Genomic DNA, 56,768 nt, shown 5'->3' with positions numbered 1-56,768 from the left:
AGGTCACCGAGGTCCCGGCGGGCGCGCTGGCGGAGGTCCTGCTCCTGCCCGGCCGCTGAGCGCGGGGAGGGCGCCCGGCCGCTGAGCCGCTGTCGTAGCGGAACGGTAACGTCATCGTGGGACGCGTCACCCCGCGTCCCCGCGGTCGGCCGCTCCGGCGGGCCGCGAGCCCGCACCCGACGACGATGAGTGGTCCCACGCCATGACCGACAGCCCTCAGCCGGAGGCGCACCCCTCCGGCCTCACCCACCTCGACGAGTCCGGCGCAGCGCGCATGGTGGACGTCTCCCGCAAGGACGTCAGCGCCCGCACCGCCACGGCCACGGGCCGGGTGCTGCTGAACCCGGAGACGGTCGCGGCCCTGCGCGGGGGCGGGGTCCCCAAGGGCGACGCCCTCGCGGTCGCCAGGATCGCGGGGATCCAGGGCGCCAAGCGCACCCCCGACCTGGTTCCCCTGTGCCATCCGATCGCCGTGCACGGGGTCGACGTGGACCTGACGGTCGCGGACGGCGGGGTGGACGTCAGCGCCACGGTGCGCACCGCCGACCGGACCGGGGTCGAGATGGAGGCGCTCACCTGCGTCATGACGGCGGCTCTCGGTCTGGTGGACATGGTCAAGGCGCTCGACCCCGAGGCCGAGGTCACCGGGGTGCGGGTGGAGGAGAAGACCGGTGGGAAGAAGGGGCACTGGAGGCGCGGTGAGTGACACCGTTCACCGGGTCGCGGTGGTGACCGCCTCCAACCGGGCCGCGGCCGGGGTCTACCCGGACCGCTCCGGCCCGGTGGTGGCCGAGCGGCTCCGGGCCATGGGCTGTGAGGTGCTCGGCCCCTGGGTGGTGCCGGACGGTGTGCCGGTCGCCGACGCGATCGAGCGGGCCCTCGCGGAGCGGGTCGACGCGGTGCTGACCACCGGAGGCACCGGGCTCACCCCGCAGGACCTCACCCCCGAGGCGACACGCCCGCTGCTCACCCGTGAGATCCCCGGTATCGCGGAGGCGCTGCGTGCGGCGGGCCGGGAGAAGGGCGTGCCCACGGCGATCCTCTCGCGCGGTCTGGCCGGGGTGGCCGAACGCGCCGGACACCGGGCGCTGGTGGTGAACCTGCCCGGTTCCAGAGGCGGTGTGCGTGACGGGATGGACGTGCTGGAACCGGTTCTGGGCCATGCGATGGACCAACTCCGGGGCGGGGACCACCCCCGGGCCGAATGACACCGGACAATGACCGGAATCACATCCGGGGCATTCCGGGGGAAGGGAATTCCTTGACCTTCGGCCGGATTTCGGTGCAGGAGTGAATGGAGTTTGGAATCGTCCGATTCTTGTGCGGTGGGGGTGACGGCCGCCACCCCACACGGTCGGAGTGGAATACTGGAAGGCGTCACCGACGAAGGGTGCTCCTGCAGGCGCCAAGGGCCGGTGTCGCATCCGCGCAGGACGGTGCAGAGGGCCTCGGAGGGACGGACGTGAATCGCAGACAGGGGTGGCCCGCCACTCTTCAGGAGGGGCCGATCGCGCTTCGCCCGCTGCGCCTTCGCGACGCCCCCGTCATGCGGGAGACCAGGGCCCGCAACGCCGAGTGGCTGCGGCCCTGGGAGCCCACCTACCCGGAGATGCCGCTGCGCACCACCGGACTCACCCCCTACCTGGCGATGCTCCAGGCGATCCGCCGCGAAGCCCGCCAGGGCCTGTCCATGCCGTGGGCGATCACCTACCAGGGGCGTTTCGTGGGACAGCTCACCGTCGGCGCCATCGTCTGGGGGTCGGCCAGGTCAGCGCAGGTCGGATACTGGGTCGACAGCGCCTACGCAGGGCGCGGGATCACCCCGACGGCGGTCGCCCTGGCCGTCGACCACTCCTTCTTCAACGTCGGACTCCACCGGATCGAGGCCAACATCCGTCCCGAGAACCGCGCCAGTCGGCGCGTGGTCACCAAGTTGGGATTCCGGGACGAGGGCGTGCGCATACGCCAGCTCCACATCGACGGGGACTGGCGTGACCACATCTGTTACGCGCTCACCGCCGAGGAGGTCCCCCGGGGTGCCCTGCGGCGCTGGCACGACGGGGCGCCTTCCGGTCCGCCTGGTGAGGGGGGTTCCGGCCCGGGTTCCGCTTTGGGGCCACAGGGCCCAAACGGTGGTGGGGATGCGCGGGATCCGGCGCGGCCGTACCCGGGGCCGAACTGGTCATGACAGCATCACGGATGCCTTCGGAGCTTAAACCCCTCTTTAAGCACAATGATTCATTACTTTGCGTTGAATTGGCGCTGCGCTCCGCAGTCGGTGCCTGACCTGGTATTTCAAGTGGCAGGGTGCGACGACCGAAACTGATGGTCCACAATCTTGCGACACTCCGGTCGGAATGTGACGCATTTATGGACACGGGGTCGTACCGTGCGGAACATAGACGCATTGACGATGCGGGCAACGCGTGGATAAGGCACACGGAATCGTCCCGGTCCGAGGGGGCCGGGAACGATGTCCTTCCGGGAGACGTCTCTGCTCCCGGGAGGGCGACCAGTCACACGCGGCGCGGTGTCGACGAGGTGTCGATCAACGTTCAGTGGCCGTCATCGTGAGGAGGGGTGATGAGCAGCGCTCCTCTGTACCTGGCCATCGTGGTGGTCTGGCTCATCGTCCTCGTCCCGATGCTGCTGCGGAAGGACTCCGCGGAGACCGCCTACGACGACCTCCGCCGCGAGGACGAGGACGCCGGCGCCCCCGAGGCCGCCGAGGAGGTCGAGGAGGCCGAGCACGGCTCGGAGGGCCTCCCGGTCGACGAGGAGAGCCCGGACCTCACCGAGACCCGGGTCATGGCCCGGCCAGACCTCAGCGGCGAACACATGGCCGCCGAGGAGGCGCCGGAGCGAGAGCGGCGCCCCGCGGAGCCGAGGCCCCGGCCCCGCCCCGCGGGCGAGCCCAGGGCCCGTGTCATCGCCCGCCGACGACGCCGCACCAGTGTCCTCACCCTGCTGAACATCGCCACCGTCGTGGCTGTCGCCTTCGGTCTGGGGCCCTGGTGGGTGGTCGCACCGCCGGTTCTGCTGCTCACCGGGCACCTGGCCCTGCTCCGGGAGGCGGCCAAGGCCGACGCCGAACGCCGCGAGGCCCGGGTCAGGGCGCGCCGCCAGGCCGTCCTGCGGGCCCGGGCCCAGGCGGAGGAAGCCCGCGAGGCCGAGCAGGAGGCGGAGCGCGAGGCGGAACGGAAGGCCGAAGTCATCGCCCTCATCGAACGCCGGAGCCAGGTCTACGACCAGTACGCCGACGCCCGGCTGCGGGCCGCCGGAGACTGAACTGCCGGCCCGGGCGCACGGTGTGTGTTCGGACCACCCGAACTTTCCTGCTAGGCTTTGTCTCGTCTTCAGGGGCTATGGCGCAGTCCGGTAGCGCACCTCGTTCGCATCGAGGGGGTCTGGGGTTCAAATCCCCATAGCTCCACCGAAGATGGCGGCCCGTGTCGGTCGGTGAACACTGTTCACCCTCCGCGCGGGCCGCTTCTTTTCGTGTCGGGGCGGGGTGCCGGAGTCGCCGGGGCCCGGTTCCCGTCGGTCCCCGACCCTTCGGAGGGGCGTGGGGCGCGAAGAAGAGGAGGGCCCGATCCGCGCGGACCGGGCCCTTTCCCGTGCTCTGGCCGTGTCGGGCGGGTGCTGCTGTTCCCTGGTGCGGGCGGGGGTCGTCCGGACCGGAGCCTCGAGTCTCACCGGCGAAGCGTCTATCCCCTGTGGCGGGGCGGGCCGGTTCAGGGGAAGCCTACCCCCCGGCGCCGGGGCCGCCAAGGGCTCCGGGGCGGGGCAACCGTATCTCCACGGTGGAAACTTTCCAGGATATAGTTTCGGGTATGGCAGACGGATACCACCACGGGAACCTGCGGTCCGCCGTTCTGGAACGGGTCGCGGAGGTCATCGAACGGGAGGGACCCTACGCCTTCAGCCTGCGGTCGCTGGCGGCCGACCTCGGGGTGAGCCATACGGCCCCGAGGTACCACTTCGGCAGCCGGGAGGGTGTCCTCAACGCCCTGGCGACCGAGGGGTTCACCGAGTTGGCGCGCCGGCTGCGGGCCAACCGGGAGGCGGGCGGCGGATTCCTGGAATCCGGGGTCGAGTACGTCCGCTTCGCCACCGACCACCCGGCGCACTTCCAGGTGATGTTCGCGCCGACCCTGCTCGACGAGGACGACCCCGAACTGTCCGCAGCCCGGGCCGCGGCCTTCGGCGAACTGCGCGCCGGGGTGGAGTCCACGGCCTCGGAGGGCCGGCCGGTGGACGACGCGGCTGCCGGAGTGGTGGCCGGCTGGTCGATCGTGCACGGCATCGCCACCCTGGCGCTCACCGGGAACCTGGACAGCTCCGGGGTCCGGTCCCTGCTCGGGGACGCCGATCTGCTGACCATCACCCGACGCAGTGCCGGGCTCCTGTTCGGCCCCTCGGGCCCGCCGCCCGCGGCACCACGGGGGTGAACCCGCCCCCGTCGGCCTTCCCGCGCCTGCCGGGCGGCCCGGTGCTCAGGTGATGTACTCGGCACGGACGGCGTAGATGGCGGCCTCGGTCCGGGAGTGCACCTGGAGCTTCTCCAGGATGTTGCGGACGTGGTTCTTCACGGTGTTCTCGGTGATGAACAGCCGTTCCCCGATCTCCCGGTTGTTGAGGGAGCGGGCGAGCAGTTTCAGCACCTCGGTCTCGCGCGGGGTGAGTTCGGGGATCTCCGGTCGGCTGGGCGGGGAGCTCTCCTGTTTGGCCAGACCGGCGAACTCACCGATCAGCTTGGTCGCCATGGACGGGTTGATGAAGGACCGCCCCTGGGCGATGGAGCGGACGGCGCGCGCGATGTCGGTGACCGCGATCTCCTTGAGCAGGTATCCGGTGGCCCCGGCCTTGAGCGCCTCGAACAGGTCGGACTCCTCGTCGCTCATGGTCAGCATCACGAACTTGACCTCGGGGACCTTCGCGCGGATCCGGGGACAGGCCTCGATCCCGGTGGAGCCCGGCATCATCACGTCCATGAGGATCACGTCCGGGCGCAGCTCGGCGGCGAGGCGGACGGCCTCCTCCCCGTCTCCGGCCTCGTCGACCACGTCGATGTCCTCCTCCTCGTCCAGGACCGACACCAGGCCCCGGCGGAACAGGGCGTGGTCGTCGACGACGAGGACGCGGATCGAGGACGGCGGTGCGACGGGCTCCTCGGCCGTGTGGGGAAGCCGGACGGGCGAGGGGGGGTGGGGACTCACCAGAACTCCTTTTATGTATGAACCTAAATGTGTCCCATTCGAGGGCGCGCACCCGCCCTTTCCTGCTCCTGGCCAAAGAGGGGGATCTCGCGCACCGAAGCCTCGGTGTGGTTCGGGTTGCTGGAGGATTCGCAGGTCAGGGTGCCTGTGAGAGGGTGCGGGGGCAGCGGAAAGGAAAAGGCATGAAATGCTCCTGGTGGGGCGTCCGCCCATTCTCTCATGTGCTGGTCGGATTGTGTCGCGTGGTTGGAAATTGTCTGCGCTCCGGTTCGGCGTGATTCCGCGCGGAAGCCGGGCGGACGTACGGCGGGTCCGGTCACACCGTCGAGCCGCTGTCGCGACCCCGGGTGCGGCGCTGCAGGAGTAGGCCCACCAGGGAGACCGCCGTCGCGAGCAGCAGGGCCCACTCGAGCGCGGCGACCCACGACGGGACCAGGGTCAGCGGGAAGCCGTTCCCGCGCAGGTCACCTGCTGCGGAAAGGGCTCGTAGTGGAGGCGCGCCCGCTCGTTGAGGTACCTGGTGCCGAGCCCGCATCTGTTCGGGTCCATGAGGGTGGGGACGAAGGCCAGCAGGAGTACGCAGGCGTAGAGGCTCGCGAGCAGCGCGGGGAAGGCGGCGGCGAAGACGGGAAAGCGACCGTCGAAACCTTCGTGCGTCAGGCCGAGGAACTCCAGGGCGAACGCCGTCAGTGCGCAGACCACGACGAGGACCACGCAGGCCCACCACACGAACACCAGGGGTCCGGCGCTGGATACCGACTCCCCGCCGGGATAGACGCACGTGATGTCGGGCGGGTAGGAGCTCCGCTCCACCTCGTGCCATCCGCCCGGACCGACCATCCCGTGCGAACACCGCTCGTCCAGTTCACCGACCCCGGTGGCCAGCCCGGCCGCGATCCAGACGCCGACCAGGGTGACCAGGAGGACGACGGTGGCGAACCAGGAGCGGTTCGCGGCACGGCGGAGGGTCTTCTGCGGTGTCTGCACGGTGGAGGGGCCTACTGGGCCGGATCAGGACCGCTGGGCGCCCGGGGGCGGCACGCGGTGAATGGCACGGGTCGAAGGGCCGTGCTGAATACGCCTTTTAGTTCATGACCGAAACCTCCCCCTTTGGGTGGGTGAGGCCGATGCCCCCGAAGGAACCCGGTTTCCCTTCGGGCACCCAGGGTGATCGTCCTTCTTCTGGTGATAAGCCGGAGAAGGTATGTTCTGTGGTGTTTCCTTCCTTGATGTCCCTCGTGGTCTACTCGTCATGACGTCGAAATACGTGCCGCCGTCATCGGCGCCCCGCAGTCCGAGTCGCCTCCCCGTGCGTTGGGCCACAATGGCCCCATTCTCACTCTCCGTTATGTCGGGGTTCCAGGATTTTGCTCCTCGGAGGTCTTGTTTTTGCAGGTCATCGGGGAGGGGGTGTTTGGTGCATGACAATGGAAACTCGCCTGAACTGCGAAGACAGTGAGTTCCGCGGCCTTTCGCGGTGCACTGCTGCACCCTTTGGTCGAGACACGCCCATCGAATGGCGAATATTCATCGGCAGGCCTTGTGGAGCGTCCCGGGATAGGACATCTTGGTTGCGGGATGGGCCAGAGACCGCAAGAAAGGTGGATGCCATGACCATGCACGCGAAGGCCACGCGCAGGAACAACGGCTGGAGCTGGTGGTAGACATCAGCGCGCGCTGACCGTTCTTCCGAGAACTCAGGCGATCAGGAGGGCCCGTCCGACATCGTCGGCGGGCCCTTCGGCGGGTCCGCGCCAGCCCCGAGGTGCGGGGACTTCCGCGGGACAGGACACCCCGTCCCCGTCTCGGGATTTGACCGGTGGCCACACCGGGTAAGAGGCCGTTACGCAGCGGGCCGACACAGGCCGGGACCGATCCAACCGTGAAGGGGCGCACCCCCCGTGTCCGACTCCCCCCAGCACCCAGGCGGATACCACCAGCCCGAGGAACCGGAGGGCGGATACGAACGCCCGCCGACGCCTGAACCGGGACCGGTGGTCCGGCCGTCCGGGCGCGCCCCGGAACCGGAGGGTCGCCAGCCGGTGGCCGCCGAACGCTTCCGGCGTACCACCAGAGCCAGGAGCAAGGTCATCCCGGCGGAGCGCAGCAGGGGTTTCTGGCGCCTGGGCACGGCGACCGTCTTCTACGTCGTGGTCATCGGGGGCATGGCCGACTACGTCGAACCGGACGTACGCATCCTGGCCCACCTGGCGTTCTGGGTGATGATCGGACTGGGGTTCCTGGTCGCGCTGGCACGCGAACGCCGCCACGACTGGGCTCCCCGGCCCCGGTGGCCCTGGCTCGCCGCCGCACTGGGCGGTGCGGTGACGGCGGAACTGCTCATCCTGGCGCTGGGCTCGCCCACGATCATCATCGCGGGCGCGGTCCTGTTCGGACTGGGGGCGTTCTTCCTGATGCTGGTCGGCTGAGGCTGCGCCGACCGGCATCCGGCCGGCGCCCTGCCGGAAACGCCTAGGTCGCCTCGCTGTCGAAGGGCGGGCGCTTGCCGTTCAGGCGGGAGACGGGCTTGCGCTCCGACTCCTCGTCCTCCCAGAAGTGCTTCTGGATGAAGCGCTTGGGGTTGAGGTCCTGTACGTCGAAGTCCTTGTACTCCGGGCCGAGCCCCTCCTTGATGTCGCTGGAGGCGGAGTTGGCCATCGTGCGGAGCTGTCGCAGGACGCGACCGACCTGCTGCGCGGCCTTGGGAAGCTGGTCGGGGCCGAAGATCAACAGAGCGAGCAGAAGAAGGAGGACGAACTCCCCTCCACTGATGCCGAACATGTTCCATCCTCGCTCTTGGGGTACCGACCGGCTTCAAGCAGGTTAACCGGTATCGCCGGTCTTGGGTAACAGTGCCCTGTCCGTGCGAACCCCTGCCGCGGCGCTCCCCCCGTACACGAACCAGCCCCCCGCTCGGGGAGCGGAGGGCTGGGGAAACGCACGTGTGACGGTCAGACCGCGCGAACGTCCGCCGCCTGCGGGCCCTTGGGGCCCTGGATGATGTCGAACTCGACCTTCTGGTCCTCTTCCAGGTTCCGGAAGCCGGTACCCGCGATCGCCGAGTAGTGCACGAACACGTCGGGCTGACCACCCTCGACGGCGATGAACCCGAAACCCTTCTCAGAGTTGAACCACTTCACGGTGCCCTGAGCCATGTGCTCTCCCTTGGGGACTACGACGGGACCGCACCCTGCTGGTCCCGGGTCGCCGGGCGCCAGACCGACGAAGGGTAATCCCGGATCGACAAGCGCCCACGTGAAGTTCCGCGAGGCGCCTGGGGCATCCATGGAAACTACAACAGCAACCAGTTGCAGACAGTACCAGGGGAGTGGCTTCCTGCCGAGACTTTTCCGGCAGGAATCCGAGCTTTCAAAGTGTCCTGTTTCGGCTACTCGAAACTGTTGCTTTCCAGCCCTTCTGCCACTAATAGCGATGTGTTCCGGGGAACGGTTTCGACCCTTGCTCCAGCCCTTCCCTCACTCAGGGTGTCAGGAGGCGTCCCTCCCATAGATCCACACGTCGAACCAGAGCCGGTCCCGCCAGCTCTCCTCCGGCACCGGATAGGCCGAGAGCACCGGGTAGAGATAGGCGAAGTGGGCGATGACCAACAGGAGCACCACGCCGAAGACCACCCCGCCCAGGGCCCGCAGGTAGGGCGCGAAACGGGGGCTGTCCTCCCCGGCGCCCATCAGCAGGCCCAGCATCAGCACCACGGCCAGCACCAGGAAGGGCAGGAACGGCAGCGCGTAGAAGAGGAACATCGGCCGATCGGGGTAGGCGAACCAGGGCAGCCATCCGGCCGCGACCGCGAGCAGGACCGCACCCGCGCGCCAGTCCCGGAAGGTGACCCACCAGCCGAACATCACGACCAGCGCGATGATGCCGACCCACCACACCACCGGGGTGCCGATGGAGACCACCGAGGTCACGCAGTCGCCGGAATCGCACCCCACGGCCTGGCCCTGGTAGTGGAACATCACCGGCGTCCGCATCACCAGCCACTCCCACGGGGCCGAGATGTAGGAGTGGTCGCTGCTCAGGTTGGAGTGGAAGTCCATCATCCGGCCGTGGTAGTCGACCAGGCTCCACAGGGCCCTGGCCGGTTCACCCAGGAAGTCCGGCACCCACCCCGGCACCAGGCCGTCCGCGAAGTCGCGGTTGTAGCCCCCGCGGGTGAACAGCCAGCCCGACCACGAGACCAGGTAGACGACCCCCGCGACCACCACGGTCTGGAAGAACGCCGGAACGGCGTCGAAGCCGAACCAGCGGCCCACCGGACGCTGCTGCCCGACGCTGCGCCGGGCTCCGTAGTCCCAGGCGACGGTGAGCAGCCCGAAGGCGGCCACGAAGAACAGCGCCGACCACTTGGTGCCGATCGCCAGCCCGAAGCACAGCCCCGCCGCCAGGCGCCACCAGCGCATCCCGAGCCAGCCCGCGGCGGCCAGGTCGGTCCCGGCCTCGCCGAGCCTGGCCAGCCGTTCCCGTGTCCTGTCGCGGTCGATCACCAGACAGGTGAACCCGGCCAGGATCCACAGGGTGAGGAAGATGTCCACCATGGCGATACGGCTGAGCGTGAAGTGCAGGCCGTCCAGCGCCAGGACGAGACCGGCCGTGCAGCCGAGCAGCAGCGAGCGGGTCATGCGGGTGGCCAGCCGGACGAGGATGAGAACGGAGATCATCCCGGCCAGCGCGGAGGCCGTCCGCCAGCCCTCGGGGGTCACGGACGCACCGAACGGCATGACCGAGTACAGCCAGTCGCCGAGCGCGATCATCCACTTCCCGACCGGCGGGTGCACGATGAAGTCGCCGCCGCCGTCCCAGATGTTCGGGTCGCCCTGGGCGAGCAGGGCGTCGGAGTCCTCCAACGTGTCGTGCTCGTAGCCGAACTGCCAGAGCGCGTAGGCGTCCGTGGCGTAGTAGGTCTCGTCGAAGTAGATGCGGTCGGGTTCGCCGAGGTTGAAGAACCTCAGGGCGCCGGCGAACAGGGCGACGACCGAGGCCCCCAGCCAGCCGAGCCACCAGGGGCCGGGCATGCGGGGAACGAAGCGGGAGCGGACGCTGGACGGTTGGGCCTGGCCCGGGGGGTTCGAGGGCTCTGCCTCGCTGTGAAGTGCGGTGCTGGTCATCTCGGCTCGTAGGTTGGGGTCAGAGATGGAGGTCCGTTGCGGACGGGCCGCGAAACCGGGTTTCGGGTGGCGTGATAGTGCCAACCGTAGCGCGACAGGACGGGGAGAACAGTGGTTGAGGATGTCGGTGGAACGCGGGACTCCGGAAGGCTCGTCCTGGCCGGGTTGCCCATCGGAAACGTGGAGGACGCACCGCCCCGGCTGCTGCACGCCCTGGAGGGCGCACGGGTGATCGCGGCGGAGGACACCCGGCGGCTGAAGCAGTTCGCCTCCCGCGCGGGCATCCGGTTGGGCGGTGATTCCGGGGCCCGCGTCGTCTCCTACTACGACGCGAACGAGAGCCGCCGTAGCGAGGAACTCCTCACCGACCTCAGGAGGGGGGAGGAGGTCCTGGTCGTCACCGACGCCGGGATGCCCGGGGTCTCCGATCCCGGATACCGGCTGGCCGCGGCCTGTGCCGACGAAGGCATCCCCGTCACCGCGATCCCGGGGCCGTCGGCGGTGACCACCGCCCTGGTGGTGTCCGGACTGCCCACCGACCGATTCTGCTTCGAGGGCTTCCCGCCGCGCAAGGGCCTCAAGGGGTACCTGGCCGAAATCGCGGGGGAACGCCGCACCATGGTCTTCTTCGAGAGTCCGCACCGGATCGCCGCCACCCTGGAGGCGATGGCCGACGCCTTCGGCTCGGATCGCCGCGCCGCGGTGTGCCGTGAGCTCACCAAGACCTACGAGCAGGTGCGCAGGGGCGGTCTCGAAGAGCTCGCGCGGTGGGCCGCGGACGGGGTGCGCGGTGAGATCTCGGTGGTCGTGGCGGGGGCCCGGCCCAGGGCGGAGCTCACCGGCGACGACGAACTGATCGCGGCGGTGGCCGAGCTGGAGGACGAGGGCGTGCGCCGCAAGGAGGCGATCGGCAGGGTCGCGAAGGAGACGGGTGTGCCCAAGCGCCGGGTGTACGACCTCGTGCACGGGGTGGTCGCGGCCGAGTAGGCGGAACCTTTTCCGGCGCGCGGCGTCGAACAGGGAGACCGTGAACGAAGGAGAAGGCCCCGCATGCGCAGTGAACTCTTCCAGGAAGCACAGGAGACCCAGCGGTTGGGTATGCACCGGCAGAACCGGAAGATGCTGAGAGTCGGACTGAACGGTGAGTTCTACGCCCGCCGCGGGTCCATGTCCGCCTACCAGGGGAGCGTCGACTTCTCCTTCCAGGGAGCCGGAAGCGTCGGCCGGTTCTTCAAGAAGACCTTCACCGGCGAGGGCCTACCGCTGATGCGCGTTTCGGGGCAGGGCGACGTGTTCCTGGCCCACAACGCCTGGGACGTCCACCTGGTCGACCTGGAGAGCGACTCCCTCACCGTCAACGGGGACAACGTCCTCGCCTTCGAGTCGACGCTGGAGTGGGACATCCGCCGGGTCCAGGGCTTCGGCGGCATGGTCTCGGGAGGGCTGTTCAACACCGTCTTCACCGGGCAGGGCCGGGTGGCGATCGTCTGCAACGGGGCGCCGGTGCTCCTCAACGTCGACCAGCCGACCTTCGTGGACACCAAGTCCGCCGTCGCCTGGAGCAGTTCCCTCTCGGCGGGCATCCGCAGCACGGTCAAGGCCGGTGCCGTCATCGGCCGCGGCAGCGGTGAGGCCTTCCAGCTGGCGCTGGAGGGGCAGGGGTTCGTGCTCGTCCAGCCCTCGGAGGGGGCGCCGGCGGCCCACAGCGGCTGAGCCGGTCCGGTACCCGGACAACCACCCGGACGACGGGGAGGGCCCCGGCCCGCGCGTACCGCGCGGACCGGGGCCCTCCTCCGTTCCCGCCGATCTCAGCCGACGGGGGTGTTCCCGAGGGGCACCACCCCTAGGCCACGGCTAGACCACGGCCCCGTCGTCGGCGTCGCGGGCGGCCTTGGCGGCCACTTTCTGCTTGGCCTTGCGCTCCTTGAGCACGTGCGGGGCGGCCGTCCTGTCCCACCTCTGCAACCAGATGGCCAGCGGCACCGCCACGAAGACGGTGGAGACCACACCGGTGGTCAGACCGACCAGCATCGCGATCGAGAAGTCCTGGAGCGAGGCCCCGCCGAGGAAGGTGAGGAAGCTCAGGATGATCAACGCGCCGACGGTCGTGTTGACCGTACGCGGCAGGGTGTTGATCACGGCCCGGTTGGCGATCTCCTTGAACGAGGACTTGTCGTCCCTCGCCCACTCGTCCCGGACCCGGTCGAACACCACCACCGTGTCGTTGACGGTGAAACCGATGACACTCAGGATCGCGGCGAGGAAGACACCGTCGATGGGCTTGCCCAACCAGATGAAGAGCCCGATGACCAGCACCATGTTGAAGGCCAGCGACAGCATCGTGGAGAGGCCGAAGGACCAGCGGAAACGCCAGGCCAGGTAGACCATCTGCAGGGCCAGGGCCGCACCGAGCGCGATCAGCGCCCGGTTGCGCAGCTCGTCGCCCATGCTCGGGCCGATCAGCTCGTCACTGACCAGCTCCACACCGCCGGTCGCCTCGTCCAGGGACTCGGCGACGGCCGCCGCGTCGGGGTCGGAGATGTTGCCGGTACGCACGGAGATGTCGCCGTCACCGGACTCCTGCACCACCGCGGTGTCCGCGCCGGGGAAGTCCAGCGTTCCGATGACGTCCCGGGCCTCGTCCACGGAGAGGTCCTGCTCCCCGGTGATCTCGTACTCCAGGACACGGCCGCCGGTGAACTCCACGCCCCAGTTGGGCGTGCGGACCATCGGGGCGGCGATCGCGGCGACCACGACCAGGGCCGCGACGATGAGACCGACCCGACGGAAGTCCATGAGCTGCGGGTTCTTCTCGACCAGCCAGGCGCGGACCCGGCCGACCCCGTTGAGGCCGGTGATCGCCGGGTGCTTCTTGACGACCGAGCGGCGCACGGCCCACTCGACGAACACGCGCGCGATGAGGAGCGCGGAGATCATCGAGGCGATGGTGCCGATGCTCAGCGTGACACCGAAGCCCTGCACGGTGCCGGAGGCGAAGAAGAACAGCAGACCCGCGGCGAGGAGCGTGGTGACGTTGGTGTCCAGGACCGCGCTCCAGGCCTTCTGCGTGCCCTGCACGAAGGCCTTCTCCAGGCTCGGCGGGACCGCCCGGCGACGGCGGCGCGCCAGCGCCCCGGTCTCGGCCTGGGCCTCGGTGGCGTCCTTCATCCCCGCGGACTTGTTCGCCTTGTACGTCTTCTGCTGGCGCTGGTACTCCTCACGCGCGCGCTCGAAGATCAGCACGTTGGCGTCGATGGCCATACCGATCGCCAGCACGAAGCCCGCCAGGCCCGGCAGGGTGAGCGTCGCCCCCAGGGCGACCAGCGCCCCGTAGGCGATCAGGGTGTACACGCCCAGGGCGATCGACGCCAGGAACCCGGCGAGCCGGTAGACCAGCGTGATGTACAGGGCGGTGAAGGCGATACCCAGGATCGCGGCGATGGCGCTGGCCTCGATGGCGGCGGCGCCCAGGGTCGGGCCGACCGTCTGGCGCTGGACCTCGGTGACCGGCAGCGGCAGCGAGCCGCCCTCGATCAGCACGGCGAGCTCGTTGGCGCTCTCGCTGGTGAAGTCCTGGCCGCTGATGGTGGTCTGGCCGCCGGCCATGCCCACCTCACAGGCGGTTTCGGCGGTCACCTGCGGGGCGGAGATGATCTGGTCGTCCAGAACGATCGCCACGCGGCGCCGGGGGTCGCCCTCCTGGTAGCAGGCCGCCTGACCGGTCAGCTCCTGCCACTGGTCGCGGCCCTCGCCGCGGAAGCTGACGTTGACGACCCATCCGGCACCGGTCGCGCTGTCGAGCGCGGCGTCGGCGCTGGAGACGCGGTCCCCCTGGATGAAGGTCTCACCCAGCTGGAGCATGGTGCCGTCCTGGTCGGGCAGGGTGACCGCCACGTCCTCGGGGTTCTCCGCCGAGGGGCCGGCCGGGGCCTGCGGCGCACCGCCCTGGCCGCCCATGCCGTTGAGGAGTTCCTCCATCTCCTCCTGGGACATCTCGGGGGCCTCCCCGCCCTCGGCGGGCGCCTCCTCGTCGGCACCGTCGGAGGGGGCGCGGGCCTCGTCCGCGGGCGCGTTCGCGAAGTCGCCGCCGGGGGCCTGCGGCATGCCGCCCTGGCCCGACTGGCTGGCCACACCGAGAACGGGGTGGAAGGACAGCTGGGCGGTCTGGCCGACGATCTCCGCGGCCTCCGCCGGGTCCTGCACGCCGGGGAGCTCGACGATGATCCGGTTCTCACCGGAACGCGACAGGGTCGACTCGGCCACGCCCAGGCGGTCGATGCGCTGGCGCAGCACCTCGACGACCTTGTCGGTGTTCTCCGAGGTGGCCTCGGTGCCGTCGGCTCCGTCCTGTGTCTCCAGGACGATCTGGGTGCCGCCGCTGAGGTCGAGCCCCAGCCGCGGCGGGATGAACCAGGCCGCGCCGAACGCGACGAGGATGACGAGAAGAGCGATGAGTGCGCGTGTCCAGCGCACTCCCGCTCCCGTTTGACTGGACAAGGGGTGAACCTCTCACTGCGGATGGTGGGTACCGGTCACGTGCCCGTTCGGTCCGGGCGGGGGTGCCTGAGGGCCGGTCCCGACGCCGCCGGGGCGCGCGGGAACGACCGACCGGGGTGGTCAGACGATGGTGTGCGAGGTGAGAGGCGGCCCCCGGGTGGGCGGCAGCCCCTCCGCGTCGACCTGTTCCGGGACGGGGTCGTGGTGCGGCAGGGGCAGCGGCCACCACGGTTGGTCCCACACCGCCAGGCGCAGGGCGCACGCGGGGACGGCGTCGGGCAGGTCCCGTAGCACCGAGCGCTGGTCGCAGGTGGAGGCGGGCGGCCCGAGAGCGACCGTCTGGGGGCCGTGGTACGGGCGTGCCTCCTCGGCCGCCTCGTGGGCGGCGCCGTCGGGTCCGCCGTCGGAACCGACCGCGGTGACGCCGACCGCGCCGTGCGCGGGCAGGGCCATGGTGTCCTGTTCCCCGGCCAGGCCGGAGGCCACCGGGAAGGACAGGATGACCAGCAGGACCACGCTGGTGATCAGCGATCCGGTCCGCAGGGCAGGACGGGGTACGGCACGGGTAACCGTGGTGACCACCGCCTCAGGGCCGGATCGGAAGGGTCGTGCTGGCTCCGGCCGGTGCCCGCTGGCACACGGCCTCGTTCAGCAGAGCATAAGGGCACCCACCCCTCCCGGGGAATCGTGCGGTCGGCCCTGTGGACGACCCTGCTTCCTCCGGGCGAAGGAGCCGGTCCGGTCAGCGGCGGACCGCCGCGACCGCACAACGAGTGGATCTCGGAGGCCGCCCCGACCCGTGGCGGGGGTGAACGGGTGCCGGGCCACCCCGGGCCACCTTTAGTCTTGAGTCATGTCGTCGAATCGCCACATCCTGACCGCGGTCGCCTGGCCCTACGCCAACGGCCCGCGCCACATCGGCCACGTCTCCGGTTTCGGAGTCCCCTCGGACGTCTTCTCGCGCTTCCAGCGAATGTCGGGGAACAACGTGCTGATGGTCAGCGGCACCGACGAACACGGCACCCCGATCCAGGTGCTGGCCGACCAGGAGGGCGTGAGCGCCCGGGAGCTGGCCGACCGCTACAACCGGATCATCGCCGAGGACCTGGTCGCCCTCGGACTGTCCTACGACCTGTTCACCCGGACCACCACCGGCAACCACTACTCCGTCGTCCGGGAGCTGTTCAGCACGCTCTACGACAACGGCTACGTCTTCACGCGCACCACCAAGGGCGCGAGGTCCCCGTCCACCGGCCGCACCCTGCCGGACCGCTACATCGAGGGCACCTGTCCCATCTGCGGTTACGACGGCGCCCGCGGCGACCAGTGCGACAACTGCGGTAACCAGCTCGACCCGATCGACCTGCTCTCGCCCCGCTCGCGGATCAACGGCGAGACGCCGGAGTTCGTGGACACCGAGCACTTCATGCTCGACCTGCCCGCCTTCGCCGAGGTCCTCACCGAGTGGCTCAGCGGCAAGGAGGGCGACTGGCGCCCCAACGTCCTCAAGTTCTCCCTGAACCTGGTGGAGGACCTCCAGCCGCGCGCGGTCACCCGCGACCTCAACTGGGGCGTGCCGATCCCGCTGGAGGGCTGGAGCGACAACGCCACCAAGCGCATCTACGTGTGGTTCGACGCGGTGATCGGCTACCTGTCCGCGTCCATCGAGTGGGCCCGGCGCATCGGTGAGCCCGAGGCCTGGCGGCGCTGGTGGCAGGGCGGGGAGACCGAGTCCTTCTACTTCATGGGCAAGGACAACATCGTCTTCCACTCGGTCATCTGGCCCTCGATCCTGCTCGGAGCGAGCGGCGGGGGGGACCGGGGCGGGGAGGCCGGGCCGCTCGGCGAGCTGAACGTGCCCACCGAGGTGGTCTCCAGCGAGTTCCTCACCATGGAGGGGCAGAAGTTCTCCTCCTCGCGCCGCGTGGTGATCTACGTGCGCGACTTCCTGGAGCGCTACTCGGCGGACGCGCTGCGGTACTACATCATGGCCGCGGGCCCGGAGAACCAGGACACCGACTTCACCTGGGCCGAGTTCGTCCGGCGCAACAACGACGAGCTGGTGGCGGCCTGGGGCAACCTGGTCAACCGCTCCGTCTCCATGGCGGCCAAGAACCTCGGCGAGATCCCCGCCGCCGGTGAGCTGACCGAGGAGGACCGCAGGGTGCTGGACGCCTCGCGGGCGGCCTTCGCCACCGTCGGCGCCCGGTTGGAGAGGTCGCAGTTCAAGGCGGCTCTCCAGGAGGCCATGCGCACGGTCGCCGAGGCCAACAAGTACATCTCCGACCAGGCTCCGTGGGCGCTCAAGAAGACCGACCCGGAGCGGATGGCGACCGTCCTGCACGTGTCCCTCCAGCTGGTCAGCGACGCCAACACCCTGCTGACGCCGTTCCTGCCGGAGGCGGCCAACAAGGTGTACGCGATGCTCGGCGGGACCGGTACCTGGACGGGCATGCCCCGCATCGAGTCCGGCCACGACACCATCGGCGACTCCGGGGAGAAGGTGGACTACCCGGTCATCACCGGTGACTACGCCGACAACGCCGCGCGCTGGGAGTCGGCCCCGATCGTTCCGGGAACGCCGCTGAGCCGCCCGCAGCCGCTGTTCACCAAGCTCGACCCGTCCGTGGTGGACGAGGAGCTGGCCCGCCTGGCCGGCCCCGCGGAGTAGGCCCGACAGCACGCGGGGGCCGCACCGGCAGACACGTCCGGCGCGGCCCCCGTGTGTTCGGCCGGCTCAGTCGTCCCCGGACATCCGCAGGACGACGGCCCCTCTCTTGTGCCCGGTGCCGACGTGCCTGTGCGCCTCGACCGCCTGGTCGAGCGGGTATTCCCGGTCCGTGACGGCTCGGAGCGCCCCGGCTTCGGCGAGCTCCCTGATCAGCACGAGGTCCCTGGCCTTGTCGCTCGCCGGCCTCAGTCCGGTGAGCGCGATGCCGGCTCTCCTGCGGCCGAGTCTCGTCCACACCGTCTGCCCCATGATCGCCATGCTGGAGACGGTGGTGAGGTAGCGCCCGCCGGTCCTGAGCGCACCGCGGCAGCGCCCGAACGAGCTCTTGCCGACCGCGTCGAAGATGACGTCGTAGGCCCCGCGGGCCCCGGTGAAGTCCTCGACGGTGTAGTCGATCGCCCGGTCGGCCCCCAGGGAACGGACCAGGTCGAGATTGGCGCCGCTGCACACCGCGGTGACCTCGGCCCCCGTGTGCGCGGCCAGTTGGACGGCCGCGCTGCCGATACTGCCCGAGGCACCGTTGACGAGGATCGACTGACCGGACTCCAACCGGGCCGCGTCGCGGAGGAAGGGCAGCGCGGTCATCGCCCCCTCGGTCACGGCGACGGCCTCGCCGTGGGTCAGGTCGGCGGACTTCGCCGCCACCGGCGAGTCCTGGGAGACGCAGACGTACTCGGCGTGGGTGCCGAAGCTTCCGCTGAGCGCGACGACCTCGTCACCTGGTGCGAAGCCGCGTACGTTCTCGCCGACGGCCTCGATCCGCCCCGCGCAGTCCGCGCCGAGTACGGGGTACTTCGGCCGGATCGGCCCGAAGGCCAGCCTCGCGGGCAGGGGTTCACCCTGACGGGCGGCGCAGTCCACGGCGGTGACCGTCGCCGCGTGGACCCGGATGAGCAACCCGTCGGCCTCGGGCACGGGCACGGGGACCTCCGCCACGCTCAGCACGTCGGGAGGGCCGAAGGCACGGTGGACGACCGCTCTCATGACTACTCCACCGTCCGGAGGATCTTCTCGATGGAGGTGGCGCGCGAGCGCAGTTCCGCGACGTCGTTGGCCGTGCGCTGCTGTGCGTCGAGGCTGTTCTCGGCCAGCTGCTCGTACCGGTGGACGAGCTGCCGGAGGTCGTCGCGCTGGGCCGCCTCCAGTTTGGTCTTGCGGATGTCGATGAACGCGGCCATCGCGCCGCCGATCAGGATCGTCGCCATGATCAGTACGCCGAACCCGAGGATGGCGCCCGGCCAGGTCGTGAGGTCCATCAGGACTGCTCCTTGGTGTGGGGACCCTTGCCCGGGTCCGGTGCGGTGAGGGTGGCGGCTGCTTCGGCGAGGGCCGACGGTGAAAGGCGCACGTCGAAGTCGGTGACCTCGTAGTACTTCATGGCCTTCCCGTCGTCGGAGAGCTCCAGGGTTCCGACGATCAGCCCCGCCGCCTCCAGGCGTTGCAGGTGCATGTGAAGGAGGGGGCGGCTGATGCCGATCTCGCGGGCGAGGCCGCTCACGTAGTTCCGGCGGGCGGCCAATGACGCGATGACGCGCAGCCGTAGCGGATTGGACAGCGCCGCCAGCATGCCGACCAGTTCGTCGCCGGTCGGCGGTGATGCTGTCATCACTCTCCTTCACCTGAAAGGTTTCTCTTACATATGAAAGTAACAGGCTCCTTCTGGGGTGGCAAGGCCCTCCCCGGCACCCGCACCTCCTCCCTGGCCGACCCGGGTGCCCGGCCCGCCTAGAATCACCACGGCGACGCACACGACGACGGGGGCAAGACATGGGTAAGCGCAGTGGCAGGGCGGTCAGGGAGCGCAACGCGCAGACGCCGCCCCCGGCACCCGGGGCCCTGCGCGTCGCGGTGGCCGACAGCCACACCCACATGGACATGCAGACCCCTGACGTCGAGGAGATCATCGCCGCCGCGGAGGGCGTCGGGGTGACCCCGCTCGTGCAGGTGGGCGTCGACCTGCCCTCCTCGCGCTGGGCGGCCGAGGTCGCGGCGGCCCACCCGGGGAAGGTGTGGGCCGCGGTGGCCCTGCACCCCAACGAGGCACCGCGCGTGGTGCACGGTGACGGCGCCGAGGGTGTGGAGGCAGACGACACCGACTGGACGGAGAAGGCCCGTCCGGCGGGCGGGATCGAGGCCCTGGAGGCCGAACTCGCCGAGATCGACGAGCTGGCCGCCCTGCCCCAGGTGGTGGCGGTCGGCGAGACCGGCATGGACACCTTCCGCACCGGGCCCGAGGGCGCCCGCGCGCAGGAGGAGTCCTTCCGCCGCCACATCGCCATCGCCAAGCGCCACGGCAAGGCGCTCATGATCCACGACCGTGAGGCCCACGAGGACGTGCTGCGGGTCCTGGCGGAGGAGGGCGCGCCGGAACGCGTGGTCTTCCACTGCTTCTCCGGTGACGCCGACATGGCCCGGGTGTGCGCGAAGCACGGCTACTTCATGAGCTTCGCGGGCAACGTCACCTTCGCCAGCGCCGAACCCCTGCGCGAGGCGGCCAAGGTGGCCCCGCCGGAGCTGGTCCTGGTGGAGACCGACGCCCCCTTCCTCACCCCCAAGCCCTACCGGGGCCGCCCCAACGCCCCGTACCTGGTCCCGCTGACGCTGCGCGTGCTGGCCGAGACCAAGGGGATGGGCGAGGAGGAACTCGCCGGGGTCGTCGCGGACAACGCCCGGAGGGCCTTCGGGTTCTGACCGGCGCCGGTTCTGCTAGAACCCGCGCTTGAGGCGGGCGGCCTCCCGGCCGACCCGGTCGTTGCGCTTCCACTCCTTCCTGCGCTCGGCGCGCAGGCGGGCGTCGCCCCGGGACCGGTTCCACTCGGCCTCGCGGCGCAGCCTGTACCAGCGTTCGAGGCGCCGGGTGTCGAGCTCCCCCTCGTCCACGGCGGCGTTGACCGCGCACCCGGGCTCGGCGCCGTGGGAGCAGTCCCGGAACCGGCAGCGTTCGGCCAGTTCGCCGATGTCGGCGAAGGTGCGGTCCACACCGCTCCCGTCCCCGGGCACGTCGATGCGGCGCACCCCGGGGATGTCCAGGAACAGTGCGCCCCCGGGCATCGGGATCAGCTGCCGGTGGGTGGTGGTGTGGCGTCCGCGCCTGTCGTCGCGGATCTCGCCGGTGTCCATCACCGTGTCCCCGGCGAGCGCGTTGAGCAGGCTGGACTTCCCGGCGCCCGAGGTACCGAGCAGGACCCAGGTGGAACCGGGGCGCAGCCGCGCCGCCAGCTCCGCCAGGCCCAGCCCGGTGTGTGCGCTGACGGTGTGCACGTCGGCGCCGGTGGTGACGGTCTCGACCAGTTCGACCACCTCGGGCAGGCGGTCACCGGCGAGTTCGGCCTTGGTGACGGCCACGACCGGGGTCGCCCCGCTGGCCCAGGCGAGGCTGAGGAAGCGTTCCAGACGGCCCACGTTGGGTCCCTGGTCGGCGGCCTCGCAGATCAGCACCGCGTCGATGTTGGCGGCCAGTACCTGGTCGTGGGAGTCCTTGGCCACGCCCTGGCGGACCAGGGTCCCGGCGCGGTCCAGGACGGCCTCGACGAGCCAGGCGTCCCCGGAGCGGCGTACGGCGACCCAGTCCCCGCTGGTCGGGGCGGTGCTGTGGTCGGCCTCCGCGGCCTTGCGGACCCGGGGGGAGAGCTTCGCGGTCTCGTGCTGCGGCATGCGGAGCCCGACGGAGCCCCGGCGGGCTTCGGTGACCCGGGCGGGGTACAGGGCGTGCTCGCTGCCCGGGGCGACGGTCTCGAAGGCGGCCTCGACGCGGGAGTTCCAACCCAGCTGACCGAGGGGGTGGAAGGAGTTGTCATCGGCTGCGGTGTTCGTGTTGTGGTGACTCACTGCGATCTCTCTGTGGAGCGCGAGCCGGTGCCGGCGGACGGGGCCGGAGGTGTCTCCCACCGAGGCCCCCGACCGTTCCGGGGGTGTGTCCTAGGGCTCGCTGACGACGGGAAGGTTCGGGTCGGGGCCAGACACCGTGCAGGTCATGGCTTGCTCCTCTCGTCAGCGGCCGGCGCGGATCGCACGGCACGCACCGAGCCTAGGGCGGGGACCCGTACCGGCGCCATCGGTTTTCGCGGCGGCCGGTTCTCCGCGCACAGCCCGGCTCCCCGGCGTCCGCCGAGGCGCCTCAGCGCCGTCTCGTCCACACGTCGTCGCCGGGTCGGGGCGCGTGTGGTTCGGGCGCGGGGGCCTGCGGGGCGCCGTGTCTGGGGACGTAGTACACGTCGGCGCTCTGGATGGTGTGCTCCGCCGCCCGGTGCGAGGGCGCGGCGTAGCCCCGGCGCTCGTACTCCTCCTCGCCGCCCAGCAGCAGGAAGAGGCTGCAGATCAGCAGGAAGACGAACATGCCCGTCATCAGGGGCAGCAGCAGGTCGCGGGCCCGCATCCCCTCGGGGGCGCCGACGTGCATGAAGTCGGTGGGGGTGATGTGTACCCCGGCCATGCCGGTGTAGTGCACGGAGGTGACGGCGACCGCCATCACCAGGGCGGCGAGGGTCATGCTGCCGGGGCTGCGCAGGTGACGGGCGAACCAGAGCGCCGCGGTGGCGGCGACCACGGCGATCGCACAGGACAGGGCGACGTAGACGGGATCGTGGTGCAGTTCGCCGTGGATGTTCATGGAGGCCATGCCCGTGTAGTGCATGGCGATGACGCCCACGCCGAGCAGGACCCCGCCGCACAGGAGCCAGCCGGTGCTGGGGCGCCTGACCACCAGGTGGAGGGCGAACCCCATGACCAGGACCGGGACGATCCCGCTGATGGCGGTGAGTACGGCGTCGTAACGGATGGCTGTCCCGCTGACGGTGTAGCCGAGCATGGCGACGAAGTGCATCGACCACACGGCCACTCCACCGATGGAGAGCGCTGCCAGGCTCAGCCACTGCCACCGGAAGAAACCCGTCGTACGACGGGCCCGGGAGGCGAAGGCGAGCCCGAGGAAGGATCCGATCGCCGAGACTGCGTAGGCGATCGAGGGGGTTATCCAGCCTTGGGCTAGGAGTTCGGCCACGGTCTTCTTACTCTACTTTCCATGACTTAAGTCACATCTGTGGCTTGTGTTCATGGAACCTAAGCAGGTAGGAGGCCGATTGCCAAGGGGGGTGAGCTTTCCCCGTTGGCCTGATGTGGCCACGGGGAACCTGATCCCGGGGTCGTTCCGGGGCGGCCGGGGTCAGCGGCGGTGACGGGCGCGTTCACCGAAGAGCCCGACCTCGCGTTCCCCCTCGCCGGAGGGCCGGGTGTCGCGCTCCTCCTCGTCGGAGGGCCGGATCCGGCGCTCGTCCTCACCGGCGTTCAGCAGCAGGAAGAGGCTGCAGATCAGCAGGAAGACGAACAGGCCGGTGATGAGCGGCAGGAGCAGGTCCGGTGTGCTCGCCCCGGGCGGCGGCGTGGTCGGGGCGTTCTCGGCGGGGGTGAAGCTCATACCGAACATCCCGGTGTAGTGCATGGCCGACACGGCCACGCCCATGAGGAGTGCGGCCACCAGGGAGTACGAGATCCTGCGCAGGTTCAGGGCGAACCACAGCGCCGCGGTGGCGGCGCTCACCGCGATCACACAGGCGGCCGCCACGTAGGCCGGATTGTGGTGCAGGTGACCGTGGATGTTCATGGAGGCCATGCCCATGTAGTGCATGCCCACCACACCGGCGCCCGCGAGCACCCCGCCGCCGAGGAGCGCGGATGCCGACCGGCGCGCGGTGGCCAGGGTGAGGGCCGCGGCCATCACCCCGATCGCGAGCAGGCCGCTGGCGATGGTGAGCGCGGTGTCGTAGCGGATGGGTGCCCCCTGGACCTGGAAGCCGACCATGGCCACGAAGTGCATGGTCCAGATGGCGGTACCGCCGAGACAGGCGGAGCTCAGGGCCAGCCAGGGCCAGCGCCCGGCCCCGGGCGCGTCCCTGGCCAGCAGGGCGAACCTCAGGCCGATGAACGAACCGATGACGGAGAGGGTGTAGGCGGCGGCGGGCGTCCACCACCCGTAGGAGAAGTGGTCGATCATGGCGCGGGACTCCGATAGGGGGTTCCGGAAAGAAGGGGACCATTCCACCCTAGGCGCCCGTTTCGATTACCGACATCCCCAGGAACCCTTTTTGTGCTGGTCAAAGGGGTCATAAGGGCTGAAAGCTCCGTCTGTCGGGCGTTCCAGCCGCGCCGGGGAGCCCCCGTGATGCCGGGCACACGGGGGTCAGCCGCGGTGGGTGCGCAGCCCCTCGAAGGCGATCCGGCACAGGGAGTCGGCGATCTCCTCGCAGGCCATGCCCCGATCCGGCTTGTACCACTCGACGATCGAGTTGACCATCCCGAAGAGCAGGCGGGAGGCGACCGCGGGGTCGACGTCGCTGCGGATGTCGCCGTCGACGACACCCTCGCGGACCAGGTCGGCGATGAGGTGGTCGAACTGCCGGCGGCGTTCCAGAGCGTGCTTCTCCACCTGGGTGTTGCCGCGAACCCGAAGCAACAGGGTGACGTGGGGGAGCTCCTCCACCAGGACCCGGACACTGCCGCGCATCACGTGTTCGAGCCGCGCGATGGCGGGGCCGCTCGTCGCCCCCTCCTCGCGGGTGACCTCGAACAGGGCGTCCATGGCCAGGTCGAGGGACTGGCGCAGCAGTTCGGTCTTGCCGGTGACGTGGTGGTAGATCGCGGACTTGGTCACGCCCAGGGCGCGGGCCAGGTCCTCCATGCTCGTGCCGTCGTACCCGCGTTCGTTGAACACGCGTGCGGCCACGCGCAGTACGGAGTCGGCGTCGTGCCCCGGTCGGCCGGAGCGGCGCCTGCCGGTCTGCCGGGGAGCGGCTGGTTCGGATGGGGAAGATCGGGACACGGTTGTCGAATCTACCTTGTGACGGGCGTGGACGTGTGTGAGGTCGTGGCACCCGTCGTGTCATTCCGGTGCTGAGCCGGGCTCCGGGCGGTGCCCGAAGGAGGAGGCGGGCCGGGACGGCGTGCGACCCGTTCCGCAGCGGGCACGCCGACCGCACCGACGGGGGAGCCGTCCCGGGACCCCGGAAATCGGGGCGTTAGGAAAACGTCAATCCCTCTTGTCGGCCGCCGCGGGCCGGAGGTAGCTTCTTTCCGATTTGCGACAAAAGACCTTTTGCGTGCGAAACGGAAAAGAGATCTCATGGCCATCACCCGCCGCGGTGCCCTGAAAGCCTCGGTCCTCAGCGGCGTCGGCGCCGCCGTCGCCACCACCCTTCCGTCCGCGGCCTGGGCGGACACGGATCCGTCCGGGACCGCCGCCGTCGACGCCGACAAAGCGCTGCGACTCCTCGAACAGGGAAACAAGCGCTGGGCCCGACACCACTCCAGACACCCCCACGAGGGCAGGGCGCGCCGGGCGCAGCTCGTCGGGGGGCAGAACCCCTTCGCGACCGTCCTGGGCTGTGCGGACTCCCGGGTGCCTCCGGAGCTGGTCTTCGACCGCGGGCTGGGCGACCTCTTCACCGTCCGTTCGGCCGGCCAGGTCCTGGACGGCTCCGTCCTGGGCAGCCTCACCTACGCGGCCGAACACCTGCACACTCCGTTGCTCGTGGTCATGGGCCACCAGGGCTGCGGTGCGGTCAGCGCCGCCGTGGAGGCCCACCGCACCGGCGAACTCCCGCCCGGGCACATCGGCGGCCTGGTCGCGGAGATCCTGGAGGTCGTGGAGTCCACCCCGGACGACGGTGAGGACTTCATCGACGACTGCGTGCGGGCCAACGCCGGACACATCGCCCGGCTCCTCCGGGAGGACGACGAGCTGGGCGGGTTCGTCGCGGACGGACGGCTGAGGGTCGTCGCCGCCCGCTACGGTCTGGAGGACTCCCGGGTCTCCTGGCTCTGATCGATCAGGCTCTGGGCGACCGCGCGCCCCGCCCGTCCCTCCGGCGGGGCGCGCGGGCCGAAGGTCCCGGAACGCGTGGGAGCACCCAGGCGCCGTCACAGGGTGATCTCCTCCCCCTTCCAGTGCTCCAGACGCGTTTACCGTACATTCCGTAGAAAACTCCTCTCTCGCCTTTTCTTCCTCAATAACCTGCCAACCAGCTAAGACGCGATAAATGACAGAAAAGCCTGCGGAGGGGACTCCGGGGTTCTATTCTCATGCTGTCCCCAAGGACGTTTTCCGATCCGTCCGCGGGTCGGCTCCGCCGTCCCCGATCCCGTGAGGAACGCCGTGCTCGCCATCGATCAGCAGATGCGGGAGATGCTCCACATGCCGGGGGTGAGCAGTGTCTGCCTCATCGACTGGCGCAGCGGCCGTGCCCTGACCCGGGTCGGTGCCGGCGGGGCGGACGGGGTGACGGGTACGGCGGCGATCCTCCAGGCCATCCACAGCGGTCCGCTCTGCACCGCCCAGTCGGTCGAGGACGTGGTCGTCACCGAAGGCGACCACCACCTGCTGTTCGCCGTTCTGCGCGGGTCCGAGTTCTGCGTCCAGGTGCGGCTGGAACGGGACCGGGGCAACCTCGGCTTCGCTCTGCGCCGTCTGCGCTCCCTCGCTGAGGACGTCGAGGTCCCGCACCGGGACCGGGGAGGCCCGCCCCGCAGGGGCAGGGGCTCCCAGCCCCGGCCCCGGGCCCTGGTCCCGGTGGACCGCCCGGTGCTGGAACGCGTCCTGGCCGCTCTGCGCACCCTGTCCCTGGGACGGGCCGGGACGGGGACGGTGGTCGCGTGACCGGTGGCTCCACCCCGCACCGGCGTGCTCCGGGGCTGCGTCGCTGGATCGCCGACCGGGGAGTGCTGCGTCGGCTCAACCAAAGGAAAGAGAAGGACATGCCGAACATCGAAACCGGGCTCAAGGACATGATGGAGATCGACGGCGCCATCGGCGCCGCCGTGGTCGACTACAGCAGCGGAATGGCCCTGGGAACGCTCTCCTCGACCAACGCCCTGGACCTCACCGTCGCCGCGGCCGGGAACACCGAGGTGGTCCGCGCCAAGATGCGGACCATGGACCAGCTCGGCCTCAACGACGCGGTGGAGGACATCCTCATCACCCTGTCCGGCCAGTACCACATCATCCGCCCGCTCACCAGCAAGAAGGGGCAGGGGCTCTTCCTCTACCTCGCCCTGGACCGGGCCCGGGGCAACCTCGCCCTGGCCCGCCACCGGCTCAAGGGCATCGAGGGGGTCCTCGAGGTCTGAGACGGGATCCCGGGGGCCCGAGAGGGGAACGGTGGAGGCCCGGTCCGCCTCCGCCGACCGCTCCCGGTGTCCGGCCCGCGGGCTTCACAGCCCTGCGGTGATGGGGGAGAATACCGGTGACCACCCCCCATGGCATGGAGACCCCTATGTTCCGGATCGCGATCAGTCAGCTCACCGACGGCGGTCGGCGCATCACACCTGAGCACCGGAGCACCGCCATGTCCGTGGACGAGGCGGTACTGGCCCTCCGCGAACACCTGCCCACCGTCGACACCACCGCGTTCCACAGCGAAGCGGTCCAGCGCTCGGTCAACCGGGTCAACGACTTCCGCCACGACGTGGACACCGCCGACGGCGGCCGCTACCGCGTGGTCATCGCCCCCATGATGTGAACCCGGCCCGCACCGGGGCCCGGGGACCCGCGGCCCCCGAAGCGCCGGGGGTCACGAGAGCCGCAGGCCCCGGGGCCTGCGGTCAGTCCGAACCGAAGGCGGAGTCGAAGGACGCCTCGGGCGGATCGAAGGCGTTGGCCCGCACGAACTTCACCGCCTCGGCGGCGCCGGTCAGGCGGTCCATGCCGGCGTCCTCCCACTCGATCGAGATCGGACCCTGGTAGCCGATCGAGTTCAGCACGCGGAAACACGCCTCCCAGGGCACGTCGCCGCGGCCGGTGGACACGAAGTCCCACCCGCGGCGCGGGTCGCCCCAGGGCAGGTGCGAGCCCAGCCGCCCGTTGCGCCCGTTGCCCACCCGCTTGCGGGCGTCCTTGCAGTCCACGTGGTAGATGCGGTCGCGGAAGTCCCACAGGAAACCGACCGGGTCGATGTCCTGCCACACCATGTGGCTGGGGTCCCAGTTCAGCCCGAAGGCCTCCCGGTGCCCCACCGCCTCCAGCGCCGCCTGGGTCGACCAGTAGTCGTAGGCGATCTCGGAGGGATGCACCTCGTGGGCGAAGCGCACACCCACCTCGTCGAACACGTCCAGGATCGGGTTCCACCGGTCGGCGAAGTCCCGGTACCCGGCCCGGATGACGTCGTCGCCGACCGGCGGGAACATCGCCACGTACTTCCAGATCGCCGACCCGGTGAAGCCCACGACCGTGGACACGCCCATCCTCGCGGCGGCCCGTGCGGTCAGTTCCATCTCCTCGGCGGCACGCCGGCGGACCCCCTCCGGGTCGCCGTCGCCCCACACCCGGGAGGGCAGGATGTCCCGGTGCCGGTGGTCGATGGGGTCGTCGCACACCGCCTGGCCCAGGAGGTGGTTCGAGATCGCCCACACACCCAGGCCGTGGCGCTTGAGCACGTCCAGGCGCTCCTGGACGTACCCGTCGTCCACCGCGGCGCGGGTGACGTCGAGGTGGTCGCCCCAGCAGGCGATCTCCAGGCCGTCGTAGCCCCAGGAGGAGGCGAGTGCGCACACCTCCTCGAAGGGAAGGTCGGCCCACTGGCCGGTGAAGAGGGTGACCGGTCTGGTCATCGGATTGCCTCCATGGTGTTCGGTGCGGGGCCGTGCCCGGCCAGGTCGCCGTCTCGTCGGTGTGATCAGTGCACGACGGCTCCTGCCGTCGGTGGCAGGGAACGCAGGTGGGCCAGGCCGTCGACCGCGATCGCGTCCTGGGAGGCGGCCAGGGGACGCCACACGGACGCGGCCGTGGCGATGCTGGCGTTGTCGGCCGTGAACGACTCGATGACCAGGGGGCCCGAGTAACCGGTCTGGTCCAGTGCGGTCACGATCCGTGACCAGTCCAGGTGGTCGGCCCCGGGAGCGCCCCGGTCGTTCGCGCAGACCTGGACGTGGTGGATGTTCTCCCCTGCCCGCCTGACCGCGTCCGCCACGTCACGCTCCTCGATGTTCATGTGGTAGAGGTCCAGCGCCAGCCCGCAGTGCTGGGCGGGCAGGTCCGCCAGCGCCTCCAGGGCCTGGTCGACCGTGTTGAGCACGCTGGTCTCGTACCGGTTCAGCGGCTCCACGGCCACCCGGACCCCCGCGGCCGCGGCGTGCTCGACCACGGGGGCGAGCGCCTCGGTGAGTTCCGCGCGCAGCCCCGCCCGCTCGGACGGGGACATCCGCCAGGTGCGCCCGACCGAGGCGTAGGCCGGGCCCGCGACGACGGTGGAACCCACCGTCGCCGCGGCGTCCACGACCCGCCTCAGGTAGTCCTGGGTCGCGGACCGGGTGGCCGGGTCGGTCGCGACCAGCTCCCGCCCCGGACCCATCACCAGCACGACGCCGGCGTCCAGACCCAGACCGTCCAACAGGGTCCGGGCGCGCCGGGGGTCCCAGTCGCCGGTGTTCTCCACCGGTAGTTCGAGCAGGTCGAACCCCCACCCCGCGACACGGGGCGCGATCCGCTCCAGCTCCTGGTCGGTGAGCGGTGACGTCCACACCCAGGTGTTGACCCCCAGCGCGCGCATCTACCGGTCCACCCAGGCCTCGGGGAAGCCCGGCAGGTCCTCGCCGCCGAACTTGGCGTAGTGCAGGGAGGGCATGGCGGAGTTGCGCTCCAGGTAGTCGTCGAGCTCGTCCTCGCGGATCGGCTCCTGGGGCAGCACCCACTCGGCCGGGACCTCCTCGCCCGCCAGGATCATGCCCGCCGCGATGACCGGGGTCCGCCACTGGAAGTTGGAGTACACCGGGGCGATCGCCGTCAGGTCCTCCTCGTCCCACTTGCGCATGAAGCTCAGCTCGTCCTCGCCGGAGATCACCGGGTAGGGCCGGCCGGCGTCCTCGAAGGCCTCCAGACCCGCGACCGCGCCGTCGCCCGCGTCCATCCAGATGCCGTCCACGTCGCCGCGCTGGAGGTGCTGGGAGACCAGGTCCTTGATCTGGGCCCCGTCGCCCTCGGTGAACTCGAAGCCGAGGACCTCCAGCTCGCTCTCGCCGAAGACCTGCTGGGCGGCGGCCCAACGGTGTTCGAGCACGTCCACACCGGGCAGGATGCGCAGCGCCAGCACCGTCGAACCCGGGTCCAGGTTCTCGACCAGGAAGTCGGCGGCGTCGGCACCGTAGGCGTAGCCGCCGATCGGGTGGATGAACGTGACCATGCAGTCGGAGTTCACGCCGCGGTCGAAGACGATGACCGGGACGCCGCTCTCACAGGCGGTCTCGACCGCGGGGGTCAGGGTCGCGGTGGTGGACGGCGAGATGATGATCGCGTCGCAGTCCCCGGCGTCCACGAACGCCTGGATGTCGGAGATCTGCTGGTTGTCGTCGTCGGCCGCGTCCGAGGAGCGGAAGTCGCCGATCCGGCCCTCCTCGACGAGCTCCTCCACCTGCTGCTCCATGGTGATGAAGCCGGTCACCCGCCACGGGTTGGACACCGAGGCGTTGGAGAAGCAGACGGTGGCGTCCTCGGGGTCGTCGATCGCGAACTCGGAGGTGTCGATCCACTCGGGCTCGATCGCCTGCATCCAGGGCTCGTCCTCCGGGCCCTCCGGGGTGATGTCGCGCTGGGCGAGCTGGGTGTCGAACTCCGCCTGGTCGAACCACTCGGCGTCCGGCGTCAGCGAGCCCTCCTGTCCGCCGTCCGCGGCGCCGGGGGCGCCCTCGGGGTCGTCGGTCGTACAGGCCGTGAGTACCAGGGTGAGGCTGGCGGCGCCAGCCAGGAGTACGCGTGGCACGCGCATGGGGGTTTACCTCCTGGGAGAGTCGAGCGGTTGCTCGGTCGGGTGGTCCGGTCGCCGTCTCAGGCGCTCCGGCAGTCGTAGGTCGCCGCGGCGCGAGGCGTAGGCCACGGCCGCGATGATGATGAGCCCCTGCGCCGTCGGCTGGATGGTCGACGGCAGGTACAGCTGGTTGAACAGGGTGAAGAGCGCCTCGACGGTGAGGGCGCCGAGCACGGCGGCCACCACGGTTCCGCGGCCTCCGCCCAACACCACGCCGCCGAGGACGACGGCCGTGATGGCGGTGAACTCCAGGCCCTCACCGACCTGGGCGGTGACCCCCGCGAAGCCGCCGATGAGGATGGCGGCGACGGTGGCCGCCAGGGAGGAGCCGACGAAGGCCAGGGTCCGCACCCGCCACACCCGGACCCCGGAGAAGGCGGCGGCGGTGTCGTTGTCACCGGTCGCCATGAGCGTGCGCCCGTAGGGCGAACGCATCAGCAGCACCGCTCCGGCGGTGATGACCGTTGCGATGACCAGCGCCCAGGGGATCTGGCCGAGCACCGGGACGCCTTCGAGGCCGTGTCGGCCGAACACGCGGAAGCCCTCCGAGAGGGCTCCGGTGGGCGCGCCTCCGGTCCAGTGCCGCACGGCGCCGAAGAGGATCAGCATCGTGCCGAGTGTGGTGATGATCGACGGGACCCTCAGCAACGTGGTGACCAGGCCGTTGACCAGGCCGACCAGCAGGCCGAAGAGCAGCATCACCCCGATCACCGGGAACGTCATCGCCTCCTCGCCGTCGATGAGGCGGGCGGCGATCACGACCTGGGCGCCCACCAGGGAGCCGACCGAGAGGTCGAACTCCCCGGAGACGATCACCAGGTACTGGCCGATCGCGAGGATGACCAGCGGTGCCACCTTCTTCGCGAATGCCATCAGCGGCGGCCCCTCGAAGAACGACGGGTTCTGGGTGGCGATGACCGCGAAGATCAGCACCAGCAGCACCGTCACCGTTCCGGTCCCGCTTCGCAGCAGGGAGAGCACGGGATCGGGTCGGCTCGGGCCCGCACCGGTGGCCGGAACGCGTTCCGGGGGACGGGAGGGCGTGGGGACGGGGGATGTCATCTCTTTCCTCCCTGGGCCAGCGGTTCCGGCGAGGGCGGTGGATCCGGCGGGCCGGCGGCCGGGGGCGGAGCGCCGCCCGAGGGGAAACGGACCCGGACGGCGGTCCGGGAGATCTGGCTCCGGGCGTAGAGGGCCACGGCGGCGATCACGATCGTGCCGCGCAGCACGTCCTTGACGAACGGGTCGATGCCCAGGGTGTTGAACACCGTGTCCAGCGTCGCGAGGATGAACACGCCGGCGACCGTCCCGGCGACGCCGCCGCGGCCGCCGAGCAGGTAGGTGCCGCCGAGCACCACCGCCGCGATGGCCTCCAGCTCGTAGCCGTTGTTGTAGACCAGAGTGTTGCCGGTGCCGAAACGGGAGGCCAGGAGCAGACCGGCCACACCTGCCATCACCGAGCACAGCACGTGCGCGGTGATCACGGGCAGCTCCGGCCGGACCCCGGACAGGCGGGCGACCTCGGAGTCACCGCCCACGGCGTACATGTGGAAGCCCGTCCGGGTGCGCCGCAGGTACAGCACGGCCAGCACCGCCAGGACCAGCATGACCAGGGTGGACACCGGGAACACCCCGATCCGGGAGAGCCCGAACGTCTGGAACGCGGCCGGGATCGACCCGGCCGGCCCCTGGAACTGCGTGTCCAGGTACCCCTTGATGACCAGGCCCGTCCCCAGGGTGGCTATGAAGGGGTTGACCCGCAGCCTGGTGATGACCAGCCCGTTGGCCAGGCCGATCAGCGCGGCCAGGCCCAGGGTGGCGCCGACGCCGAGGAGGATCCGGGAGGGGTCGCCGGCCATGGTCAGCCCCGCGACCACCGTGGACAGGGCCGCGACGTAGCCGACCGACAGGTCCAGGGAGCGGCACAGGATGACCAGGGTCATCCCGATGGCGAGGAAGCCCAGCAGGCTGCTCCGGGTGAACAGGTCCACCGTGTTGGCCGCGGTGAGGAGGCTGGCGCCCCGGGCGGCCACGAACACCGCGCTGACCAGTAGGACACCGGCCAGGGCGAGGTACACCAGTCCGGTGGTGCCCAGCCGGGAGCTCAGGGCCCGGGAGGCGGTGAGTACTCGGGTCACGGGGCGGCCTCCTCGTGTCGGTGCGGCCCGGCGGAGTCCTCGTCCGCGCTCTCGTGCGCGCCGTCGGGGGGAGCGCCGGTGGCCAGGGCCATCACGGCCTCCTCGCTGGAACCGCCGGGGAGCTCTCCCGCCACCCGGCCGTCCCCGAGCACGACCAGGCGGTCCGCCATACCGATCAGCTCGGGGAGTTCGGAGCTGATCAGCAGGATCGCCACCCCGCTCGCGGCGAGTTCGCGGATCAGGGTGTAGACGGCCTGCTTCGCGCCGACGTCGATCCCGCGGGTGGGTTCGTCGAGCACCATCACCCCGGGGTCGGTGGCCAGCCACTTGGCCAGGACGACCTTCTGCTGGTTGCCGCCGGAGAGGTAGCGCACCTCCTGGTGGTGTCCGCCCCGGGCGACCAGTTCCAGCGCGGAGAGGATGCCGGGGATCCGCCGGGCGCGCCGACCGGAGCCGGAGGGCAGGACGGCGTCCAGGACGAGACGGCTGTTGGCCAGGATCGACTGGTTCAGTGACAGCCCCTGGGCCTTGCGGTCCTCGGTGACCAGGGCCAGGCCCGCTCGGACCGCCTGCCGGGGCGAACGCGGGTCGGCCCGCAGTCCGTCCACGCTGACCCCGCCCCGGGTGAAGCGGTCGATCCCGAAGAGCGCGTGTGCGATCTCGGTCCGGCCGCTGCCCTGGAGCCCGGCCAGGCCGACGATCTCGCCGCCGCGCACCTGGAGGTCGATCCCGTCCAGTTGGGCGTTGCCGCCACCGGAGACGGAGAGACGGACCTCGCCCACGTGTTCGCCGCGGGGTTCGAGGCGTTCGGGGAAGACGGCGGAGACGGGGCGTCCCACCATCTTGCGGACCAGGTCGGCCGGGCGGGTCCCGGAGGCCGGGCCGGTGTCCACCAGGTGGCCGTCCTTGAGGACGGTGATGGTGTCCGCCAGGTCGAAGATCTCCCTGAGACGGTGGGACACGTAGAGGATGCCCACCCCGCGTTCGCGCAGGCGCCCGATGATCCGGTAGAGCAACTCGACCTCGTGGTCGGCCAGTGCGGCGGTGGGTTCGTCCATGGAGATGACGCGGGCGTCGTGGGAGAGCGCCTTGACGATCTCCACCACCTGTTGTTCGGCCACGGACAGCGAGCGGACCTTCGACCGCGGTTCGATGCCCTCCAGCCCGAGGTCGTCCAGGAGCCGGGCGGTGTCCCGTTCCATGGCGCGCTCGTCCACGAGCCCCCTGCGCCGGGGCTCCCGGCCGAGGAACACGTTCTGCGCGACGGTGCGTTCGGGGAGGAGGTTGAACTCCTGGAACACCGTGGCCACGCCGGCCCGCTGCGCCTGCACGGGGTGCTCGAAGGAGACCTCCCGGCCGGCGAGCTCGATCCGCCCGCTGTCGGCGCGGTGTACCCCGGCGAGCACCTTCATCAGCGTGGACTTGCCCGCGCCGTTCTCCCCGACCAGGGCGTGCAGTTCCCCGGCGCGGAGTTCGAGGTCGACCCCGTGCAGGACCCGAACACCCAGGAAGGACTTGCTGACGCCGGTCATCCTGAGCAGGGGGTGGGTGCTCATGCCCCGCCCACCTCCGGGGCCCCGGCCGTCGGGACGTCGACCCACCGGCGTTCCCGTGCCGAGGTCAGGACGGACTCGGCGAGGACGGCGGTCCGCAGGCCGTCGGCGAAGACCGGGAGGCCCTCGGGCGCACTGCCCGCGATGGCCGCCGCGGTGTCCGCGACCAGGGAGTTGAAGCAGTCCTGGTAGCCCTGGGGGTGGCCGACGGGCAGGCTGGACAGCCGGGCGGCGTCGGGGCTGAGTGCGGGGTCGTCGCGGGAGACGGTCCCGGTGCGGCCGCGCCCGCCGGCCCACAGGGTCTCGGGCCGTTCCTGGTCGAAGCGCAGGGAGCCCTCCGTTCCGGAGACCTCCAGCACGAGCTGGTTCTTGCGTCCGGGGGAGACCTGGCTGATCACGGCGCTGCCGACGGTTCCGCCCGCGGTGGTGAACTGGAAGGTCACCAGGTCCTCGGTGGTGACCGCGCGCCCGCCGTCCTCCCCGCGGGTGTCGGCGATGCGGGAGGTCTGGGCGCTGACGGCGGTGATGCGGTCGCCGGTGACGAACTCGAGCATGTCGCACCAGTGGGAGCCGATGTCGCCGAAGGCGCGGGTGGGGCCGCCGACCGTCGGGTCGACCCGCCAGTTGTCCTCCTCCGGGTAGAGGAGCCAGTCCTGGAGGTAGCCGCCGTGGGCGAGGCTGACCCGGCCGATCGAGCCCGCGGCGATCCTGGCGCGGGCCTCACGGACCATGGGGTGGAAGCGGTAGACGAAGGGGACCACGGCGACCCGCTCGGCCTCGCGCGCGGTTCTGGTGAGCTCTCGCGCGGTCTCGGCGTCGGTGGCCAGCGGTTTCTCGCAGACGACGTGCTTGCCGGCGGAGAGGGCGGCCAGACTCAGGGGGGCGTGCAGGTGGTTGGGGGTGCACACGTGCACCACGTCCACGTCGGGACTGCGGACGAGTTCGAGGGCGTCTGCGTGGGCTCGGGCGATGCCGTTGGCGGCTCGGAACACCTCGGCTTTTTCGGGGGAGGACCCGGCCACTCCGACGACCTCGCCCCCGCTGGCGCGGACGGCGTGGGAGTGGACCCGACCCATGAAGCCGGTTCCGATCACCGCGGCCCGGTAGGCCCCGGGGGTGGCCGGTCCGGATGCTGAGGCCTTATCCGGACTTGTGACCTTCTTCACTGACATGACCGAGACGTTACGTCCGACTTATGTCGATCGTCAAGCATAAGTTGCCGGATGCGGACAAATTAGATGGAGTGGGATCGATCAATAGATCCTGTGCTTCACTGGTTCCATGACGGAAGATGCGCTGACGGCCCCGGGGGCCCCGGGGGCGACATCCCTGCGGAACCCGGGCGCCACCACCGCCGCGCCAGGTGCCGGAACCCTGCTCCGGCTACTCCGCGACGGCCGCCCACGAACCCGCTCCGAACTGGCCTCCGTCACCGGACTGGCCCGTTCCACGGTGACCCAGCGCGTGGACGCGCTCCTGGCCAGCGGCCTGATCGGTCCGGCGGGCGAGGCCGTCTCGACCGGCGGGCGACCGCCCACGACCTTCTCCTTCCGGCCCGACGCCCGGGTCGTCCTCGCCGCCGACCTCGGCGCCACCCACGCCCGGATGGCCCTCACCGACATGTCGGGGACGGTGCTCGCCGAGGACCGCGCCGACATCGACATCGCGCTGGGGCCCGAACCCGTCCTGGACTGGGTGGTCGACCACGGCCGGGCCCTGCTGGAGTCCGCGGGCCGCGGTGCCGACGAACTCCTCGGCTTCGGCGTGGGCCTGCCCGGCCCGGTCCAGCACTCCACGGGGCGCGCGGTCAACCCGCCGATCATGCCCGGCTGGGACCACTTCGACGTCGCCGGCTACGTCAACAGCCGGATCGCCCGGCCCGTGCTGGTGGACAACGACGTCAACATCATGGCGATCGGTGAACACCACGCCACCTGGCCCACCGCCAGCCATCTGCTGTTCGTCAAGGTCGCCACCGGCATCGGCTGCGGGATCGTCAGTGAGGGGCGCGTCTACCGGGGCGCCCAGGGGGCGGCCGGGGACATGGGGCACATCCACGTCCCCAGCGGCGACGACCGGCCCTGCCGCTGCGGCAACACCGGCTGCCTGGAGGCCGTGGCCAGCGGCCACGCCCTCGCCGAGGCGCTCACCGCCGAGGGGATCCCCGCCTCGGGGGCCCGCGACGTGGTGGAGCTGTCCCGCAACGGCTCCGTGCCCGCGCTGCGCGCCCTGCGCCAGGCCGGCCGGGACATCGGCGAGGTACTGGCCGCCTCGGTGAACATGTTCAACCCCTCGGTGATCGTCATCGGCGGCGCGCTCGCCCTGGCCGGGGACCACCTGCTCGCAGGGGTACGGGAGATCATCTACCAGCGGTCGCTGCCGCTGGCCACGGAGAACCTGAGCATCGTCTCGTCCAGGGCGGGCGAGAGCGCGGGCGTGATCGGGGCCGCCGTCATGGTGATCGAGCACTGCCTGAGCCCCGAGCACGCCGAAACCCTGATCATGGGCGGCTGACCTCTCAGCGGCGGAGGGGCCGCCGGGCGGGGCGCAGGTGCCGCATCAGGGCCTGAAAGCGTTCCCAGCCGTCCGGTTCCACCCCGTCCCCGATCCGGTACCAGACGACCGGTGTCATGGGCGGGCCGAACGGTACCCCGCGCACCGGAGCCGCCAGGGCGCTCTCCCGGCCCACCGAGGTCACGCCCTCCGCGCCCACGGCCAGGCCCACCGGGACGGGCACGCCCGCCCAGCGCGGCGGGTGGAGCAGGTCCGCGCGACCGAACGCGCGTCGCACGGTCATGGAGCGCAGCCCGTCCCGGTCGGACAGCTCACGCACGAGCGGTCGCAGCGCGTCCAGGTCCGGATCCTCGTCGGCCCGGTGTCCCACCGTGAACTGGACGTGCTCGCGGATCCCCGTCTCCGTACGCGAGACCCGAAGCCTCCCGGCGAAGGGGCGGGTGCCCTCCTCGGCGGAGCCCTCGGGCCGACCGCCGAAAACCAGTGTTGTTTCGCCCGGCGCCCGGTTGCGCGCCAGGGCGGTGACACCCGCCGTGTCCCACTCGCGGGTCAGCGGCTCGGAGACGCCCCACACCGACGGCGGTGCCCCGCCCAGCCGCTCGGCCAGCAGTTCCACGGCCCCGCCCAGTTCCAGGTCGTCGCTGGCCGGATGGTCCACCTGGAGGCTCACGTGCAGCTGGGTACCGCTCACGTGTTCCTCCTCGGCCCGGAAGTCCCGGTGCGGGCCGTCCTCGGTCCGTGCCCGCGGGTCCGGGACGTACCCCACCCCGTCCTGCCAGGTCATCGGCAGACCGTTGAACCCGTCGTAGTGGTGCCCGTCCGCGGTGCGTACCACCCACACGGCGTTCGGGTTTCCCAGGAGCGAGCGCATCGCGTGCGTGAGCACGCTCGTGGCGGGGGTGAGCAGTTGGAGGCCGAGCCCCGCACGCCCGTACCGGGCCAGGGCGTCCACCGTCCAGCTCGACAGGGACACCACCGGCCGGTCCTGCACCAGCACGGCGTTCCTCTCGGTCACCGCGCTCACCGCGGGGTGATCGGTGCCGCCGAGCAGGTGGTCCTCCCGGAAGAGCCGTGCCCGCGGTTCCCACACCTTCCCGCCGTGCCTCCCGGCCAGGTGGTGCGCGAACCTTCGTGCCGTACCGGCGGTGTCGGTGTCCGCCAGCGCCGCGCCCCGGGCCTCCACCCACAGCGGCTGGGCGGGGAGGTCGTCGCCGATCCCCTCCGCCAACAGGCGGTCGGCCTCAGCCGACACCGCGAGCCGCTGTGCGGACTGCACGGCGAGCACGAGCCGTCCGGAACCGTCGCGCAGCTGTACCACGGTTCCCTCGGCGACCAGCCGGACACGCAGGTCGGGATCGGCTGCCGCCAGTGCCTCCAGGAGTGAGCGGCGGCTGGGGCTCTCGGCCAGCAGGGCGATCACGTCACGGCTCAAGGGGGTTCCTCGGGGGTGCGAAAAGGGGGTTTCGGGCGACTCCCACGCTAGCGCGCACGGGATCCGCCGGACGGGCGGCTTACCCGGTCCGGGCACACGAAGGGGGCGGGGTCCCGTTCCGGGCCCCGCCCCCTTCACGCGCTTCGTACGTCGCCCTGCGGTCAGTCGTCACGGATGCCGTGGCGGGCACGCTCCTCCTCCGCCCTCTGGCGCTCCGCGCGGTAGCGGGCGGCGTCGTACTCGGCGTCCTCCTCCAGCGCGCGGTAGCGCTCGGGGTCGTACTCCCGCTGGTTCACGTCGGGAAGGACGCCCTCGTGTCGCAGCGCGGGTCCCGGGCGGCGGCCGGACGAGGCCGGCACCCGACTGATGATCGCGGTCCTTCCGACCCCGCGCAGCAGCGAGGCGATCGCGACACCGCACACCAGGTTGATCAGACCCGTGGCGATCTGGCTGGAGATCTCGGCGCCCTGGGTGAAGGGCGTGACGGCCGCGATGGCCGTGGCCAGACCGACGATCCAGCCGAAGAACGAGATCGCCCGGGGCGCGGACAGCAGCAGCAGGTGCAGCAGCGCGGTCGCCAGGAGCGCGACCACGCCCGCCAGGAGCGCGTAGCCGACCGTTCCGGCGTCCCCCAGGTACCCGGCGTCCTCCGGGGCCAGCACCGGGATCCCGAAGATCCCCCTGACCACCAGGGTTCCGGCGAAGATGACCAGTGCGGCGACAACCGCGGTGGCCAGACCGCCGGACCAGAGCCGGGTCACGTTGACGGCTCGTTCACTTCCGTTTTCGTTCATACCGATATCCCCAAATAGGGCTCGAACTCGGTCGTAGCCCACATACCCGCAGCTCCGCAGCGGTAATCCACGCGTGGAACACTGTGGACATGGCTCCTTTCGCGCATGCTCGCGTCGACCTCGACGCGATCACCTCCAACGCCCGGCTGCTCCGTGAGCTGGCCGGGGGAACACCGCTCATGGGAGTGGTCAAGGCCGACGGTTACGGCCACGGAATGCTGCCCGCCGCGCACGCCCTCGTCGCCGGCGGTGCGACGTGGCTGGGGACCGCGTTCATCAAGGAGGGGCTGGAGCTGCGCCGAGCGGGCGTCACCGTGCCCGTGCTGTCCTGGATCGTCCCCCCGGGAGAGCCGGTGGGCGAGGCGATCGAGGCCGGAATCGACCTCGGGGTCAGCCACCGAGCCGTCCTGGACGAGGCGGTCGCCGAGGCGCGCCGGCTGGGCCGGGTCGCCCGGGTCCAGCTCAAGGCCGACACCGGCCTGCACCGCGGAGGGGTCGACCGGGCCGACTGGGAGTCGGTGGTCGCTGCCGCCGCCCGTGCGGAGGAGGAGGGGCTGTTGAAGGTCAGCGGGGTGTGGTCGCACTTCGCCTGCGCGGACGAGCCCGGCCACCCCTCGATCCGGGCGCAGCTGGACGTGTTCCACGAGGCGCTGGAGGTCGCGGAGAAGGCGGGACTGGCCCCCGAGGTCCGGCACATCGCCAACTCGGCCGCGCTGCTGACCCTGCCCGAAGCCCGGTTCGATCTGGTCCGCGGCGGTATCGCGAGTTACGGACTGTGTCCGATTCCCGATTATGACGTGCCCGGATTGCGTCCCGCAATGACCCTCGAAGCCAAGGTCGCACTGACCAAACGGGCACCCGAGGGCAGCGGCGTCTCCTACGGCCACCGGTACTTCACCCGGGGCGAGACCACGCTGGCCCTGGTGCCGCTGGGCTACGCCGACGGGGTGCCCAGGGCCGCCACGAACAAGGGCCCCGTCCTGCTGGGCGGCCGTCGCCGCACCATCGCGGGAACAGTCTGCATGGACCAGTTCGTTGTCGATGTCGGAAACGCCCCGGTGGAGGCGGGCGAGCACGCGGTACTGTTCGGCGACCCGAGCGAGTGCCCGGCCGTTCCCACCGCCGAGGAGTGGGCCGAGATCCTGGACACCATCCCGTACGAGATCGTCACCCGGGTCGGTGCGCGGGTGCCCCGCGAGTACACCGGCGGGACCTGACGCTCTGCCCGATATCGGTCACGAACCTCCTCCACCCGGCCTAACCTGGGTGAAGAGGTAACTTCGGCGCGCTCGGCCGCCGCCCGGACCACCCACCCGAACGAGCCTGCGAGAGCCATGACAGACACCACAGCCACCACCACAGGCGCGCTCCGCGTCCACGCGGTCACCGCCGCCACGGACGAGGAGATGCGCGTTCTGGGCCGTGACCTCGCCGCCCTCGCCCGCCCCGGAGACCTGCTCATCCTCTCCGGGCCCCTGGGCGCGGGCAAGACCACCTTCACCCAGGGCCTCGGACAGGGCCTGGGCGTGCGCGGGTCGGTCACCTCGCCCACCTTCATCATCTCCCGGATCCACCCCTCCCTGACCGGCGGTCCCGCCCTCGTGCACGTGGACGCCTACCGGCTCGGCGGACCCGCGGAGATCGACGACATCGACCTGGACATGACCCTCCCCGAGTCGGTCACCGTCGTCGAATGGGGTGAGGGCGTGGCCGAGGGGCTGGCCGACGACCGGCTGGAGATCCGGATCGAACGCCACCCCGACGACACCCGTACCGTCCACCTGCGCCCGGTCGGCGCCCGGTGGGCCGACATCGACCTGCCCGGCACAGTCGCCGGGCGCGGATAGGCGGACAAACCAGTGCTGCTCCTGGCCTTCGACACCGCCACCCCGGCGGTCACCGCCGCCATCGGCGAGACCGACCCCGACGGCGCCTTCACACTGCGCGCCGGCGCGAGCTCGGTGGACGCGCGCCGCCACGGCGAACTCCTCGCACCCACCATCCAGGACCTGCTCGCCGAGTCGGGCCTGAGCCTGGCCGACCTCGACCACATCGCGGTCGGCACCGGCCCCGGCCCCTACACGGGACTGCGGGTCGGCCTGGCCACCGGCCACGCCCTCGCCGACGCTCTGGGCATCCCCTGCCACGGGGTCACCACCCTGGACGCGCTGGCCTTCGCCACCAAGCGCACCGAACCCTTCCTGGGCATGACCGACGCCCGCCGCAAGGAGGTGTTCTGGGCCCGCTACGAGGACCACCTCACCCGGACGGGCGAGGTCCGCGTCGACCGGCCCGCCGAGATCGACACCCAGGGCCTGCCGCTGGTCGGCGACGGCGCCCGGATGTACGCCGAGGCGCTGGGGGCCGAGGCCGACGAGCCGCTGCTCCCGGACGCCGCCGCCATGGCCGAACTGGCCCTGCTCCGCCTGCACCGCGGCCGGAGCCTGCCCGAACCCAACCCCCTCTACCTGCGCCGCCCCGACGCGGTCGAGCCCGGCGCCCCGAAGAAGGTCCGACAGTGGGTGAAGTGACCGAGCGGGCGCACCTGCGCCGGATGAGCGCCGACGACGTCCCGGCCGTCATGGCGCTGGAACGCGCCCTGTTCCCGCTCGACGCCTGGAGCGAGGGCATGCTCCGCGAGGAGCTCGCCGAGACCGCCACCCGTCACTACCTGGTGGCCGAGTCCGGGGAACCCGGGGACACCGCCGTCGTCGGCTACGCGGGGTTGCGGTTCGTCCCGCCCGAGGGCGACGTGCAGACCATGGCCGTCGCCGAACCTGCGTGGGGGAGGGGGATCGGCCGGGCGCTGCTCACCGAGCTCCTCGCCGCGGCCGGCGAGCGCGGCGTCACCCACATGTTCCTGGAGGTGCGCTCGGACAACCCGCGCGCCCAGGACCTGTACACACGCTTCGGCTTCGAGGCGATCGGCGTACGCCGGGGCTACTACAAGGGTGCGGACGCGATCGTCATGCGGCGCGTCACGGAGAAGGGGACCGATGAGTGAGCCGTTGATCCTGGGGATCGAGACGTCCTGCGACGAGACCGGCGTGGCGCTGGTCCGGGGCTGTGAACTGCTCGGTGACTCGGTGGCCTCCAGCGTCGAACAGCACGTCCGCTTCGGCGGGGTCGTGCCCGAGGTGGCCAGCCGCGCGCACCTGGAGGCCATGACGCCGACCGTGCGCCGCGCCCTGGACAGCGCCGGAGCGGAGCTGTCCGACGTCGACGCCGTCGCCGTCACGGCCGGGCCCGGCCTGGCCGGTGCGCTCCTGGTGGGGGTCTCCGCGGCCAAGGCCTACGCGATGGCCCTCGGCAAGCCGCTGTACGGGGTCAACCATCTGGTGGGGCACGTCGCCGTCGACCAGCTGGAGCACGGACCGCTGCCCAAACCCGCGATCGCCCTGCTCGTCTCCGGCGGCCACACCTCGCTGCTGCTGGTCAACGACCTGGCCACCGACGTGGTCTCGCTCGGCGACACCGTCGACGACGCCGCAGGTGAGGCCTACGACAAGGTGGCGCGGCTGCTGGAACTGCCCTACCCGGGCGGTCCGCCCATCGACCAGGCGGCCCAGCGCGGCGACCCCAGGACGATGCGCTTCCCGCGCGGCAAGTGGGGCGACGGCACCTACGACTTCTCCTTCTCCGGGCTGAAGACGGCCGTGGCCCGCCACGTGGAGGACACCGACCGCAGGGGCGAACCCCTGGTGGTGGCCGACATCGCCGCCGCCTTCCAGGAGTCGGTGGTGGACGTGCTCACCCGCAAGGCCGTCGACGCCTGCGTGGAGCACGGGGTGAGCACCCTGGTGATCAGCGGCGGCGTGGCGGCCAACTCGGCCCTGCGGGCCCTGGCCCGGCAGCGCTGCACCGAGGCCGGGATCGAACTGCGCGTCCCGCGCCCCCGCCTGTGCACCGACAACGGCGCGATGATCGCGGCCCTGGGCGCCGAGGTCGTGGCGGCGGGCCTGCCGCCGTCCTCGCTCGACCTGGCCACGGACACCTCCCTGCCGGTGGGTTCCCCGCTGGCCGTGTAGCCGGACCGACGCTTCCGCGGGGCCCCGCCGACCAGCCGGTCGGCGGGGCTCAGCCGGTTCCGGTGAGGGGCAGGAAGTCGTAGAGGCCCAGGCCGCGCAGGTCCATGGGGAGCGACGCCAACCCGGTGACGGCGAGTTCGGAGGTCATCTCTCCGGTGGCGGCGTCATAGGTCTGGAGGGTGGCCCTGTCCTCGTCCTCGAAGTTCCGGAAGAAGACGTACAGTTCTTCGCCTGACCACGAGGTGTGTACCTCGTCGGACGCCGACGCTTCGGGGTCGGTGGTGAAGTGGGCGGAGGCTTCGCCGGTCGTGGTGTCGAAGCGGTACGCCTGCCCGGTGCCGTCCACGAGGTACAGGGTGTCGTCGATCAGGTGCGTCCTGCGGCTTCCGTAGTACCAGGCGGCTTCGGCGCTGGGCAGGTCGGCCTTGTCCGCTGGAGGGGCGTCGCTGTCGTCATGGGTGTAGTAGTCGTCGTAGTAGGTGGCGACGGGGTGGTGTTCCACCGATCCGTCGGAGAGGTCCACGTCGGTCAGGCGCAGGCCCACCTCCCGGTCGTCCACTCCTTCGGCCCGCCGTGAGTACTCCGGTTGATACAGGTGACCGCCGTTGACCGTGAGTCCCCCCTGCGGCAGATCCTCCTCGTGGATGGTCCATTCCGCGACGGGCTCGTAGGTGAGTTCGGTGCCCAGTTGCGCGGCGTAGAGGGTGACGGTGAGCTCTTCCTCCTCCCATGAGTCGGGAACCCCGGTGAGGTAGAGGGTGCCGTCCGGGCCTGCCCCGGTCTGCCAGATCTCGGAGTCCACGCTGCCGGTGCGCAGGGTGTCGCCGTCGTACCAGTTGACCGAGGAGGTGTAGCCGTCTCCCGTGTCCCCGGTGTTGAAGACGGTGTACAGGGTCCCGTCCGGGAGCGTTCCGCCCATGACGGCTCCGTACTCCTCGCTGGCGCGATCGAATCGTGTGGCTCCGGGGCCGACGATCGTGCTGGTGGCGACCTCGTGGAACAGCAGGTCGGTTCCGTTGTAGGCCATGGCTTCGTACTGCATGCCCTCGGTCGTCACGGACTCGGTTGTGCCGTCTTCGTCGACGAAGACGACGTAGCCCTTGGTCATCGCGTTCCAGAAGCCGCTGGAGTAGTACAGGACGGCGACCTTGCCGTCCAGGTAGTCCGTGCGGTCCAGGTCGGGCCCGGCGCAACCGGTCAGGGCAAGAACCAGCGCCCCGCAGCACAGAAGGGACAGGGGTACGTGCGGTGGGTGCTCGCTCGGCAAGGAGTGCTCCGGGTTCGGGATGACGGGAGTTTGCGGGACGCCTGGAGGAGGGCGCCCCGCAGGGGCTTGTCGGGTGTGGTCAGACCTTGATGGTTTTGTAGGTCACCGTGTGGCTGGAGTCCCGCATGTCACGCGGGTAGACCCCGGCCCCCTTGTTGGCGTCGACGTCCAATTTGGCCTTGAGCAGATAGGCGCTCCACACGAGCTTGGAGCAGTTCTTGGCCCCGTAGTGCCCGGTCTTGCGGTTGGTGGCGAAGTTGGCCGAGTACTTGTCCTTGCCGACCCGGCTGTTCGCCCAGTTCGCCGCCGAGTTCCGCTTCGTCTGCGTGGTCTTGACGTACTGCATGACCGCGTTGTTGTAGACGAGACGGCGGTTACGGTGGATCTTCTGCACCGGCGTTCCGGGGATCGATTCCACGATGTTGTCCTTCGTGTGGAAGATGCCGACATGCCCGGTCTTGATCGTGTTCGGCGTGTAGAAGACGTCGCCCTTGCGTTTTGCGGCGCTGAGTTTGTGAGCGCCCTTACCCACCGACATCGTGCCCACCTCGCCCTCGGACGGACCGGTCTCCTCGGCCTCCTCCTCGGCGAGTTCCTCCTGGTGGCGGAGTTCGGCGAGGACGACCTGTGAGGCGGCCTCTTCGGTGAGCCCGTCGGAGGCGGCGTAGTCGGCGACCGCCTCGGCCATCTCCTCCGGTGAGACCCCCGGCTGGAGTTCGACGATCTCGGCCAGGTTCTGTTCCGACACGGTGGCGACGTCAGACCAGGCCACGGAGGAACCGGTGCCCACGAGGACGAGGGTCAGCCCAGCGGAGAGGAGCGTTCTCTTCAATTTTTTGTCTCGCGATCTCTTGGAGCGAGCGGGGAGTCTTCAGGGGCTGCGGGCGGGGGACGTCCCCCGTGCCCCTCGGTGCGGTGCGCTCGGAGATTATGGCGATTTTCGTGGATCACCAAGGGCGGTCCCGTGGTCGGACGCCTGTCTCCCGGTGGGCCGGGGCCCCGACCATCATCGGAACGGAACGGTTCTGTTTCGCGGTGGCCGAAACAGGCCACCGGCGGCGCCCCGCAGGGCATCGGGGAAAGGGCACCCGGGACTGGAACGCGGCTCGGTCTCCGTGGTTGGGTACGGGTATGTTCGCCATCACCGCAGCACGCATCTCGTTCGACGACCCCCTCTCCGGGCTGGAGGCCGGTGAGCGGCCCGACCCCGAACCCCGCGAGGGGTGGACCACGGTCCGGGTCAGGGCGGCCTCGCTCAACCACCACGACCTGTGGAGCCTGCGCGGGGTCGCGCTGGGCGAGGACCGGCTCCCGATGGTCCTGGGCGGCGACGCCGCAGGGATCGACGAGGACGGCAACGAGGTGATCGTGCACAGCGTGATCACCGAACCCGCGGCCCCCGGCCGTTCGCCGCGGTTCTCCCTCCTCTCCGAGGTCCACGACGGAACCCTCGCCGAGAAGGTGCTGGTCCCCAGGGAGAACCTCCTCCCCAAGCCCCCGGAGCTGTCCTTCGAGGAGGCCGCCTGCCTGCCGACGGCCTGGCTGACCGCCTACAGCATGCTCTTCGGCAAGGCCGACCTGCGCCCGGGATCCACCGTCCTGGTGCAGGGCGCCGGGGGAGGGGTCTCGGCGGCGCTGATCACCCTGGCCTCCCGGGTGGGGCACCGGGTGTACGTCACCAGCCGCAGCGAGGCCAAGCGGGCCGGCGCCCTGGAGCTGGGCGCGTACGCGGCGCTCCCCTCCGGTGAGCGGCTGCCCGAACGGGTGGACGTGGTCTTCGACTCGGTCGGACAGGCCACCTGGAAGCACTCGATCCGCTCGCTCAAGCCGGGCGGTGCCGTCGTCACCTGCGGCGCGACCAGCGGCGACGCCCCTCCGGCCGAGCTCACCCGGGTGTTCTTCCTCCAGCTCCGGGTGCTGGGCTCCACCATGGGCACCAGGGAGGAGCTGGCGGCGCTGACCGAGATGTGCGTGCGCACCGGGATCCGTCCCCGGATCGACCGGGTCCTGCCGTTGAAGGACGCACGGGAGGGCTTTCGCGCGATGGCCGACGGAGAGCTGTTCGGCAAGGTCGTCCTGACCCCCTGACCCGGGTTCAGACAGCGCAAGGGGCCCGGAGCATCCGCTGCTCCGGGCCCCTTCCTCAGTCTGACGGGACGGTCGGCGAGTGTTTACTCGTCGTCGTCATCGTCGTCACGGCGGCGCTTCTTCTTGCCGTCCCGGCCCGGGCGCAGCAGCGCCTCGGCCAGGGCGAGCACCGTCTCCTCCAGGGAGGAGAACCGCTTGGTGATGTCGTCGTGCGAGTTCTCGACCGCCTCGGTGACGGTCTCCTCGAACTCGTGGCGGTCCGGGCGCTGCTTCAGCTCGCGGATGACCGGCTCCACCGCGGAGGTGACGTGCGAGTCGATCTCGTCGAGCCTGCCGGAGTGGTCCAGCAGCGGACGGTCCACCAGCTCGGTGAGGCGGCGGTGCAGCTCGCTGACCTCCAGGGTCTGCGGCAGCTGGTTGAGGCGCTGGTTGAGCGCCTCGAGGCGGTCGTCGATGGCCTCCATCCGGCCGTCGACCCCCTCGAAGTGGCCGCTGACGCCCTCGAACTGGCCCTCGACCCCGTTGACCCGGCCGTCGATCCCGTCCAGGCGGCCGTTGAGGCCGTCCAGACGGCCGTCCACCCGGTCGATCTTGCCCTCGACGCTCTCGAAGCTTCCCTCGAAGTGGCCCTCGAAGGTGTCGAACCGGTCGGTGAGGCGGCCGAGCTCGTGGTCGACCTTGCCGGTGATCTGCGACAGGTGGTTGTCCACCTTGCCGTTGAGCCCTTCGCGGTGCCGCTCCAGTCGCTCGTCGAGCGCGCTCCGGTGGGTCTCCACCTGCTCGGTGAGGGCCTCGGTCAGGGTCTGGTGCCGCTCCTCGGCCTCGGCGGCCAGCCTGGCGTTGTCCTCGGTGACGAAGGTGCGCAGCTCGGCGAGGTCCGCGGCGACCTTCTCGGCGTCCTCGGCGATCCGGGCGGAGAGGGCTTCGGTGCGCTCGGCCACCGAGTCGCGCAGGCCCTCGGCGGTGGCCTCGGCGTGCTCACGGGTCTCGGTGCGGCCCAGCTCGATCTGCTCGTCGAGCTCGGACAGGCGCTGGCGCAGGTGCGAACGCAGGTCGTTCAGGGACCTGTCGTGGTTCTCCCGCAGCTTGGCGAGCGAACCGGTGACGTCGGCGACGGCCGCGGTGGCCTCGGCGTGGTTCTCCTCGGCCTGGGTGTTCAGGTGGCCGAAGCCCTCGTTGACCTTGCCGGTGAGGGCTTCGTGGCGCTCCTCGGAGGTGGTGGCGAGGGACTTCAGGTCCGAGGCGAGGACCTCGTGGCGCTCCTCCGAGGTGGTGGTGATGGCCTTCAGGTCCGAGGTGAGGGCTTCGTGGCGCTCGCCGGAAGCGGTGGCGAGGGCACCCAGTTCCTCGGCCAGGGCCGTGGTGCGCTCGCCCAGCTCACCGGTGTTCTCCTGGAGCTTGCCGAGCAGGGTCTCGTGCTGTTCTGCGGTGCGCTCCTCGAAGAACCCGCGCAGTTCGGCCGTGCGCTCGTCGAGGGAGGAGGTGAGCTTCTCGCCGAGGCCGGTGCCGGCGGTGTCGAGGGCCTCCCGGCTCTCCCGGACGGCCGTGGCGAGGGTCTCGCGGCTCTGCTCGATCGCCTCGGCCAGTTCGTCCTTGCCCTCGGACAGGGTGGTGCGGACCGTGGTGGTCAGCTCCTCGTGGCGTTCGCCCAGGGTGGTGTCGAGGGCGGACAACGAGGCTTCGATCTGTTCGGCCCTGCCGTTGAGGCTCTCCAGGGCCGCGTCCAGGGCGTCCAGCCGGGTTCCGACGGTCTCGCTCAGCGCGTTGACGCGCTCACCGACCTCCGCGACCTGCTCGGCGGTTCGGTTGCCGGTCTCGGACATGCGCTGGAGACGGGTGAGGGCGGTGTCGAGGTGTCCGGCGACGCGGTGGGTGTCCGCCCGCAGGGACGGCATGTCCGACAGGGGCTTGACCTGCTGTCCGACGACCTCTATGTGTTCGGCGAGGGCTTCGGCCCACTCCGGGGGGCGTGCGAGGAAGTCGTCGATCCGGCCGTCGACCGCGGTGATCGACTCGGCAAGGGAGGTGAGTTCCCGTTCGCGCAGTTCGCGAAGCAGCCACTCCATCCCCTCGAGGCGCTGGCGCATCTCCTCGCTGACGGCACCCTGGGACTTCTGCTCGGAGACGTGCTCCTGGGCGGCCTGGGAGAGCAGGTCACGCATCCGGTCGGAGACACCGGCCTGCCCTCCCCCGTTGAGGAAGTTGTGATTGGTCTGTTCCACCGAGGTGCTCCTTATGGTTCTGGCGCTCCCGTCCGCGTCCGGCCCGTCGCACGGGGCCGTGCCGGGAGGACGGGTTCTCGATGGTCCCCGGGTGGGCGTCGTTCCGCGCCAGTTGCGCCCCACTGTGATTGAAGTGTGACTGTACGTACACACGGGGGGCGTGGGCCGAGTGTGAGCCGAACCGCGGGGCGGATCAAACAAGCACGGCCTTCCGGGTGAACCCATGAGAAGGGAAAGAATTCAGCGGCGCCAGTTTAACGACATCACCCCGTGTAACCCCAGGGGTTCGCGAAAGATATGGGTGTGGGAGGTAACGATACGGTCTGCGCGCCGTGTCCGGAAAGCCGTTGGGGGCGCCCGAACTCCGCTCCCCCGGACCGGATCAGTTTCCCGAGGGCTCCGTGACCTCGCGGCACAGCAGGTAGAAGGGCCTTTCTCCGATTCGGGTGAGGACGATCGTCACCGATTCCGGGCCAGAGGCGCGCAGGTCGCGGCGGAGTTTCTCGGTGTCCACCGCCGAACCGCGTTTCTTGATCGTTACCGTCCCGGCGCGGTGGGCCCGGACGGAGGAGCGGAGCCGCTTCAGCGAGAACGGCGCGAACTCCACGACCTCCAGCAGCCGCCACAGGGGGGAGGGCTCCGCCCGGTCCGAGGTGAAGTAGGCGATGCGCTCGTCCAGCAGGGCGCCGTCCACCCGCGCGGCGGCCTCCGCCACCAGGTGGGAGCGGACCACGGCCGGATCCGGGTCGTACAGGTAGCGCCGGGCCGCGGCGACGGGCGCGGGCCCCAGGTCCGGGTCCGCATCCAGGTGCGCGACCGAGCCCTCGCGCGCCAGCAGGCCGGAGCGCTCGTGCAGCACCGTCGCGCGCCGGCCGGACCCCCGGGCCAGGGCTCCGAACCACAGCGCGGTCTCCTTCAGCTCCCCGTCCACCGAGATCCACTCGGCCGAGGCCGCCTCGGGCAGCACCTCGTGCGGGATGCCCGGAGCGGCCTTCAGGCAGGCCGCCTCCGCCCCCTCCGCCAGCCGGGTGGCCACGTCCCACGGCGGTGAGTAGGCGGCGGGGTCGAAAACCCGGCCCCGCCCGCCGCGCCGGGCCGGGTCGCAGAACAGGAGCGGGTAGTCGCCCGGGGCGACCCCGTTCACGTCGCCCTCGCGGACCCGTGCGTGCCCGGCCAGGCCCAGCGCCCCGATGTTGGCGCGGGCCACCGCCACGGTCAGCGGGTCGGCGTCCACGCCCTCCACCGGAACGCCCCGTGCGGCCAGGGCGAGCAGGTCGGCGCCGATCCCGCAGCACAGGTCGCCCGAGGCCGCGCCGCCCCCGACGGAGGCGGGCAGGCTCCGGGCGGTCCGCTCGGCCCGGTACTCGGCGACGGTTCGGCGGGTGGACTGCTCCAGGCCGTTCGGGGTGAAGAACATTCGCCCGGCGTTCTCCCCGAATTTGGCCCGGCCCCGCGCACGCAGACCAACCTGGGTCATGACCGCGTTGACCAGCTCCGACACCGGCAGGTCCGGGTCGAGTGCGGCCAGCTTCGGATCCTGGCGCAGCCGTGAGGCGGCCGTCAGCGGGTCCCGGGCGGCGGCCTCCGGGTCCACCCCCGCCAGGACCTCCCGCCCCGCGTCGGTGAGCAGCGCCGAGAAGGCGGGCACGCGCATGGATCCTCCTGCTGTGGGCACGACGGTGTGGCGGGCCGTCCCCGTGACCAGGGCCCCCGCCACATTTCCATTCTGGCACTCTCGGGGGTAGAGTGCTAAATGCGACGAGGCCGGTCTGGCACCCGCGACGACAGGCCGCCGCGGTCGCCCCTTTTACGCAGTCTGTCCGTGCACTCGCACGGGCCGACGATCAGTACACCGAGACTTTGAAGGGGGAGGTCACACAGTGTCGACCGCCACCAAGACCGTGCTGAAGCCGCTCGAGGACCGCGTCGTGGTCAAGACCCTGGAGGCTGAGCAGACCACCGCCTCCGGTCTGGTCATCCCGGACACCGCCAAGGAGAAGCCCCAGGAGGGCGAGGTCCTGGCCGTGGGTCCCGGTCGTCTCGACGACAACGGCAAGCGCGTTGCCCTCGACGTGAACATCGGTGACGTCGTTCTCTACAGCAAGTACGGCGGCACCGAGGTCAAGTACGACGGCCAGGAGTACCTGGTGCTCTCCGCCCGCGACCTCCTCGCGGTCGTCGAGAAGTAGTTCCCGACGAAGAGCCATCAGGCGTAGAGCCATCTGCATCCCGCACCGGTCGGCCCACCAAGCCGGGCGGGGCGGGATGTTCGTTTTTGACCCGAACGGTTAGAGGAAGCACTCACACATGCCGAAGATCCTGGAGTTCGAGGACGACGCCCGTCGCGCCCTCGAGCGGGGCGTCAACCGCCTCGCCGACGCCGTCAAGGTGACGCTCGGCCCGCGCGGCCGCAACGTCGTCATCGACAAGAAGTTCGGCGCCCCCACCATCACGAACGACGGTGTGACCGTCGCCCGTGAGATCGAGCTGGACGAGCCCTACGAGAACCTGGGCGCGCAGCTGGTCAAGGAGGTCGCCACCAAGACCAACGACGCCGCCGGCGACGGCACCACCACAGCCACCGTGCTGGCCCAGGCGCTGGTGCGCGAGGGCATCCGCAGCGTGGCCGCGGGCGCGTCCCCGATGGCCATGAAGAAGGGCATCGACGCCGCGGCGGCCAAGGTCTCCGAGATCCTGCTCAGCCGCGCCGTGCCGATCAAGGAGCGCGAGGACATCGCCTACGTGGCGACCAACTCCGCCCAGGACGCCCAGATCGGCGACCTGATCGCCGAGGCCTTCGACAAGGTCGGCAAGGACGGCGTCATCACGGTGGAGGAGGCCCCGACCTTCGGTCTGGACCTCGACTTCACCGAGGGCATGCAGTTCGACAAGGGTTACGTCTCCCCGTACTTCGTCACGGACGCGGACCGCCAGGAGGCCGTCCTCGAGGACGCCCTGATCCTGATCAGCCAGGGCAAGATCGGCAACCTGAACGAGCTGCTGCCGCTGCTCGAGGAGGTCGTGCAGAGCAAGAAGCCGCTGCTGATCATCGCCGAGGACGTCGAGGGCGACGCCCTGGGCGCCCTGGTGCTCAACAAGATGCGCGGCACGCTCAACGTCGCCGCGGTCAAGGCGCCCGGCTTCGGCGAGCGCCGCAAGGCCATGCTCCAGGACATCGCCGTGCTGACCGGCGGCCAGGTCATCTCCGAGGAGGTCGGCCTGACCCTGGAGAACGCCGACCTCTCCGTGCTGGGCAGCGCCCGCCGGATCACCGTCACCAAGGACACCACCACCGTCGTGGACGGCGGCGGCCAGCAGTCCGAGGTGGACGACCGGGTCCGCCAGATCCGCAACGAGATCGAGGCGAGCGACTCCGACTGGGACCGCGAGAAGCTCCAGGAGCGCCTGGCCAAGCTCGCGGGCGGCGTCTCGGTGCTGAGCGTCGGCGCGGCCACCGAGGTCGAGCTCAAGGAGAAGAAGCACCGCCTCGAGGACGCCATCTCGGCGACCCGCGCGGCCATCGAGGAGGGCATCGTCGCCGGTGGCGGCGCCTCCCTGGTGCACGCTTCGACCGCTCTGGGCGACCTCGGCATGACCGGCGACGAGGCCACCGGTGTGGCGATCGTCCGCCGCGCCCTGGTCGAGCCGGCCCGGTGGATCGCGGAGAACGCGGGCGCCGAGGGCTACGTGGTCACCCACCGCGTCTCCGAGATGGAGGTCGGTCACGGCTTCAACGCCGCCACCGGCGCCTACGGCGACCTGGCGGCCGAGGGCATCATCGACCCGGTCAAGGTCTCCCGTTCCGCCGTCCAGAACGCCGCCTCGATCGCGGGCATGCTGCTGACCACCGAGGTGCTGGTCGCGGACAAGCCCGAAGAGGACGAGGACGACGGTCACGGCCACGCCCACTAGGGTTCGGCCGTACCCGGTCCGGGGGCGGGGCGCGTCGGCGTCCCGCCCCCGTCCACTACCACGGGAGTGGCGTTTCACACCCGCAACTTTGTGCCAGTTTCGGGCTATTTTCCCAAAATGTAACCATTCTGTAGTTGCTGATTGGAGTGGTTGGGTCCCCAACTGCGGGCATCATTCGTTACGTGACGGATACAGGCGCCCGGGGGGGCGTTACCGCGCAGCGGCCAGGTGCGCCCGCAGGGCGCGAGGAGACCGACCCCGCTACGCGCGAGACGGGGTTGAACCATCTGGGATCACTCGCCGTCCAGGGGGACGACGGGGCCCTGGACTCGTTGCTGCGCGAGGTCAGACCGATGGTGGTCCGCTACTGCCGCACCCGCCTGGCCCGGGTGTCGGGGCTGGCGCACTACTCGGACGACGTGGCGCAGGAGGTGTGCATCGCCCTGCTCACGGCGATCCCCCGCTACCAGGACCGGGGCAGGCCCTTCGCCGCCTTCGTGTTCGGCATCGCCGCGCACAAGGTCGCGGACACCCTGCGGGTGGCGGGCCGGGTGGAGACGGTTCCCACCGACACCGTCCCCGAGCCGCAGGACGACGGCCCCGGGCCCGAGGAGTCGGCGGTGCGCGTGGTCGAGGCGCAGCGGGCCAGAGCACTCCTCGACGAACTACCCGAACAGCAGCGCAGGCTGCTGGTCATGCGGGTCATCACAGGACTTACAGCAGACGAGACGGGACATCTCCTTGGTATGTCGGCAGGAGCGGTACGGGTTGCCCAGCACCGAGCTATTGCTCGGCTTCGGAAGGTGGCCCTGGCGAACCGCGTCCTCCCTTGAGCACGGCGCCGCGTCCCGCCCGGGTCGGCGCCCCTGCCCCAACCGGCCCCGGACCCGCGGCTACTGCCGCTATCCCCGGTGGTCCTCCTGGCGGTGACCCGCCCCGGGGCCGCGAGGCGGGGGCGAGGCCGCGAACCCGTGTCCTTGATCACTTCGTGATCGAGGTGACCGGGCGAACATCCCATTCCACCGGGCCGGTGCCGGACGACAACCTAGGATGAGACGACACGCGGGGGCGATCCGCGAAGGTGTTGCCGGGAACAGCGGAGGTTGTGTCATGGGCCAGGACCACAGCGACTACGGGGACAAACTGCTCCCGCCGGGGCTGACTTACGACGACGTGCTGTTGGTGCCGGCCTACTCCGACCTCCAGCCGGGCGAGGTCGACACCACCACCAAGCTCTCCCGCAACATCTCCCTCAGCATCCCGCTGCTCTCCGCCGCGATGGACACCGTCACCGAGGCCCGCATGGCCGTGGCGATGGCCCGCCAGGGCGGCGCGGGCGTCCTGCACCGCAACCTCTCGGCCCAGGACCAGGCCGCCCAGATCGACCTGGTGAAGCGCTCCGAGGCGGGCATGGTCACCGACCCGGTCACCTGCCATCCCGAGGACGACCTCGCCGAGGTGGAGCGCCTGTGCGCCCATTACCGCATCTCCGGCGTCCCGGTCACCGACGCCCAGGGCGGCCTGCTCGGCATCGTCACCAACCGCGACATGCGCTTCGAGAACGACCGCTCCCGGCTGGTGCGCGACGTCATGACCACCGAGAACCTGGTCACCGCCCCGGTCGGGGTCAGCCGTGAACAGGCCTTCGAGCTGCTGCGCAGGCACAAGGTCGAGAAGCTGCCCCTGGTCGACGGCCAGAACCGCCTGCGCGGTCTGATCACGGTCAAGGACTTCATCAAGAGCGAGCAGTTCCCCGACGCCACCAAGGACGCCGACGGCCGCCTGGTCGTCGGCGGCGCGGTCGGCGTGGGCACCGAGGCCGAGGAGCGCGCCAAGCAGCTCATCGACGCCGGGGTGGACTTCATCGTCGTCGACACCGCGCACGGCCACTCCGCCGGGCTCGCCGACATGATCGCCAAGCTCAAGGCCAACTCCCGCGCCGACATCGTCGCGGGCAACGTCGCCACCCGGGCCGGAGCACAGCTGCTCATCGACGCCGGCGCCGACGCCGTCAAGGTCGGTGTGGGCCCCGGTTCGATCTGCACCACCCGCGTCGTCGCCGGTGTGGGCGCCCCCCAGCTCACCGCCATCCTGGAGGCGGGCAGGGCCTGTGGTCCCGCGGGCGTCCCGCTGATCGCCGACGGCGGCCTCCAGTACTCCGGTGAGATCGCCAAGGCCATGGTGGCGGGCGCCAGCACCGTCATGCTCGGCAGCCTCCTCGCCGGTGTCGAGGAGAGCCCGGGCGAGCTGATCTTCATCAACGGCAAGCAGTTCAAGGCCTACCGCGGCATGGGCTCGCTGGGCGCGATGCGCGGCCGGTCCTTCTCCAAGGACCGCTACGCCCAGGCCGAGGTCTCCTCCGAGGACAAACTCGTCCCCGAGGGCATCGAGGGCCAGGTGCCGTTCCGCGGTCCGCTCTCCGCCGTGGCCCACCAGTTGGTCGGCGGCCTGCACCAGTCGATGTGGTACGCGGGCAGCCGCACCATCCCCGAACTCCGCGAGCGCGGCCAGCTGATGCGGATCACCAGCGCCGGTCTGCGGGAGAGCCACCCGCACGACATCAAGATGACGGTGGAAGCGCCGAACTACAACGCGCGCTAGACGCCGTCGGACCGCCCTCTGCGCGGGGTTGACCGCGGGCCGATAGACTCGCGTCCGCGGTCATGCGCCGGTCGACCGACCGGCGCCGCACGTCAGAGGGGAATCGAAGAGTTGGCTCAGGTGGAGATCGGGCTGGGCAAGAACGGGCGTCGTGCCTACGAACTCGATGAGATCGGGATCGTGCCCGCCCGGCGGACCCGCGACCCGGAGGAGGTGTCGATCGCCTGGCAGATCGACGCCTACCGGTTCGAGACGCCCCTGGTGGTCAGCCCCATGGACAGTGTCGCCTCGCCGAAGACCGTCGTCGCGGTCGGTGAGCAGGGCGGCCTCGGCGTGCTGGACCTCGAAGGTCTGTGGACCCGCTACGAGGACCCCGAACCGCTGCTCCAGGAGATCCGGGAACTCGACGACGTCGCCGCGACCAAGCGGCTCCAGGAGATCTACGCGGCGCCGATCCAGGAGGAGCTGATCGGCCGCCGGATCGAGGAGATCCGCGACGCGGGCCTGGTGACGGCGGCCCGCCTGTCACCGCAGCGCACCGCCCAGTACCACAGGGCGGTCGTGGACGCGGGCGTCGACATCTTCGTCATCCGCGGTACCACCGTCTCGGCCGAGCACGTCTCCGGGCGGGCCGAGCCGCTCAACCTCAAGCAGTTCATCTACGACCTCGACGTGCCCGTGGTCGTCGGCGGTTGCGCCACCTACACCGCGGCCCTGCACCTGATGCGCACCGGTGCGGCCGGTGTGCTGGTCGGGTTCGGCGGCGGCTCCGGCCACACCACCCGCTCCGTGCTGGGTGTGGCCGTCCCGATGGCCAGCGCCATCGGTGACGTGGCCGCGGCCCGCCGCGACTACCTCGACGAGTCGGGCGGCCGCTACGTGCACGTCATCGCCGACGGCGGCATGACCGGCAGCGGCGACATCGCCAAGGCCCTGGCCTGCGGGGCCGACGCCGTCATGGTCGGTTCGCCGCTGGCCCGCGCCGTCGAGGCGCCCGGCCGCGGCTACCACTGGGGCAGCGAGGCCCACCACAGCGAACTGCCGCGCGGGGAGCGCGTCGGGGTGGGCACGATCGGCGACCTCAAGTCGATCCTGCACGGTCCGGCCTCCACCAGCGACGGATCCATGAACCTCATGGGTGCGCTGCGCCGGACCATGGCCACCTCGGGTTACACCGACCTGAAGGAGTTCCAGCGGGTCGAGGTCGTGGTGAACCCGCACCGCTAGGCCTGTCGGCTCCGGTCCTTCGCCCGCCCGCGCGGGCCCGTGGGCGGGAACCGCCTGGGGCGCCCCGGTTGACCGGGGCGCCCTTCGCGTTCTCCCGGGCCGGGGCGACCGTTCGGCGGCGGTGTGTCACTATGGGGCGTGTTTTGCTTTCCGTGATCTCACAGTGACTTCCCCTTGGAGGACTGCATGGGTGACAGCGTGTCCGGTGCCAGCCGGCGCCGTCGGCGCGGACCGGCGATCGCGGTCAGCCTGGCCCTGGTCGTGTGCCTGCTGGTGACGACCGGGGTCGTGGTCCTGGTGGGCCGTGTGTCCAGCGTGCTCAACGACTGGGCGCCGCCGAGCGCCGCGGGGGTCCCCTCGGACGGGACGATCGCCACCCCCGCGCACGAGGAACTCACCGGCCCGCCCGAGCAGAGCGGGGTGACGCCCCGGGAGGACGAGGAGCCCGACGAGGCCGTCGTGGGAGCGGACGAGCGGCCCCGGCCCTCCGCGGCGCTTCGGCCGAGCGACGAGTGGCTGGACGGGGTCTCGGAGAGCACCGGTGTGCCGCGCCGGGCCCTGGAGGGCTACGCCAGCGCCCAACTGGTGCTCGACGCGGACCAGCCCGAGTGCCGGTTCTCGTGGCCCACGCTCG

General features: G+C 70.8%; 55 protein-coding genes and 1 tRNA gene (2 of these 56 cut by a window edge). 29 read left to right on the top strand and 27 right to left on the bottom strand.

The window, feature by feature from the left end; genetic code table 11:
- The 7 genes from glp to IE195_RS07350 form a co-directional block, all read left to right on the top strand.
- Positions 1-59, top strand: partial view of a molybdotransferase-like divisome protein Glp gene (glp, locus tag IE195_RS07380; protein WP_191268746.1) — the 3' portion only. The gene continues 1,168 nt to the left of window position 1, outside the view; the window shows 59 of its 1,227 coding nt (coding positions 1,169-1,227); its start codon lies beyond the left edge, outside the window; it ends in the stop codon at positions 57-59.
- A 143-nt stretch (positions 60-202) separates the two neighbouring features.
- Positions 203-706: a cyclic pyranopterin monophosphate synthase MoaC gene (gene moaC, locus IE195_RS07375; protein ID WP_191268744.1), complete on the top strand. Its 504-nt coding sequence runs from the start codon at positions 203-205 to the stop codon at positions 704-706.
- Complete coding sequence (locus tag IE195_RS07370) at positions 699-1,208, top strand: MogA/MoaB family molybdenum cofactor biosynthesis protein (protein WP_191268742.1); 510 nt, start codon at positions 699-701, stop codon at positions 1,206-1,208. Before moaC ends, IE195_RS07370 begins: the two co-directional genes overlap by 8 nt.
- A 254-nt stretch (positions 1,209-1,462) precedes the next feature.
- Positions 1,463-2,188, top strand: coding sequence for a GNAT family N-acetyltransferase (locus IE195_RS07365; RefSeq protein ID WP_191268740.1), 726 nt, complete (start codon positions 1,463-1,465; stop codon positions 2,186-2,188).
- A gap of 395 nt (positions 2,189-2,583) precedes the next feature.
- A complete protein-coding gene (sepX, locus tag IE195_RS07360) occupies positions 2,584-3,288 on the top strand; it encodes a divisome protein SepX/GlpR (protein ID WP_191268738.1) in 705 nt (234 codons plus the stop codon).
- 71 nt (positions 3,289-3,359) lie between these two features.
- A tRNA-Ala gene (locus IE195_RS07355) sits at positions 3,360-3,433 on the top strand.
- A 400-nt stretch (positions 3,434-3,833) separates the two neighbouring features.
- Entirely contained in the window at positions 3,834-4,451 is a 618-nt protein-coding gene (locus IE195_RS07350; protein ID WP_191268736.1) for a TetR/AcrR family transcriptional regulator, read from the top strand.
- A 45-nt stretch (positions 4,452-4,496) separates the two neighbouring features.
- Here the strand turns inward: IE195_RS07350 and IE195_RS07345 are convergent, their stop codons facing one another.
- Positions 4,497-5,219, bottom strand: a complete 723-nt coding sequence (locus IE195_RS07345) for a response regulator (protein WP_191268735.1) — start codon at positions 5,217-5,219, stop codon at positions 4,497-4,499.
- Between the two features lie 438 nt (positions 5,220-5,657).
- The gene (locus IE195_RS07340; RefSeq protein ID WP_191268733.1) at positions 5,658-6,206 is read right to left on the bottom strand and encodes a hypothetical protein; all 549 of its coding nucleotides are present in this window, start codon (positions 6,204-6,206) and stop codon (positions 5,658-5,660) included.
- A 914-nt stretch (positions 6,207-7,120) separates the two neighbouring features.
- On the opposite strand from IE195_RS07340, the gene IE195_RS07335 reads away from it, so the two are divergent.
- A complete protein-coding gene (locus tag IE195_RS07335) occupies positions 7,121-7,648 on the top strand; it encodes a hypothetical protein (RefSeq protein WP_229826108.1) in 528 nt (175 codons plus the stop codon).
- Between the two features lie 43 nt (positions 7,649-7,691).
- On the opposite strand, the gene IE195_RS07330 is transcribed toward IE195_RS07335, so the two are convergent.
- The 3 genes from IE195_RS07330 to IE195_RS07320 form a co-directional block, all read right to left on the bottom strand.
- Positions 7,692-8,000 carry a sec-independent translocase gene (locus tag IE195_RS07330; protein ID WP_191268731.1) on the bottom strand — a complete coding sequence of 103 codons (309 nt, stop codon included), beginning with the start codon at positions 7,998-8,000 and terminating at the stop codon, positions 7,692-7,694.
- Positions 8,001-8,170: 170 nt separating this feature from the next.
- On the bottom strand, positions 8,171-8,374 hold the full coding sequence (locus IE195_RS07325) for a cold-shock protein (RefSeq protein ID WP_017543917.1): 204 nt from the start codon (positions 8,372-8,374) through the stop codon (positions 8,171-8,173).
- 333 nt (positions 8,375-8,707) lie between these two features.
- On the bottom strand, positions 8,708-10,345 hold the full coding sequence (locus IE195_RS07320) for a dolichyl-phosphate-mannose--protein mannosyltransferase (protein ID WP_191268729.1): 1,638 nt from the start codon (positions 10,343-10,345) through the stop codon (positions 8,708-8,710).
- Between the two features lie 111 nt (positions 10,346-10,456).
- Here IE195_RS07320 and rsmI point away from each other — a divergent pair, with 111 nt between their 5' ends.
- Together rsmI and IE195_RS07310 are read left to right on the top strand one after the other, a co-directional pair.
- Entirely contained in the window at positions 10,457-11,332 is an 876-nt protein-coding gene (gene rsmI, locus IE195_RS07315) for a 16S rRNA (cytidine(1402)-2'-O)-methyltransferase (RefSeq protein WP_191268727.1), read from the top strand.
- Positions 11,333-11,395: 63 nt separating this feature from the next.
- Positions 11,396-12,058 carry an AIM24 family protein gene (locus tag IE195_RS07310; protein ID WP_191268725.1) on the top strand — a complete coding sequence of 221 codons (663 nt, stop codon included), beginning with the start codon at positions 11,396-11,398 and terminating at the stop codon, positions 12,056-12,058.
- Positions 12,059-12,199: 141 nt separating this feature from the next.
- Here IE195_RS07310 and secD read toward each other — a convergent pair whose 3' ends face one another.
- Positions 12,200-14,842, bottom strand: a complete 2,643-nt coding sequence (secD, locus tag IE195_RS07305) for a protein translocase subunit SecD (RefSeq protein WP_191268722.1) — start codon at positions 14,840-14,842, stop codon at positions 12,200-12,202.
- Positions 14,843-14,962: 120 nt separating this feature from the next.
- A complete protein-coding gene (locus IE195_RS07300) occupies positions 14,963-15,424 on the bottom strand; it encodes a hypothetical protein (RefSeq protein WP_191268720.1) in 462 nt (153 codons plus the stop codon).
- A gap of 271 nt (positions 15,425-15,695) precedes the next feature.
- On the opposite strand from IE195_RS07300, the gene metG reads away from it, so the two are divergent.
- Positions 15,696-17,513, top strand: coding sequence for a methionine--tRNA ligase (metG, locus tag IE195_RS07295; protein ID WP_191268718.1), 1,818 nt, complete (start codon positions 15,696-15,698; stop codon positions 17,511-17,513).
- A 66-nt stretch (positions 17,514-17,579) separates the two neighbouring features.
- On the opposite strand, the gene IE195_RS07290 is transcribed toward metG, so the two are convergent.
- From IE195_RS07290 to IE195_RS07280, 3 genes are read right to left on the bottom strand one after another with little or no spacing between them, the layout of a single operon-like run.
- Positions 17,580-18,557: an NAD(P)-dependent alcohol dehydrogenase gene (locus tag IE195_RS07290; protein ID WP_191268716.1), complete on the bottom strand. Its 978-nt coding sequence runs from the start codon at positions 18,555-18,557 to the stop codon at positions 17,580-17,582.
- A gap of 2 nt (positions 18,558-18,559) precedes the next feature.
- On the bottom strand, positions 18,560-18,829 hold the full coding sequence (locus IE195_RS07285; protein WP_191268714.1) for a hypothetical protein: 270 nt from the start codon (positions 18,827-18,829) through the stop codon (positions 18,560-18,562).
- Complete coding sequence (locus tag IE195_RS07280; protein WP_191268712.1) at positions 18,829-19,179, bottom strand: ArsR/SmtB family transcription factor; 351 nt, start codon at positions 19,177-19,179, stop codon at positions 18,829-18,831. Before IE195_RS07280 ends, IE195_RS07285 begins: the two co-directional genes overlap by 1 nt.
- Before the next feature lie 161 nt (positions 19,180-19,340).
- Between IE195_RS07280 and IE195_RS07275 the strand changes: the two genes are divergently transcribed.
- On the top strand, positions 19,341-20,264 hold the full coding sequence (locus IE195_RS07275; protein ID WP_191268710.1) for a TatD family hydrolase: 924 nt from the start codon (positions 19,341-19,343) through the stop codon (positions 20,262-20,264).
- 15 nt (positions 20,265-20,279) lie between these two features.
- On the opposite strand, the gene rsgA is transcribed toward IE195_RS07275, so the two are convergent.
- The 4 genes from rsgA to IE195_RS07255 form a co-directional block, all read right to left on the bottom strand.
- The gene (rsgA, locus tag IE195_RS07270; RefSeq protein WP_191268708.1) at positions 20,280-21,401 is read right to left on the bottom strand and encodes a ribosome small subunit-dependent GTPase A; all 1,122 of its coding nucleotides are present in this window, start codon (positions 21,399-21,401) and stop codon (positions 20,280-20,282) included.
- Positions 21,402-21,690: 289 nt separating this feature from the next.
- Complete coding sequence (locus IE195_RS07265; protein WP_191268706.1) at positions 21,691-22,572, bottom strand: MHYT domain-containing protein; 882 nt, start codon at positions 22,570-22,572, stop codon at positions 21,691-21,693.
- A gap of 162 nt (positions 22,573-22,734) precedes the next feature.
- Complete coding sequence (locus IE195_RS07260; RefSeq protein WP_191268704.1) at positions 22,735-23,562, bottom strand: MHYT domain-containing protein; 828 nt, start codon at positions 23,560-23,562, stop codon at positions 22,735-22,737.
- A 186-nt stretch (positions 23,563-23,748) separates the two neighbouring features.
- Positions 23,749-24,387: a TetR/AcrR family transcriptional regulator gene (locus IE195_RS07255; protein ID WP_505819015.1), complete on the bottom strand. Its 639-nt coding sequence runs from the start codon at positions 24,385-24,387 to the stop codon at positions 23,749-23,751.
- Between the two features lie 300 nt (positions 24,388-24,687).
- Between IE195_RS07255 and IE195_RS07250 the strand changes: the two genes are divergently transcribed.
- The 4 genes from IE195_RS07250 (at position 24,688) to IE195_RS07235 (ending at position 27,082) form a co-directional block, all read left to right on the top strand.
- Complete coding sequence (locus tag IE195_RS07250) at positions 24,688-25,389, top strand: carbonic anhydrase (protein WP_191268702.1); 702 nt, start codon at positions 24,688-24,690, stop codon at positions 25,387-25,389.
- Positions 25,390-25,719: 330 nt separating this feature from the next.
- Entirely contained in the window at positions 25,720-26,220 is a 501-nt protein-coding gene (locus IE195_RS07245) for a hypothetical protein (protein WP_191268700.1), read from the top strand.
- A 98-nt stretch (positions 26,221-26,318) separates the two neighbouring features.
- Positions 26,319-26,690, top strand: a complete 372-nt coding sequence (locus tag IE195_RS07240; RefSeq protein ID WP_191268698.1) for a hypothetical protein — start codon at positions 26,319-26,321, stop codon at positions 26,688-26,690.
- 146 nt (positions 26,691-26,836) lie between these two features.
- Complete coding sequence (locus IE195_RS07235; protein WP_191269088.1) at positions 26,837-27,082, top strand: hypothetical protein; 246 nt, start codon at positions 26,837-26,839, stop codon at positions 27,080-27,082.
- Positions 27,083-27,164: 82 nt separating this feature from the next.
- Here the strand turns inward: IE195_RS07235 and IE195_RS07230 are convergent, their stop codons facing one another.
- The 7 genes from IE195_RS07230 to IE195_RS07200 form a co-directional block, all read right to left on the bottom strand.
- The gene (locus tag IE195_RS07230; RefSeq protein ID WP_191268696.1) at positions 27,165-28,169 is read right to left on the bottom strand and encodes a sugar phosphate isomerase/epimerase family protein; all 1,005 of its coding nucleotides are present in this window, start codon (positions 28,167-28,169) and stop codon (positions 27,165-27,167) included.
- A gap of 65 nt (positions 28,170-28,234) precedes the next feature.
- The gene (locus tag IE195_RS07225; RefSeq protein WP_191268694.1) at positions 28,235-29,107 is read right to left on the bottom strand and encodes a sugar phosphate isomerase/epimerase family protein; all 873 of its coding nucleotides are present in this window, start codon (positions 29,105-29,107) and stop codon (positions 28,235-28,237) included.
- Positions 29,108-30,319, bottom strand: coding sequence for a substrate-binding domain-containing protein (locus tag IE195_RS07220; RefSeq protein ID WP_191268693.1), 1,212 nt, complete (start codon positions 30,317-30,319; stop codon positions 29,108-29,110). It abuts the gene before it with no gap.
- 6 nt (positions 30,320-30,325) lie between these two features.
- On the bottom strand, positions 30,326-31,420 hold the full coding sequence (locus tag IE195_RS07215) for an ABC transporter permease (RefSeq protein WP_225942315.1): 1,095 nt from the start codon (positions 31,418-31,420) through the stop codon (positions 30,326-30,328).
- Positions 31,417-32,496 (bottom strand): ABC transporter permease, encoded by a 1,080-nt coding sequence (locus tag IE195_RS07210; protein ID WP_191268691.1) that lies wholly within the window; start codon positions 32,494-32,496, stop codon positions 31,417-31,419. Before IE195_RS07210 ends, IE195_RS07215 begins: the two co-directional genes overlap by 4 nt.
- On the bottom strand, positions 32,493-34,052 hold the full coding sequence (locus IE195_RS07205; RefSeq protein ID WP_191268689.1) for a sugar ABC transporter ATP-binding protein: 1,560 nt from the start codon (positions 34,050-34,052) through the stop codon (positions 32,493-32,495). The genes IE195_RS07210 and IE195_RS07205 overlap by 4 nt, the downstream gene beginning before the upstream one ends.
- Positions 34,049-35,215 (bottom strand): Gfo/Idh/MocA family protein, encoded by a 1,167-nt coding sequence (locus IE195_RS07200; RefSeq protein ID WP_191269084.1) that lies wholly within the window; start codon positions 35,213-35,215, stop codon positions 34,049-34,051. The genes IE195_RS07205 and IE195_RS07200 overlap by 4 nt, the downstream gene beginning before the upstream one ends.
- Before the next feature lie 115 nt (positions 35,216-35,330).
- On the opposite strand from IE195_RS07200, the gene IE195_RS07195 reads away from it, so the two are divergent.
- Entirely contained in the window at positions 35,331-36,563 is a 1,233-nt protein-coding gene (locus IE195_RS07195; protein ID WP_191268688.1) for an ROK family transcriptional regulator, read from the top strand.
- Positions 36,564-36,567: 4 nt separating this feature from the next.
- Here IE195_RS07195 and IE195_RS07190 read toward each other — a convergent pair whose 3' ends face one another.
- Together IE195_RS07190 and IE195_RS07185 are read right to left on the bottom strand one after the other, a co-directional pair.
- Complete coding sequence (locus tag IE195_RS07190) at positions 36,568-37,995, bottom strand: DUF6177 family protein (protein WP_191268686.1); 1,428 nt, start codon at positions 37,993-37,995, stop codon at positions 36,568-36,570.
- A 161-nt stretch (positions 37,996-38,156) separates the two neighbouring features.
- Positions 38,157-38,789, bottom strand: coding sequence for a DUF6069 family protein (locus IE195_RS07185; protein ID WP_191268684.1), 633 nt, complete (start codon positions 38,787-38,789; stop codon positions 38,157-38,159).
- 89 nt (positions 38,790-38,878) lie between these two features.
- On the opposite strand from IE195_RS07185, the gene alr reads away from it, so the two are divergent.
- From alr to tsaD, 5 genes are all read left to right on the top strand, one after another.
- The gene (gene alr / locus IE195_RS07180; protein ID WP_191268682.1) at positions 38,879-40,006 is read left to right on the top strand and encodes an alanine racemase; all 1,128 of its coding nucleotides are present in this window, start codon (positions 38,879-38,881) and stop codon (positions 40,004-40,006) included.
- 117 nt (positions 40,007-40,123) lie between these two features.
- Positions 40,124-40,636, top strand: coding sequence for a tRNA (adenosine(37)-N6)-threonylcarbamoyltransferase complex ATPase subunit type 1 TsaE (gene tsaE, locus IE195_RS07175; protein WP_191268680.1), 513 nt, complete (start codon positions 40,124-40,126; stop codon positions 40,634-40,636).
- Between the two features lie 12 nt (positions 40,637-40,648).
- The gene (gene tsaB / locus IE195_RS07170; RefSeq protein WP_191268678.1) at positions 40,649-41,320 is read left to right on the top strand and encodes a tRNA (adenosine(37)-N6)-threonylcarbamoyltransferase complex dimerization subunit type 1 TsaB; all 672 of its coding nucleotides are present in this window, start codon (positions 40,649-40,651) and stop codon (positions 41,318-41,320) included.
- 23 nt (positions 41,321-41,343) lie between these two features.
- Positions 41,344-41,793: a ribosomal protein S18-alanine N-acetyltransferase gene (gene rimI, locus IE195_RS07165; RefSeq protein WP_191269082.1), complete on the top strand. Its 450-nt coding sequence runs from the start codon at positions 41,344-41,346 to the stop codon at positions 41,791-41,793.
- The gene (tsaD, locus tag IE195_RS07160; RefSeq protein WP_191268676.1) at positions 41,786-42,817 is read left to right on the top strand and encodes a tRNA (adenosine(37)-N6)-threonylcarbamoyltransferase complex transferase subunit TsaD; all 1,032 of its coding nucleotides are present in this window, start codon (positions 41,786-41,788) and stop codon (positions 42,815-42,817) included. The genes rimI and tsaD overlap by 8 nt, the downstream gene beginning before the upstream one ends.
- 49 nt (positions 42,818-42,866) lie before the next feature.
- On the opposite strand, the gene IE195_RS07155 is transcribed toward tsaD, so the two are convergent.
- The gene (locus IE195_RS07155; protein WP_191268674.1) at positions 42,867-44,084 is read right to left on the bottom strand and encodes a YycP family beta-propeller protein; all 1,218 of its coding nucleotides are present in this window, start codon (positions 44,082-44,084) and stop codon (positions 42,867-42,869) included.
- A 79-nt stretch (positions 44,085-44,163) separates the two neighbouring features.
- On the bottom strand, positions 44,164-44,916 hold the full coding sequence (locus IE195_RS07150) for a hypothetical protein (RefSeq protein ID WP_191268671.1): 753 nt from the start codon (positions 44,914-44,916) through the stop codon (positions 44,164-44,166).
- A gap of 299 nt (positions 44,917-45,215) precedes the next feature.
- On the opposite strand from IE195_RS07150, the gene IE195_RS07145 reads away from it, so the two are divergent.
- The gene (locus tag IE195_RS07145; RefSeq protein ID WP_191268669.1) at positions 45,216-46,172 is read left to right on the top strand and encodes a zinc-binding dehydrogenase; all 957 of its coding nucleotides are present in this window, start codon (positions 45,216-45,218) and stop codon (positions 46,170-46,172) included.
- Positions 46,173-46,255: 83 nt separating this feature from the next.
- Here the strand turns inward: IE195_RS07145 and IE195_RS07140 are convergent, their stop codons facing one another.
- The gene (locus IE195_RS07140) at positions 46,256-48,394 is read right to left on the bottom strand and encodes a hypothetical protein (protein WP_191268667.1); all 2,139 of its coding nucleotides are present in this window, start codon (positions 48,392-48,394) and stop codon (positions 46,256-46,258) included.
- 382 nt (positions 48,395-48,776) lie between these two features.
- Complete coding sequence (locus IE195_RS07135) at positions 48,777-50,048, bottom strand: THUMP-like domain-containing protein (protein ID WP_191268665.1); 1,272 nt, start codon at positions 50,046-50,048, stop codon at positions 48,777-48,779.
- A 226-nt stretch (positions 50,049-50,274) separates the two neighbouring features.
- On the opposite strand from IE195_RS07135, the gene groES reads away from it, so the two are divergent.
- From groES to IE195_RS07105, 6 genes are all read left to right on the top strand, one after another.
- Positions 50,275-50,583, top strand: a complete 309-nt coding sequence (gene groES, locus IE195_RS07130; RefSeq protein ID WP_191268663.1) for a co-chaperone GroES — start codon at positions 50,275-50,277, stop codon at positions 50,581-50,583.
- A gap of 118 nt (positions 50,584-50,701) precedes the next feature.
- On the top strand, positions 50,702-52,306 hold the full coding sequence (groL, locus tag IE195_RS07125) for a chaperonin GroEL (protein ID WP_191268661.1): 1,605 nt from the start codon (positions 50,702-50,704) through the stop codon (positions 52,304-52,306).
- A gap of 182 nt (positions 52,307-52,488) precedes the next feature.
- Positions 52,489-53,139 carry a sigma-70 family RNA polymerase sigma factor gene (locus IE195_RS07120; RefSeq protein ID WP_373295638.1) on the top strand — a complete coding sequence of 217 codons (651 nt, stop codon included), beginning with the start codon at positions 52,489-52,491 and terminating at the stop codon, positions 53,137-53,139.
- Between the two features lie 277 nt (positions 53,140-53,416).
- Complete coding sequence (gene guaB / locus IE195_RS07115) at positions 53,417-54,907, top strand: IMP dehydrogenase (RefSeq protein ID WP_191268657.1); 1,491 nt, start codon at positions 53,417-53,419, stop codon at positions 54,905-54,907.
- A gap of 120 nt (positions 54,908-55,027) precedes the next feature.
- A complete protein-coding gene (locus IE195_RS07110) occupies positions 55,028-56,134 on the top strand; it encodes a GuaB3 family IMP dehydrogenase-related protein (RefSeq protein ID WP_191269080.1) in 1,107 nt (368 codons plus the stop codon).
- Between the two features lie 186 nt (positions 56,135-56,320).
- Positions 56,321-56,768 carry the 5' portion of a lytic transglycosylase domain-containing protein gene (locus tag IE195_RS07105; protein ID WP_191268655.1) on the top strand. Its footprint extends 419 nt past the window's final position, so the window shows 448 of its 867 coding nt (coding positions 1-448); the start codon lies at positions 56,321-56,323; the stop codon falls past the right edge of the window.

Source organism: Nocardiopsis terrae (genome assembly GCF_014651695.1).
GTDB lineage: Bacteria > Actinomycetota > Actinomycetes > Streptosporangiales > Streptosporangiaceae > Nocardiopsis > Nocardiopsis terrae.
Note: the sequence above shows the minus strand (reverse complement) of the source record. Positions and strands in the feature narration are given on the sequence as shown.

What these genes read in the sequence shown, in the direction of transcription:
- moaC (WP_191268744.1), top strand. Translation starts at nt 203, where the DNA reads ATGACCGACAGCCCTCAGCCGGAGGCGCACCCCTCCGGCCTCACCCAC.
- sepX (WP_191268738.1), top strand. Translation starts at nt 2,584, where the DNA reads ATGAGCAGCGCTCCTCTGTACCTGGCCATCGTGGTGGTCTGGCTCATC.
- IE195_RS07350 (WP_191268736.1), top strand. Translation starts at nt 3,834, where the DNA reads ATGGCAGACGGATACCACCACGGGAACCTGCGGTCCGCCGTTCTGGAA.
- IE195_RS07330 (WP_191268731.1), bottom strand. Translation starts at nt 8,000, where the DNA reads ATGTTCGGCATCAGTGGAGGGGAGTTCGTCCTCCTTCTTCTGCTCGCT.
- IE195_RS07325 (WP_017543917.1), bottom strand. Translation starts at nt 8,374, where the DNA reads ATGGCTCAGGGCACCGTGAAGTGGTTCAACTCTGAGAAGGGTTTCGGG.
- IE195_RS07320 (WP_191268729.1), bottom strand. Translation starts at nt 10,345, where the DNA reads ATGACCAGCACCGCACTTCACAGCGAGGCAGAGCCCTCGAACCCCCCG.
- IE195_RS07310 (WP_191268725.1), top strand. Translation starts at nt 11,396, where the DNA reads ATGCGCAGTGAACTCTTCCAGGAAGCACAGGAGACCCAGCGGTTGGGT.
- metG (WP_191268718.1), top strand. Translation starts at nt 15,696, where the DNA reads ATGTCGTCGAATCGCCACATCCTGACCGCGGTCGCCTGGCCCTACGCC.
- IE195_RS07290 (WP_191268716.1), bottom strand. Translation starts at nt 18,557, where the DNA reads ATGAGAGCGGTCGTCCACCGTGCCTTCGGCCCTCCCGACGTGCTGAGC.
- IE195_RS07285 (WP_191268714.1), bottom strand. Translation starts at nt 18,829, where the DNA reads ATGGACCTCACGACCTGGCCGGGCGCCATCCTCGGGTTCGGCGTACTG.
- IE195_RS07280 (WP_191268712.1), bottom strand. Translation starts at nt 19,179, where the DNA reads ATGACAGCATCACCGCCGACCGGCGACGAACTGGTCGGCATGCTGGCG.
- IE195_RS07275 (WP_191268710.1), top strand. Translation starts at nt 19,341, where the DNA reads ATGGGTAAGCGCAGTGGCAGGGCGGTCAGGGAGCGCAACGCGCAGACG.
- IE195_RS07260 (WP_191268704.1), bottom strand. Translation starts at nt 23,562, where the DNA reads ATGATCGACCACTTCTCCTACGGGTGGTGGACGCCCGCCGCCGCCTAC.
- IE195_RS07250 (WP_191268702.1), top strand. Translation starts at nt 24,688, where the DNA reads ATGGCCATCACCCGCCGCGGTGCCCTGAAAGCCTCGGTCCTCAGCGGC.
- IE195_RS07240 (WP_191268698.1), top strand. Translation starts at nt 26,319, where the DNA reads ATGCCGAACATCGAAACCGGGCTCAAGGACATGATGGAGATCGACGGC.
- IE195_RS07235 (WP_191269088.1), top strand. Translation starts at nt 26,837, where the DNA reads ATGTTCCGGATCGCGATCAGTCAGCTCACCGACGGCGGTCGGCGCATC.
- IE195_RS07230 (WP_191268696.1), bottom strand. Translation starts at nt 28,169, where the DNA reads ATGACCAGACCGGTCACCCTCTTCACCGGCCAGTGGGCCGACCTTCCC.
- IE195_RS07225 (WP_191268694.1), bottom strand. Translation starts at nt 29,107, where the DNA reads ATGCGCGCGCTGGGGGTCAACACCTGGGTGTGGACGTCACCGCTCACC.
- IE195_RS07220 (WP_191268693.1), bottom strand. Translation starts at nt 30,319, where the DNA reads ATGCGCGTGCCACGCGTACTCCTGGCTGGCGCCGCCAGCCTCACCCTG.
- IE195_RS07215 (WP_225942315.1), bottom strand. Translation starts at nt 31,420, where the DNA reads ATGACATCCCCCGTCCCCACGCCCTCCCGTCCCCCGGAACGCGTTCCG.
- IE195_RS07205 (WP_191268689.1), bottom strand. Translation starts at nt 34,052, where the DNA reads ATGAGCACCCACCCCCTGCTCAGGATGACCGGCGTCAGCAAGTCCTTC.
- IE195_RS07195 (WP_191268688.1), top strand. Translation starts at nt 35,331, where the DNA reads ATGACGGAAGATGCGCTGACGGCCCCGGGGGCCCCGGGGGCGACATCC.
- IE195_RS07185 (WP_191268684.1), bottom strand. Translation starts at nt 38,789, where the DNA reads ATGAACGAAAACGGAAGTGAACGAGCCGTCAACGTGACCCGGCTCTGG.
- alr (WP_191268682.1), top strand. Translation starts at nt 38,879, where the DNA reads ATGGCTCCTTTCGCGCATGCTCGCGTCGACCTCGACGCGATCACCTCC.
- tsaE (WP_191268680.1), top strand. Translation starts at nt 40,124, where the DNA reads ATGACAGACACCACAGCCACCACCACAGGCGCGCTCCGCGTCCACGCG.
- rimI (WP_191269082.1), top strand. Translation starts at nt 41,344, where the DNA reads ATGAGCGCCGACGACGTCCCGGCCGTCATGGCGCTGGAACGCGCCCTG.
- tsaD (WP_191268676.1), top strand. Translation starts at nt 41,786, where the DNA reads ATGAGTGAGCCGTTGATCCTGGGGATCGAGACGTCCTGCGACGAGACC.
- IE195_RS07145 (WP_191268669.1), top strand. Translation starts at nt 45,216, where the DNA reads ATGTTCGCCATCACCGCAGCACGCATCTCGTTCGACGACCCCCTCTCC.
- IE195_RS07135 (WP_191268665.1), bottom strand. Translation starts at nt 50,048, where the DNA reads ATGCGCGTGCCCGCCTTCTCGGCGCTGCTCACCGACGCGGGGCGGGAG.
- groL (WP_191268661.1), top strand. Translation starts at nt 50,702, where the DNA reads ATGCCGAAGATCCTGGAGTTCGAGGACGACGCCCGTCGCGCCCTCGAG.
- guaB (WP_191268657.1), top strand. Translation starts at nt 53,417, where the DNA reads ATGGGCCAGGACCACAGCGACTACGGGGACAAACTGCTCCCGCCGGGG.